The organism is Hydrogenophaga sp. LT287 (genome assembly GCF_055702805.1).
Window position 1 is genome coordinate 56,329 of the sequence record NZ_JBVPZC010000011.1, and the last position, 55,872, is coordinate 112,200.

The window sequence follows — 55,872 nt, forward strand, 5'->3', positions numbered from 1 at the left end:
GTCACTTCCACCGCCGTGAAAGAAGACAACCCCGAGGTGGTGGCCGCCCACGCCAAGCTGGTGCCTGTGGTGCCGCGTGCGGTGATGCTGGCCGAGCTGATGCGCATGAAAAAAGGCGTGGCGATTGCCGGCACGCACGGCAAAACCACCACCACCAGCCTGGTGGCCAGTGTGCTGGCGGCGGCCCACATGGACCCCACCTTTGTGATTGGCGGGCGCCTGAACAGCGCTGGCGCCAACGCGCAGCTGGGCTCGGGCGAATACATCGTGGTCGAAGCCGACGAGTCGGATGCCTCGTTCCTGAACCTGTTGCCGGTGTTGTCGGTGGTGACCAACATCGACGCCGACCACATGGACACCTACGGCCATGACTTTGGCCGCCTCAAGGGCGCGTTCATCGAGTTTTTGCACCGCATGCCGTTTTATGGCGCTGCGGTGGTGTGCGTGGACGACCCGTCCATTCGAGAAATCTTGCCGCAGATCGCGCGCCCCATCACCAGCTACGGCTTCTCTGAAGACGCGCAGGTGCGGGCTGTAAATGTGCGGGCGGTGGGCGCCCAAATGCACTTCACCGTGCAGCGCAAAAACGGCATTCAGTTGCCCGACCTGGACGTGGTGCTCAACCTGCCCGGCAACCACAACGTGCTCAATGCGCTGGCCGCCATTGGCATTGCGGTGGAACTCGGCGTGGACGACGCGGCCGTGGTGCAGGCGCTGGCCGAGTTCAAGGGCGTGGGCCGGCGCTTTCAGCGCTATGGCGAAGCGGCCCTGCCCACGGGCGGCAGCTGCACGCTGGTGGACGACTACGGCCACCACCCGGTGGAAATGGCGGCCACGCTGTCGGCCGCTCGCGGCGCCTTTCCCGGGCGGCGCCTGGTGCTGGCCTTTCAGCCGCACCGCTACAGCCGCACGCGCGACTGCTTTGAGGATTTTGTGAAAGTGATTGGCCAGGCCGACGCGGTGTTGCTGGCGGAGGTGTATGCCGCCGGCGAGGCGCCGATTGTGGCGGCCGATGGCCGCTCGCTGGCCCGGGCACTGCGGGTGGCCGGCAAGCTGGAGCCGGTGTTTGTCGATGACATTGGCGCCATGCCGCAGTCCATTCTGGACAACGCGCGCGACGGCGATGTGGTCTTGTGCATGGGTGCTGGCTCCATCGGCGCGGTGGCCGATCGGGTGGTCGAGTTGGCGCAGGAGTCAAAACAATGAAGGCAACGGTGAACATGGACCCGAAACAACTGGGCAAGGTGGCGGTGCTGATGGGCGGGCGCTCGGCCGAACGCGAGGTTTCGCTGATGTCGGGTGCGGGCGTGCTGGCCGCGCTGCAGTCCAAGGGCGTGGATGCCCACGCCTTTGACCCCGCCGAGCGCGACCTGGGCGAGCTCAAACGCGAGGGCTTTGCCCGCTGCTTCATTGCGCTGCATGGCCGCTTCGGTGAAGACGGCACGGTGCAGGGCGCGCTGGAATTGCTGGGCATTCCCTACACCGGCCCTGGCGTGATGGCCTCGGCGGTGGCGATGGACAAACTCATGACCAAGCGCATCTGGCTGGCCGAAGGCCTGTCCACACCGGCCTGGCGCCAGGTGCACAGCGCCGAAGAAACCCGCGCGGCCTTTGCTGCGCTGGGCTCGCCCATGATCGTGAAGCCCGTGCGCGAGGGCTCCACCATTGGCCTCACCAAGGTGCTGACGCTGGCCGAATGCGACGCCGCCTACACCCTGGCGGCAGGCCAAGACCCGATGGTGATGTGCGAACAGTTCATTGCCGGTGACGAAGTGACCTGCCCGGTGCTGGGCACCGGCGCGGGCGCTCGCGCGCTGCCCGTCATCCGCATCGTGGCGCCCGACGGCAACTACGACTACCAGCACAAGTACTTCACCGACGACACGAAGTACCTGGTGCCCTGCGGCTTGCCGGAAGGCGAGGAGGCCGCCATTCAGGCGCTGGTGCTCAAGGCCTTCCTCACGCTGGACTGCCGCGGCTGGGCGCGTGCCGACGTGATGATCGACGGCAAGACCCGCAAGCCCTACCTGCTGGAAATCAACACCTCGCCGGGCATGACCAGCCATTCGCTGGTGCCCATGTCGGCCCGCGCCACCGGCTTGTCTTATGAAGACCTGTGCCTGAGCGTGCTGGCCGGCGCTGCGCTGGACAACGCGGTGCCTGCAACGGCCTAAACCCCTGCCATGACCCAGTCCGACCTGCCCATCGATGTCAAGCTCATGACCGCGGCGACCCACGCCCTGGCCGTGGTGTTTGCCGTGCTGTGCCTGGGCACGCTGGGTACTTGGGCGGTGCGCCATCCGGTGTGGTCGGTCAAAGCCATTTCGGTGCACGGTGATGTGGCCCACCAGAACGTGGTCACGTTCCGTGCGCAGCTCGCCACACAAATGAAAAACAGCCTGTCGGCCAGCTTCCTCACGGTCGACCTGCAACAGGTCAAGCGCATGTTTGAGTCGGTGCCCTGGGTGCGCAACGCGGTGGTGCAGCGGGAGTTTCCCAACCGCCTGCGCGTGACCCTGCAAGAGCACGAGGCCGTGGCCTGGTGGGGCGCTTCGGGCTCGGGCCAGCTGGTGAGCCGCCTGGGCGAGGTGTTTGAAGCCAGCCCCGACGACAGCGATGGCCTGCCCGAACTGGTGGGCCCGCCTGATCAGTCGGCCCAGGTGTGGGCGCTGTACCAGCTGCTCAGCGCCGAGTTGGCGCGGCTTGAGCTGGGCCTGGCGCGGCTGGAGCTCACCGAGCGTGGCAGCTGGCGCGCCGAACTCGACAACGGCGCCCGCATGGAGCTGGGCCGGGGCAGTCCCGACGAGCTGCTGGCCCGCACCCAGCGCTTCACCGCCACCTTGAGCCAGCTGACCGAGCGCTACGCCGGCGCGGTGCAGTCGGTGGATTTGCGTTACCCCAACGGCTACGCGTTGCGCATGCGCGGTGTCACCACCGTGATCGAAGACAGCACAGACCCCACAAAGACAACCAGGTAATCAAGAAACAATCATGGCCAAGGAATACAAGGATTTGGTGGTCGGACTCGACATTGGCACCGCCAAGATCATGGTGGTGGTGGCAGAGGTGCAGGCCAACGGTCAGCTCAAGCTGGCGGGGCTGGGTGTGTCGGCCAGCCACGGCTTGAAGCGCGGCGTGGTGGTCAACATCGATGCCACCGTGCAGAGCATCCAGGCCGCGCTGAAAGAGGCCGAGCTGATGGCCGACTGCCGCATTGCGCGGGTCTACACCGGCATCACCGGCAGCCACATCCGCGGCATCAACAGCAGCGGCATGGTGGCCATCAAGGACCGCGAAGTCACCCCGGCCGACGTGGCCCGCGTGATCGAAACCGCCAAGGCCATCAACATTTCGACCGACCAGCGCCTGTTGCTGGTGGAGCCGCAAGAGTTTGTCATCGACGGCCAGGAAGTGAAAGAACCGATTGGCATGAGCGGCATCCGGCTGGAAGCCAAGGTGCACATCGTCACCGGCGCGCAGAGCGCGGCCGAAAACATCATCAAGTGCGTGCGGCGCTGCGGGCTTGAAGTGGACCAGCTGATGCTCAACCCCCTGGCCTCCAGCCAGTCGGTGCTGACCGACGACGAAAAAGAACTGGGCGTGGCGCTCGTGGACATTGGCGCCGGCACCACCGACGTGGCCATTTTTTCGGGTGGCGCGATCCGCCACACCGCCGTCATTCCCATTGCGGGCGACCTCATCACCAGCGACATCGCCATGGCGCTGCGCACCCCCACCAAAGACGCCGAAGACATCAAGGTGGAACACGGTTGCGCCAAGCAGTTGCTGGCCGACCCCGACACCCAGGTGGAAGTGCCCGGCCTGGGCGACCGCGCGCCGCGCATGCTGAGCCGCCAGGCGCTGGCCGGCGTCATCGAGCCCAGGGTGGAAGAAATCTTTGCCCTGGTGCAGCAGGTGGTGCGCGACTCGGGGCACGAAGAAATCTTGTCGTCCGGCATTGTGCTCACGGGCGGCAGCGCCGTCATGCCGGGCATGGTCGAGCTGGGCGAAGACATCTTTTTGAAGCCGGTGCGCCGGGGCGTACCGAATTACGCCAGCGCTTTGTCCGACATGGTGGCGCAGACCCGCGCCGCCACGGTGATGGGCCTGCTCGAAGAAGCGCGTCTGGCCCGGGTGCGCGGGCACAAGGTGGCGCAGAAGGCGGGTTCCATGCAGGGCGCCTTCGAGCGCATGAAAAACTGGTTTGTGGGGACGTTCTGACCATGCAGCACACACACACGATGAGCGACTTGTCCAGCGTCCTTGTTTGCCCCGCGCGCCGAGGCGCTGCGGGCCACTACCCGGTGCACCGATGTACGGCCTGCACCGGGCCGCCCGGATGATGCCGGGGCCGCGCAGCGGCCACCCCACGCAAGACAACAACGGTTTGACATTGAAACAACGCCCTGAAACACAGGTTCAAGGGCACAACAGGAGAGAAAAATGAGCATCGAAATGATTGAAGTGGAAGAGTTCAACCTGGGCACCCAGATCAAGGTGATTGGTGTGGGCGGTGGCGGCGGCAACGCCGTGGAGCACATGATTTCGCGCAGCGTGCAGGGCGTGGAATTCATCTGCGCCAACACCGACGCGCAATCCCTGTCACGCAGCGCCGCCCACAAGACCATTCAGCTCGGTGCCACGGGCCTGGGCGCTGGCAGCAAGCCCGAAAAGGGCCGCGATGCGGCAGAGTTGGCGGTTGACGAAATCCGTTCGGCCATTGAAGGCGCTCACATGCTGTTCATCACCGCCGGCATGGGTGGCGGCACCGGTACCGGTGCGGCCCCCGTGATCGCCCGTGTGGCCAAGGAAATGGGCATCCTCACCGTGGGCGTGGTCACCAAACCGTTCGACTGGGAAGGCGGCCGCCGCATGACCAACGCCGACACCGGCCTGACCGAGCTCGAAGCCAACGTGGACTCGCTGATCGTGGTGCTGAACGAGAAGTTGCTGGACGTGCTGGGTGACGACGTGACCCAGGACGAAGCCTTTGCCCACGCCAACGACGTGCTGAAAAACGCCGTGGGCGGTATCGCCGAGATCATCAATGAATACGGCAACGTGAACGTTGACTTTGAAGACGTGCGCACCGTGATGGGCGAACCCGGCAAGGCCATGATGGGCACCGCCGTGGCCGCTGGCCCTGACCGCGCCCGCATTGCCGCCGAGCAAGCCGTGGCCTGCCCGCTGCTCGAGGGCGTGGACCTGTCCGGCGCCAAAGGCGTGCTGGTGCTGGTGACCGCGTCCAAGGGTTCCCTGAAACTCAAGGAGTCCAAGGAAGCCATGACCGCCATCAAGGCCTACGCTTCGCCCGATGCGCACGTCATTTATGGCGCCGCCTACGACGACAGCCTGGGTGAAGAAATGCGCGTGACCGTGGTCGCCACTGGCCTGAGCCGCCAGGGCATGCGCCGCACCGCGCCCCCGCTGCAGGTGCTGCGTACCGGCACCGACAACGTGCCATTCAACGTGCCCACCATGAACGCCGCGGTGGCTGGCCCAGGTGCCAGCCACGCCCAGCCCGACTACAACTCCATGGCCGTGCCCAGCGTGTGGCGCACCAACCGCACCCAGGCCGCGGCCAAGGTGGACGCGCTGGCTTCGGGCGGGATGGACGACTTTGAGATTCCCGCCTTCCTGCGCAAACAAGCTGATTGATCGACGTAAAGCTACTGCGCCCTCCGATCTGGCGCCTGCAGTGCTCGCCGTACGCAAGTACGGCTCCGCGCTTCAGCGCCACCTCGGAGCGCTCGCTACGCTTTCCGTTCGATCAATCTCTGCCTGGGTGTGTTTGGTTCAATCACCGGGATAGTTTTCCTGCCCAGCGCGAAACCGCTCAAAAAATTAAAATTACTGGATGCTTGCTCAACGTACCCTCAAATCCCTGACCAAAGCCGTCGGCGTGGGCCTGCACAGCGGTCAGCGGGTGGAGTTGACGTTGCGCCCTGCGCCGCCGGACACGGGCATCGTGTTTCGCCGTGTCGATTTGCCCGAGCCGGTGGAGATTGCGGTCACAGCCACGTCGGTCACAGACACCCGGCTGGCGTCCACCATTTCCAACGGGGGTGTGAAGGTGCACACCATCGAACACCTCATGAGTGCGGCAGCCGGGCTGGGCCTGGACAACCTGTATGTGGACATCACGGCTGAAGAGGTGCCCATTCTGGATGGCTCGTCGGCCTCGTTCGTTTACCTGCTGCAAAGTGCGGGCATCGTGATGCAAAAGGCTCCTAAGCGCTTCATCCGGGTCATACGGCCGGTGGAGGTGCGCGAGGGCGAGGGCAGCAACCTGAAGTGGGCGCGGCTGGACCCTTACCACGGCTACAAACTGAGCTTCGAAATCGAGTTTGACCACCCAGCGGTGAGCTCCACGGGGCAGCGGGTCGAGTTCGACTTTGGCAGCGGGACCTACGCCCGTGAAATCGCGCGTGCCCGCACCTTTGGTTTCACGCGCGATGTGGAAATGATGCGCTCACACGGCTTGGCCATGGGCGGTGGGCTGGACAACGCGATCGTCATGGACGACGTGAAGGTGCTCAACGCCGACGGCCTGCGCTACCAGGACGAGTTCGTGAAGCACAAGATCCTGGACGCGATTGGCGACCTTTACATCGTGGGCAAACCGCTGCTGGCGGCTTACAGCGCGTTTCGCAGCGGTCACGCCATGAACAACCAACTGTTGCGCGCTCTGCTGGCGCAGCCCGATGCCTACGAGATCGTGAGTTTTGAGCGCGACCGCGACGCCCCGACGGGTTTCGCCCAACTGGCACCGGCCTGGTAAGGCGCATTGCCATGCTGCTGTTTCGCTTCACCCTCTTCTTTTTGCTCATCGCCGCCGGCGTGTGCTTCGCGTTTTACATCGGCACCGGCAAACCCTACTTTCGCCAGTGGGGGATGATCATTTTGAAGTGGACCGTGATCGCGGCGCTCGGGTTCTTCGGCGTGCTCGTGCTGGAGCGGCTGCTGTAGGCGCACTGCGCCCAGCCCAGGACACCGTGGAACCGGCTCTGCCGGGCCGCAGGTGTTACCCCCAGGGGGTGGCGGCCTGCAAGGCCGGCGCAGGGGGTCAATAACTTCGGCCGCCCTTGTAGGCCGCGTGTGTGCGGGCCTGCAGCGCGCTGACCTTGTTGATCGCCGCCACCGAACGCGCCACCTGGGCGTGGGTGATGCACAGGCCCAGGGCGTCGGCGGCGTCTTTGCCGGGCAGGCCGGGCAGCTGCAGCAGGCGTTTCACCATCTCCTGCATCTGCGCCTTGTCGGCGCGGCCGTAACCCACCACCGCCTTTTTCAGCTGTAGCGCGGTGTATTCGGCCACGCTCAGGCCGTTGGCCACCAACGCTGTGAGGCAACAGCCCCGGGCCTGGCCCAGCAGCAGCGTGGCCTGCGGGTTCACGTTCACAAACACGATTTCGCAGGCCGATACGTCGGGCTCGTAACGCTTGACCACTTCACTGATGCCGTCAAACAAAATTTTCAGCCGTTCTGGCAACAGGGCGCCGTCTTTGGGGCTGGTCTGTATGGTGCCGCTGGCGACGTAGTGCAGAGCTTGGCCTTCGGTGTCGATCACGCCAAACCCGGTGCACTGCAAGCCGGGGTCAATGCCGAGAATTCTCATAGGAAGGTCCAGCGAACCGAGTGGAAGAACACAGGCGCCGCAAAACACAGCGCGTCCACGCGGTCCAGCAAACCGCTGGCCCCGGTGACCGAGCGACCTGCCGAGCCCCAGTGGGTCACGCCGCGGTCGCGCTTGATGGCTTTCATGACCAGGTGCCCCAGCGTGCCGGCCACGCAAGCCACCAGGGCCATGCCCAGCGCTGGCAGCGGCTTGAAGGGCGTGAAGCCCGAGAGCAAGGCGCCCAGCAGGCCACCAGCCAGCAGTCCCCAGGCCCAGCTGCGCCAGTGAAAGCTCTCGCTGATGGCGGGTGCCACCGGGCGCCGCAGTCCCCTGGCCATCAGGTGCTGCACCAGCATGCAGGTTTGCACCACCAGCACCAGAAAGAACACCAAAAAGGCTTCTCGGCCAGCGAAACGCGGAAAGTCGAGCAGCAGCAAGGCAGGCACATGGCTCAGGCCGTAGACGCACACCATGATGCCCCACTGCAGCTTGGCGTTGCGCTCCAGAAAGCGCTGGGGGTCGTTGCCCAACGCGCTGACTGCCGGGACAGCGAGAAACACATAGACCGGAATGAAGACCGTGAAGAGGTCGAAATGCTGGGTCCAGACGAGGGCGTATTGCAGCGGCAGCACCAGGAAGAACGCGAGCACCAGGCTGCGGTGGTCGCTGCGTCGGGTGGGCGAGAGGCTGATGAATTCACGGAGCACAAAAAACGAGATAAGGCCAAACAGCACAATGCCCGCGCCGTCGCCCAGCGCCCAGCCGATCCAGAACACCAGCGCCACCATCCACGAGGTGCGCAGCAGCGCCTGGTTGTCGTGGCGGCGCAGTTCGCGGCCGGTTTCTTCGGCGCTGTCAGAGCGCCGCTCGCGCAGCGACATCAACACGCCCGCCACGCTGGCCAGCAACAGCAAGCCAAACACGCCCACAAACAACAGGCTCACCTGTTGCTCGGGCGTCAGACTGCGCAAAAAGGAGCCCATTCAGACGTCTCGCAAGGCCATCACGGCCGCTCTGGCACGGTTTAAAAAATCGGCGCGCGGTTCGTCAGCCCCCAGTTTCACCGGCTCGCCAAACGTGACCGAACACAGCACCGGCACCGGCACCACCTCGCCCTTGGGCATGACGCGCTGCACGTTGTGTATCCAGGTGGGTACCAGCACCACGTCGGGGAAACGCTGAGCCAGGTTGTACAGGCCCGATTTAAAGGGTTGCGGGTCTTCGTCAAACCCCCGCGTGCCTTCTGGGAACAAGATCAACGAGTCGCCGCTTTCCAGCGCGCTGACCAGGGGTTGCAGGGGGTCCTCGTCGCCCTTGCGCTCGCGCTCCACATACACCGCGTTGAACACTTCGGTGGTGATCCAGCGCTTGAAGTTGGACGCTGTCCAGTAGTCGCGGGCGGCGATCGGGCGGGTGATGCTGCGCAGCGAGCTGGGCAGTGCGGCCCAGATCAACACCAGGTCGGCGTGGCTCTGGTGGTTGGCAAAGTAAATGCGCTGCTCGGCCTTGGGCGGGCAGCCGTGCCAACGCGCTTGCGCACCCGTGAGCACGCGCACAAAACCCAGCAAAAACAAGCCCATGGCCTGGGCACGCCAGTTCATGCAGAGCCTGCAAAAACGCCAAAAGCCAACGGTGAGCGTGCCCTGCCCGGCGGCACCGCAGAACGGCCCCCGACCGACCGCAGGCGTCGCCCCCCGCCGAGCGGAAGGTGCGAAGCGAGGTGGGGCAGTCTCATGGCGCGCGCACGTCGCCCATGCGGGCCACGATGGTGCTGGTGCGGCGAGCCAGGTAGGCCGAGTTTTGGCGGCTCTCAAAAAACTTGGGGCTGGGCAGCATCACGGCGAGGCGGGCAGCCTCTTGCGGGCTGAGCTTGGCGGCCGGCTTCTTGAAGTAGCGTTGTGCCGCAGCTTCGGCACCAAAAACGCCTTCGCCCCATTCCACGCTGTTGAGGTAAATCTCCAGAATGCGGCGCTTGCTCAGCAGCGCTTCCAGTGTGAGGGTCAGCAGCAGTTCCTGCCCTTTGCGCAGCAGGTTGCGCTCGCCTGAGAGCAGCAGGTTTTTGGCCAGTTGCTGGGTGATGGTGGAGCCGCCAATGATCTTGGCGGGTTTGATGGCTTTCACGGCCGCCTCGGCGGCTTCGGGTTTTTTGGCCAGTCGGCGCTCAATCTGTTCGGCGCGTTTCTCGGCCAGCGCCTGCCGCCGCTCGTTTTTTTCCCAGGCCGCTTCGATCGCCGTCCAGTCCACGCCGCCGTGGTGGGCAAAGCCGGCGTCCTCAGACGCCATGACCGCGCGCTTCAGGTATGGGCTGATCTGGTCGTAGTCCACCCATTGGTGAGACCAGCGCCCCGCTTTGTCGCTGCCCAGGCTGGCGCCGGCGATGCGCCAGGCCTCCGAGCGCATGAAGGCGGTGCTGTGGGGGTCCACCACCACCATGAGCGCCACCCGCAACACAAAGAAGACTTGCAGCGACACGCCAGCCAGCAACAGCCACAGCACCCAGCGTCCAAGCGATTTCATGGCGGCGCGGTCTTATTGGCTAGAGAGCTGGGTTTTCAGCGTCTCGTCGCGGGTGAAACGAAAGCGTGACACGACCACGATCTGGTCGGCCCGGCGGCGCATGGCGTCGCTGAAGCGGCCAAATTCCAGCCCGCGCACGATCGCCTGGGCCCGGCGGTCCAGGGTGGCGTTGCCCGACGGTTGCACCACTTCGGTGTGCAGCACGTTGCCCGTGTGGTTGACGGTGATGATCATGGTGAGCTCGCCGTAGAGTTTGCGACCGCCGGTTTCTGGAAAGTTGCTGGTGCCCCGGTCTTCGATCTTGCGGCGCAATTCGTCGTAATAAATGGCGTACACCTCTTCCCGGGTGGCTGGGCTGATGTAGCGCTTCTTCGGGCGCTGGTTTTCTTCGTTGATGCGTTTTTCAATCTCGGCGAGGATCTTCACCAGCGCCTGGCGCTTCTGTTCGCGTTCGACCGCTGCGGGGTTGGGGCTCACCGCTTCCAGGTCGGGCGGTGGCATGTTGGCCAGCTGTTTGCGCACCTGCGCCAGGATCTGGTTTTGCCGCTCCTTGAGCGCTTCAATCTGCTGTTCGTCCTCTTCGGTGGCGTCGCCCAGGCGGGCCTGGGTGTTGGGCGGCAGCGGCGAAGTGGCACGGCCTTTGTCGGCATCGCCGCCGCCCGCCAGCGAGGCCTGGGCAATCGCCGTCGCCTTCTCAGGGCGTTCGTCGCTCTTGGCGTTCACCAAAATGACCTCCAGCGGCGTGTCCTGAAACACGCGGTTGAAGCCTTCTGGGTCGACAAAACGCACCGTCAGCAAGCCCGCATGCACCACCACCGACACGGTCAGCGCAAGCTGCAGCGTGCTCAGGTGTTTGAAGAACATCAGGACCGTTTTCACGCCGAAATTATCCTTGGCTGCGGTTGGGCTGGCGGGTTGCGTTCAGCTGGCGCTGTCGGTCGGCGGCGCGTCGGCGGTTGGTGCGGCGTCGTCCACGTCAATCGCCAGCGCCAGCGGGGCCGCCAGCGCCTCGTCGTCCTCACCCGAATCCCCGTTGTCCTCGGACAAATCCTCAACCGGTAGGTCGAGGCGCTCGATCACCGTGCCATGGATGTCCAGCGTGATGTCGTCCACCTCGCCCAGGCGCACGCGCACATGGGCGCCACGGGGCAGGCCGTCGGCGCCCATCACCGGCAACACCAGCGGCAGGGTGTCGGCACGCACCAGGTTGTCCTTGATCAGCGTCGCGGTCACTTCGGTGATGTGGTTTTGCTTCAGGTGCTGCAGCGTCCAGTAGCGCTCCATGCCATTCTGGAAGCCGTTGTAGGCCGAGTAGGCCGCGTCAAACGCGCTGATGACGGCGAACAGGTTGGCGTCTTTGGGTTTGAAGGGCGCGGCCAGTGCCGCGGTTTTGCCATGGCGCACGCAGGCAATGATCTGCCACTGGTTGACCATGTCCACGTAGCGGCGCAGGGGCGATGTGCTCCATGCGTAGCTGGGCACGCCAATGCCGGCGTGCGGCTGCGCCTTGGTGCCCATGCGCACCTTCACGCCAGGCTGCAAGCTGGCCTGGCTGCGGTAAATGCCGGGGACGCCGCATTCCGCCAGCCACTGCCCCCAGCTGCTGTTGGCCAAAATCATGGCCTCGGCCACCATCAGGTCCAACGGCGCGCCGCGCTGGCGGGTGCCAATGACCACGGTTTCGTCACCCGCCGGCTCGTCGCCCACCACACCTTCGAGTCGGAAGGTGTAGTCGGGCCGAGAGAAGTTTTCGGGCTTGCCGCGCACCACCTCGCGCTGCGCTTTCAGGTGGCGCGCCAGCCGAAAAATAAAGGCCAACTGGGGTTGCAGCACTTCAATGTGCGCCTCAACAATGGCCTCACTGGCCGGGGCTGCGCCGTTCAGCCAGTCTTCGGTGATCACCGTGTCCAGCTGGTCGTGGCGCAGGTTGTGGGCAATCGACACCCGTTCCAGCACGGTGCGCCGCTCTTGAATGGCCAGCGTGGCTTCGTCCAGGGTGACGTACAGCGACAGCGCCGGGCAGTCACGTCCAGCTTCCAGCGTGTAGGCCTGCACCACCTCGTCGGGCAGCATGGTGATCTTGTGGCCCGGCATGTACACGGTGGACAGGCGGTTGCGCGCCACCTGGTCGATGGGGCCGTCGGGCAGCACCGCCAGGCCGGGCGCGGCAATGTGGATGCCCAGCGTGACGGTGCCGCTGCCCAGGCCCTGGATCGACAGCGCGTCGTCGATTTCGGTGGTGTGCGAGTCGTCAATGGAAAACGCCTGCACCGGCGCCAGAGGCAGATCGTGGGCAATGACCGGTGCCTGCAGCGGCGCAAACCCGGTGCCTTTGGGAAACTGGTCGAACAAAAAGCGCTGCCAGTGGAACTGGTAGGCGCTGGAGATCGCCCCCGCGTTTTGCAGCAGCGCCAGCGGCGCGGTGTGGCTGTTGCGGGCTGCTTCCACCACCGCCTTGTATTCGGGCGCGTTTTTGTCAGGCTTGAACAAAATCTTGTAAAGCTGCTGCCGCACGGGGTCCGGGCATTGCCCGTTGGCCAGTTCGGCGGCCCAGGTTTCTATTTGCGCCTGCACCTGCTTTTTCTTTTCAATCGCGGCCAGCGCTTGGGCCAAGATGTCAGCGGGGGCCTTTTTGTAGCGGCCCTTGCCGGCGCGGCGGAAATAGTGCGGCGCGCCATGCAGGCACAGCAGCGCCGCGACCTGCTGCTCGGTACCCGCACTGGCGCTGAAATACTCGCGCGCCAGGTCGGCAAATCCGAACTCTTCTTCGGGGGCAAATTCGTAGGCCAGTTCCAGCTCCATGCTGTCGGCCAGCGCGGTGGCGGCCGGCATGAGCTGGCTCGGTGCGGGCTTTTCAAAGCGCAGCAAGGCGTTGGCTGCCTTCACCTTCACGCGCTTACCGGAATCGAGCTCAACCTGGAGCGAGCTTTCGGCCTCTGACAGGAGGCGGCCGGTCAGCAGTTTGCCGGCTTCATCAAACAAAATGTGCATGCGCGAGATTGTCCCATGCGGGCGGTTTTGGCCCGGCGGAATCAGTTTGTGAGGTTCAAAAATTCGAACATCGCGTCGATGTGCTCGTCAAAGTCGCTGATGGCGTGGTCGCTGCCCGGCAGCAGGCGCACCGCACCGCCCGCGCAAAACGCCAGCATCTCGCGCCAGTCCAGCACCTCGTCGCCTTGCGCCACGATCGCCCATTGCCGCTCTGGCTGGGCGGGTTGCAGCGCCGCCAGGCGCGCGGTGTCGCGCTCCAGGGTGAGCAGTTCGTCCACATAAGCGGGCTGGAAAACGAAGTGCTCGCTCGGATCGTGCCAGCTGGTCTGTTCGCCCACGTACTTGAGCAGGTCGCGCGCGGGAAACACGGCCGGGTTGAGCAACACCGTTTTGGCGCAGCCGGTTTGCATGGACAGCCAGCGCGCATAGAAGCCACCCAGCGACGATCCAGCCACCGCCATCGATTCGCGGGGCCAGTCGCGCACGCCTTCCATCACCAGCGCCATGGCCTCCTTGGGCGAAGGTGGCAACTGTGGGCACCACCAAACCACACCTGGGTGCTGAGCAGCCACCCGGGCTGCCACCTTCTGCGCCTTCATGGACTGTGGCGACGAGCGAAAGCCGTGCAAGTAGAGCAGGTGGGTGGTGGGCAGGGGGCTGCGGATGGCAGAAGAACAGGCGGTCATGATGCAAAGGATAATTGCTGCATGGCCGCCGCTTTTGACAAACCTAACCTGCTGCAACGCATCGCCCCGATCTTTCAGGGGTTTGATGGCCCGTTGGTGCTGGCGGTGCTGCTGCTGGCGGGTCTGGGCCTCATGACCATGTATTCGGTGGGTTTTGACCACGGGACACGGTTTGCCACCCACGGGCGCAACATGCTGCTGGCAGCGGGTGTGCTGTTTCTGGTGGCGCAGGTGCCGCCGCAGCGCTTGATGGCGCTGGCTGTGCCGATGTACGTGCTGGGTGTGCTGCTGCTGCTGGGGGTCGAGCTGTTTGGGATCGAGCGAAAAGGTTCGCAGCGGTGGCTGAACATGGGCATCGTCATTCAGCCGAGCGAATTGCTCAAAATTGCCATGCCGCTGATGCTGGCCTGGTGGTTTCAGCGCCGGGAAGGCCAGCTCAAGCCGCTGGACTTCGTGGTGGCGGGCTTGTTGCTGGCGGTGCCCGCTGCGCTGATATTGAAGCAGCCCGACCTGGGCACCACCCTGCTGGTGGTGGCCTCAGGCCTGTTTGTGATCTTTTTCGCCGGTTTGAGCTGGAAGCTCATCGTGCCGCCGGTGCTGCTCGGTGCCATTGGCATCATCGTGCTGATTGCCATGGAGCCGCAATGGTGTGCGCCCGATGTGGACTGGAAGGTCTTGCGCGAATACCAGCGCCAGCGTGTTTGCACGCTGCTGGACCCGTCCAAAGACCCGTTGGGCAAGGGCTTCCACATCATCCAGGGCATGATCGCCATCGGCTCGGGCGGTCTGTGGGGCAAGGGTTTCATGCAGGGCACCCAGACCCACCTTGAATTCATCCCCGAGCGCACCACCGACTTCATTTATGCCGCGTTTTCGGAAGAATTCGGGCTGATGGGCACCTTGGGGCTCATGGTGGCGTTCATCTTCCTGGTGGTGCGCGGCCTCATCATTGCGCTGGAAGCGCCTACGCTGTTCGCCCGGTTGCTGGCGGGTGCACTCACGCTCAACATTTTTGTTTACGCCTTTGTCAACATGGGCATGGTGAGCGGCATTTTGCCGGTGGTGGGCGTTCCCCTGCCTTTTGTGAGCTACGGCGGCACCGCCATGATCACGCTGGGGGTGGGGCTGGGCATGCTGATGTCGATCGCCAAGTCCAAGCGGCTCATGCAGTCTTGAGGTAGTCCGCGCGGGAGGGCATGCAGCTTCAAGACCATGCCCCGGCGCGCCCGGCCGGTCCTTCTTACAATGGGGCCATGATTGCACGTGAACCCACCTTGGCCCGTCTGGCCAGCGCCCAGAGCCTTTTGCTCGATCCCTACGGCCTGAACACCTCGCACCTGCAAAGGGCGTTGGGTGAAATCATGTCGCACGGTGTGGACGACGCCGACCTGTACTTCCAATACACCCGCAGCGAGGGCTGGAGCCTGGAAGAGGGCATCGTCAAAACCGGCAGCTTCAGCATCGACCAGGGTGTGGGCGTGCGGGCTGTTAGCGGGGAAAAGACCGCTTTTGCCTATTCGGACGACCTCTCGTGGGACTCGTTGATCGATGCCGCGCACACGGTGCGCTCCATTTCCGCCCAGGGCCAGGGGCGCAAGGTGCGCACACCGTCCACCAAAGTGGCCAAGTCGCGCTCACTGTACCCGGGGCTGGACCCGATCAGCACGCTGGACAGCACCGCCAAAGTGGCGCTCCTGGAAACCGTGGAGCGCATGGCCAAGGCCAAAGATCCGCGTGTGGTGCAGGTGATGGCCGGCTTGGCCAGTGAATACGACGTGGTGCTGGTGGCCCGAGCCGACGGCACCATGGCAGCCGACGTGCGTCCGCTGATTCGCCTGTCGGTGACGGTGATTGCCGAGCAAAAAGGTCGCCGCGAAGTGGGCTCGTCGGGTGGCGGTGGCCGCTTTGGTCTGGCCTATTTTGACGAAGCCATGGTTCAGCAGTATGTGGACGAAGCGGTGGCGTCGGCGCTGACCAACCTGGATGCGCGCCCCGCACCGGCGGGCGAAATGGTGGTGGTGCTGGGTTCGGGCTGGCCAGGTATTTTGTTGCACGAAGCGGTGGGCCATGGCCTGGAGGGTGACTTCAACCGCAAGGGCTCCAGCGCCTTTGCCGGGCGCGTTGGCCAGCGCGTGGCGGCCAAGGGTGTGACGGTGCTGGACGACGGCACCATTCCAGACCGCCGTGGCTCGCTCAACGTGGACGACGAAGGCCATCCGTCACAGAAAAACGTGTTGATCGAAGACGGTATTTTGCGTGGTTACATCCAGGATTCGATGAATGCACGCCTGATGGGTGTGAAGCCCACGGGCAATGGCCGGCGCGAAAGCTACGCCCACGTGCCCATGCCGCGCATGACCAACACCTACATGCTGGGTGGTGACAAAAGCCCTGAAGAGATCGTGGCCAGCATCAAAAAAGGCTTGTACGCCGTCAATTTCGGTGGCGGTCAGGTCGACATCACCAGTGGCAAGTTCGTGTTTTCCGCCAGCCAGGCTTACTGGGTGGAAAACGGAAAGATCCAGTACCCCGTGAAGGGCGCCACGCTGGTGGGCAATGGCCCCGATTCGCTCACCCGCGTGAGCATGATCGGCAACGACATGAAGCTCGACAGCGGTGTGGGCACCTGCGGCAAAGAAGGCCAGAGCGTGCCTGTGGGCGTGGGCCAGCCCACCTTGCGCATCGACGGTCTCACCGTGGGCGGTACCGCCTGACGGGCGCTGTAAGACAGGCGTCATGCCGGCTGTGCTACATTGGTCTCTTATGAAAACGCGCTTTGTTTTTGCCTTTTATTTTTGGTTCTCAGTCCCCGGCGGACGAGAGGCGAAGCTGTAAGCGCATCACCGAATCTCGATCAAACCGCCGGAGCCCTCAGCCCGGCGGTTTTTTTTCGCCACTTTCGTTTTGTATCAACCCGAGGAGTCCCTTGATGAATGCCAAAGCCAATCCTGTCAGCGCCGATGCCTGGCACGCCCGTCCTGTCGACAAAACCAGCCAGACCGACGACGAACGCATCAAGGACATCACGGTGTTGCCACCCCCAGAGCATTTGATCCGCTTTTTCCCCATCGGCGGCACGCCGGTGGAGGCCCTGATCAGCCAGACCCGACAGCGCATTCACAACATCCTGCACGGCAAAGATCAGCGCTTGCTGGTCGTGATTGGCCCATGCTCCATTCATGACCCAGCCGCAGCGATCGACTATGCGCGCCGCCTGAAGCCGCTGCGTGAAAAATACGCCGACACGCTGGAAATCGTGATGCGCGTGTACTTCGAGAAGCCTCGCACCACCGTGGGCTGGAAAGGGCTGATCAACGACCCCTACCTGGACGAGAGCTTTCGCATCGATGAAGGCCTGCGTATCGCGCGCCAGTTGCTGATTGAAATCAACCGCCTGGGCTTGCCCGCCGGCAGCGAATTTTTGGATGTGATTTCGCCGCAATACATTGGTGATTTGATCAGCTGGGGCGCCATCGGCGCGCGCACCACCGAAAGCCAGGTGCACCGTGAGCTGGCATCCGGCCTGTCCGCACCCATCGGGTTCAAGAACGGCACCGACGGCAACATCAAAATCGCGACCGATGCCATCCAGGCGGCGGCGCGCGGTCACCACTTTTTGTCGGTCCACAAAAACGGCCAGGTCGCCATTGTGCAGACCAACGGCAACCCGGACTGCCACGTGATTCTGCGAGGCGGCAAGGCGCCCAATTACGACGCGGCCAGTGTGGCTGCTGCCGTGAAAGAGCTGGAAGCCGCGAAGCTGCCTGCCCGCCTGATGGTGGACTGCAGCCACGCCAACAGCAGCAAGCAACATGAAAAGCAGCTGGATGTGGCGCGTGAAATCGCCAGCCAGATCACGGCAGGCTCGCGCAGTGTGTTCGGCGTGATGATTGAAAGCCACATTGAGGCGGGTGCGCAGAAATTCACACCGGGCAAAGACGACATGGGCAAGTTGACGTATGGCCAGAGCATCACGGACGCCTGTCTCGGCTGGGGAGACTCTCTGCAAGCGCTGGAAGTGCTGTCGCAGGCGGTTCAAAGCGCCCGCCAAAAAGCGGGCTGATGTGATGCAACTTCCCCCATTTGAGTGCTCGGCGCGCGCTCTGGCGACTCTGCCGGGGTACTGCGCCATTGCCGGTTGCACGGATACTTGATATTCTCCAAAGCAAGTGGTCTATCAACGGGTGTGCAAACGGTGTCTGTGCGGTTTGGGTATTCAAAAAATCTAGGGAGTGTGTGTGGAACAACCGGTGCTGCGGCTGGGTTTGCTGGGGTTTCCCGAGTTGCTGAGCCAGCGCCTGATGGCCTGGGCGTCGCAGGCGCAGCCGGGCTGGCCCGAATGGCGCACTTGCGATCCGCACATGGCCGATGCCTGGATGATTTACGGGGAGTCGGTGGACGTGCTGGGGCGCGACGCGGTGGTGATTCGCCATTCCCACGGCACGGGCGAGCGCCTCACGCTCAACCGGGCCGAGGTAGACCGCCCGCTCGCTTTTGCCAGCCCCTTGCCCGAAGGCTTTGCCTCGGCCGAATTTTTTGAGGCCGACAGCGAAAAAAGTGTGCGCCAGCGCTTGCAGCGCTTTGAGGCCTGGTTGCGTCCATTGCGCACCCAGTTCGCGCTGGGCGCGCAGCTGGTTGACCGTGTGGCCCATTACAAAGGGGGCGTGGTGCACGTCACCCACGACAACAAGCTGCTGGCGGTGATCGATCTGGACCGCTGGCAGGTGGGGCTGCTGATTCCGGCGCGCCCGGTTGACCTGTCGATGGCCGAATGGGTGCGCCGCCCGGCCCTGGCCAACGACATTCCTTCGTCCTTCATCCGGCTCCCGTTGCACCGCGTGATGTGGACCTATGCGGTACGCACCCTGCGCGATGTGCTGCCGGAGCGCTACCGCGAGCAAACGATTTTCCTGCGCCGGGTACCTTCCATGCCGGCGCGCTGGTTCGATGATCTGCACCTGCTCATCATGCGCGAACTGATGGTGAAACCCGCCACGCTAAATGAGTTGCGCGAGCGCACCGGTGCGCCTGCTGCCGAGCTGGCGCACCACCTGGCATCGTTGTATTACGCGGGCGGTATCACCAGCGACCCCGACAGTGCGCGGCGCGCTGAGCCCACGGTACGCCGTGCGATGGTGGCCATGCAGCTTGACCAAGCCGTACCCGACACCCTGGCCATGACCCGATCGGGCCATTCCGAGGTGTTTGCGACCTCCAGCATCATGCGCGAAGCACACCATTCGCCGCTGCGGGTGTCCAACGACCTGACCGTACCCATGCCTTTGCCCGGTAGCCATTGAGCGTGGCCGCTTGCAGCGGTCAGGGCACAATGTGGTGGTGTTTTAAGTACCCTGTACCGTATTCAAGGAGTTGTCCGCATGCGCAGTCAAGTGACCGTGACCTGGGGTGAGCCGTCCACCTACCGTTTCGATCTGGAAGAAGTGCAGCCCATGCCTCACGATCTGGCCCGAACATGGCTGGACGAGCAATTCACTTTTTTGGGCTGCGACCCTATCCGGTCCACCGGCAAGGTGCTGACGGCCGACAAGATTTTGTGTGTGGCGCAGGCGGCTGGTGAAGAGCGCTTTCGCGATGAAGCGCACCGGCCTTGGGCCATGGCCTTTGCCAAAGCGGCCAGTGCAGCGCTGGCCAAGCCCGTGGTCACGGTGGACGTGCGGGCACAGGCGCTGTCTTACTGACCCGCGTTTAGCCGCAGGCTCCAGCCCTCAGGGCTATGCGGTACTGCGCGCCAGGGCGGCCAGCAGGCGGGCGTGTACGCCCCCAAACCCGCCGTTGCTCATGCAGACGATGTGATCGCCCGGCCGTGCGGCGGCGCTCACCTGTTCCACCAGTTGGTCGATGGTGTGGGCCACCTGGGCCCGTGCGCCCATGGGTTGCAAGGCCGCTGCGGCGTCCCAGTCCAACCCGCCTGCATGGCAAAACGCGAGGTCAGCGGCCTCCAGGCTCCAAGGCAGTTGCGACTTCATGGTGCCCAGTTTCATGGTGTTGCTGCGAGGCTCAAACACCGCCAGGATGCGGCCACCACCGGCTTGCGCCAGGCTCAACCGGCGCTTGAGCCCGTCCAGCGTTGTTCGGATGGCCGTGGGGTGGTGGGCGAAGTCGTCATACACCGTGATGGAATGGCCTCCGCGCGCCACAGTACCGCGCACCTCCATGCGGCGGCGCACATTTTCGAAGCTGGCCAGGGCCAGCGCCGCTTGCGCTGGCGCCACGCCCACGTGTTCAGCCGCCGCGATGGCGGCCAGCGCGTTGAGCTGGTTGTGGGTGCCGGTCAGCGTCCATTCCACACGCGCTACCACCTGGCCGCGTTGCAGCACGTCAAAGGCATGGGGCTCCCCTTGCGCCGTGAAGTCGCTCACCGCTGCGCCAAAGCTGCGCAGTTCGCTCCACAGCCCCATGTGCAGGACCCGGTCCAGCGACTCCTCAAGCCCGTTGGCCACCACCCGGCCCGAGCCAGGCACGGTGCGCACCAGGTGGTGAAACTGGCGTTCGATGGCGCTCAGGTCGTCAAAGATGTCGGCGTGGTCGAATTCCAGGTTGTTCAAAATGGCAGTTCGGGGCCGGTAGTGCACAAACTTGCTGCGTTTGTCAAAAAACGCGGTGTCGTACTCGTCGGCCTCGATCACGAACACCGGCGCTGTTGCTTCGGCGCTTCGGTCCCGCGATGCCGCCCCTGGCGGACGTTGCGCCGCGCCCAGTCTGGCCGACACACCGAAATTCATCGGGACGCCGCCAATCAAAAAGCCCGGCTGCAGGCCTGCCGATTCCAGAATCCAGGTCAGCATGGCGGTGGTGGTCGTCTTGCCGTGGGTGCCGGCAACCGCCATCACGTGGCGCCCTTGCAACACCTGCTCGGCCAGCCACTGCGGGCCGCTGGTGTAGGGTGCACCGGCTTCGAGGATGGCTTCCATGAGCGGAAACTTCGGTGTTCCGTCGGGGCGTCTGGCACGGCTGATCACATTGCCGACCACATACACATCGGGTGCCAGGGCCATCTGGTCGGCTTCAAAGCCTTCAATCAGATCGATGCCCAGCGCGCGCAGCTGGTCGCTCATGGGGGGGTAGACACCAGCGTCACAGCCGGTGACCCGGTGCCCCGCCTCGCGGGCCAGCGCGGCCAGGCCGCCCATGAACGTGCCACAAATGCCCAGAATATGAATATGCATCCAGCGATTTTAGGCGCCCGTGCGGGAATGGCCGGGGAGGCCCGCAAGCCTGCTTGGCAGCGGGCACAATCTCCGCATGGACGCCTACCGGGACAGCATCAACAACGAAATAGCTGCCGTGGCTGCGCGCCTGGTGGTGGAAGAAGGGCTGGAATACGCCGCTGCCAAGCGCCGCGCCGTGAAGCAACTGGGCCTGAATGCGCGCACCGCCTTGCCCGACAATGCCACCCTGGACGCCGCGGTTCGCGAATACATTGCGGTTTTTTGCCCTGAAACCCAGGCCGTCGAACTCCAGGCGCTGCGTGACGTGGCCCTGCTGTGGATGGGTCGACTGTCCGCCTTTCGTCCGCATCTGGGCGGCGCGGTCTGGCATGGCACCGCCACCCGCCACAGCGATATTTACATACAGCTGTTTTGCGACGACCCCAAGTCGGCCGAGCTGGCGCTGTTGGACCACCGCGTGGAATACCACCCGGGCACGGTCAACGGCTGGCGCGGCGAGCCGGTGCAGGCGCTCACGCTGCGCACCCGCTGCGATGCGCTGGGCCAATGGGTGCTGGTGCACCTGATGGTGCACGACCTCGACGATTTGCGCGGCGCCCTCAAGCCCGACGCACAAGGCCGCAAACCCCGCGGTGATGCGCTCGCCCTGCGCACGCTGATGGCGCAAACCCCCACCGAAACACAAGAGCACTTGCCATGACACCGAACCGACGCACACTTTTGATGACGGGCGTGGCCGCGGCGGCGGGCGCCGCCGGCGTAGGGGTTGCCTGGTGGCGTTACCAGCCCAATCCTGTCGCCACGGATGCCGAGGCCGCCTTCTGGGCCAGCCAGTTTGAGGGTCCGCAAGGCGAGGCGGTGGACCTAGCCAGCTGGCGCGGCAAGCCGCTGCTGGTGAATTTCTGGGCCACCTGGTGCCCGCCCTGTGTGGAAGAGCTGCCTTTGCTCAATGCTTTTTACCGCACCCACGCGCCCCGGGGCTGGCAGGTGCTCGGGCTGGCGGTGGACCAGCCCAGCGCCGTGCGCAGCTTCTTGCAAAAAATACCGCTGGACTTCCCGGTGGGCATGGCAGGCCTGGCCGGTACCCAGCTCAGTCGGGATCTGGGCAACCCCACCGGGGGGCTGCCCTACACCGTGGTCATGGGGGCTGCCGGGACGGTGCTGCACCGGAAAATTGGCAAAGTCTCGGAGGCCGATCTGGCCCAATGGGCCCAGCTGGTCTGACTGCGGTCGGTCGTTCGGGTAGCTCGTCGCACAGGGGCACCCTCAAGTGCGCTCTTTCCGTTACATGCGACAACATTCATTGAAAAACGGGTAAAGACCGCCAATATCGGCGTCAGACCTCTGACGGTTGGGTGCGGCAGGCGTGCCTTTTTGAGTTGATGGCCGGCGACGCCAGCGGCGTTTTCATCGTGTACACTGCGGCACCCGATGGGTTGGCGCGCCTCGATTTGTCTGAATTTGATGGCATTTGAGTCAACTTAAGCGATTTTCGTTGGAGAAACCATGGATTTGAGAAAACTGAAGACCCTGATCGACCTCGTTTCCGAGTCGAACGTGTCTGAGCTGGAAATCACCGAGGCCGAAGGCAAGGTGCGCATCGTCAAGAGCGCCCCCGCTGGTTTTGCAGCACCCGTGTCTTACACCGTTGCTCCGGCGCCCCAGGCCGCGCCTGCAACTGCTGTTGCTGCCGAGTCGCTGGCCCCAGCGGTGCCGGCGGCCGCCGCAGAGCCCACGGGTCACATTGTCAAGTCGCCCATGGTCGGCACGTTCTACCGTGCCTCCAGCCCGGGCGCCAAGCCCTTTGTGGAGCTGGGTGACACGATCAAAGAAGGCGAAACCATCTGCATCGTCGAAGCGATGAAGATCCTCAACGAGATCGAGGCCGACAAGTCGGGCACCGTGACCAAGATTTTGGTGGACAACGGCCAGGCGGTGGAATACGGCCAGCCTCTGTACGTGATCGAATAAAGGGCTTGGCGCGCATGTTCAAGAAAATTCTGATCGCCAACCGGGGGGAGATTGCACTGCGGGTGCAACGGGCTTGCCGGGAAATGGGCATCAAAGCGGTGATGGTGTATTCCGAAGCCGACCGCGACGCCAAATATGTGCGCCTGGCCGACGAGGCCGTCTGCATCGGTCCAGCGTCCAGCACCCACAGTTACCTCAACATGCCGGCCATCATTTCGGCCGCCGAGGTGACCGACGCTGAGGCCATCCACCCTGGCTACGGTTTTCTGTCAGAAAACGCCGATTTCGCCGAACGTGTGGAAAAAAGCGGCTTCACGTTCATTGGCCCAACGCCCGAGTCCATCCGCTTGATGGGCGACAAGGTGTCGGCCAAGCAGGCCATGATCCGCGCCGGTGTGCCCTGCGTGCCCGGCTCCGAAGGTGCTCTGCCGGACGACCCGATCATCATCAAGCGTACCGCCAAGGCGGTGGGTTACCCGGTGATCATCAAGGCCGCGGGTGGCGGCGGTGGGCGTGGCATGCGTGTGGTGCACACCGAGGCGGCTTTGTTGCACGCGGTGCAAACCACCAAAGCCGAAGCCGGCGCTGCGTTTGGCAACCCCGAGGTGTACATGGAGAAGTTTCTCCAGAACCCGCGCCACATTGAAATTCAGATTCTGGCGGACACGCACCGCAACGCCGTGTATTTGGGCGAGCGCGACTGCTCCATGCAGCGCCGCCACCAGAAGGTGATTGAAGAGGCGCCTGCGCCTGGGATTCCACGCCGCCTGATCGAGAAAATTGGTGAGCGTTGTGCTGCCGCCTGCAAAAAGATCAGCTACCGCGGTGCGGGCACCTTTGAGTTTCTGTACGAAAACGGGGAGTTCTATTTCATCGAAATGAACACCCGTGTGCAGGTGGAGCACCCGGTGACCGAATGGATTTCGGGTGTGGATATTGTGCGTACCCAGATTGCGGTGGCGGCTGGTGAAAAGCTGCCGTTCACCCAGCGCCAGGTGCAGTTGCGTGGCCACTCGATCGAGTGCCGTATCAACGCCGAAGACGCCTACAAGTTCACCCCCTCGCCGGGTCGCATCACCACGTGGCATGCGCCCGGTGGTCCTGGGGTGCGCGTGGATTCGCACGCCTACACCAACTATTTTGTGCCACCCAACTACGACTCCATGATCGGCAAGATCATCGTGCACGGTGACACCCGCGAGCAGGCGCTGGCCCGCATGCGCACGGCGTTGGCCGAGACGGTGATCGAAGGTATCAAAACCAACATCCCGCTGCACCGTGAGCTCATGGTGGACGCCAGCTTCATTGCCGGTGGTACCAATATCCATTACTTGGAAGAATGGCTGTCGCAGCGTGAACGTTGAACCCGATCCCCACCCCCCGGTCGCCGGGACGCTGTTCGAACTGGTCCTGCTGGCGCCAGAGGCTGCCGTTGAGCAGGTCGGCGACGCGCTCGTGGCGCTTGACGCCCTGAGCGTGTCGGTGGAAGATGCCGACGCCCTGACGGAGGCCGAGTCGGCCTTGTTTGGTGAGCCGGGCATGCCGCCGCCCAAAGAGGGCTGGCAACGGTCCCGTGTGGTGGCGCTGTTTCCGCAAGAAGCTGCGGCCCGCGAAGCGGCCACCTTGTTGGCCCTGCAAGACTTCTTTGAAGGCTGCGCCGTGCAGGGCGTGCAGGCGGTTCCCGAGCAGGACTGGGTGCGCTTGACGCAGTCTCAGTTTGCCCCGGTGGACATCACCCCCAGTTTCTGGATCGTGCCCACTTGGCACGAGCCGCCTGCCGCCGCAGAGCAGGTGATCCGGCTCGACCCCGGCCTGGCATTTGGGACCGGTACGCACCCCACCACCCGCATGTGCCTGCGCTGGACCGCGCAGCGCGACTGGTCTGGCCAGCGCGTGCTGGACTACGGCTGCGGCTCGGGTATTTTGGCCATTGGCGCCGCCAAGTTTGGTGCGCGAGACATTGTGGCGGTGGACATCGACCCCGCCGCCGTCGAGTCGACCGGCCTCAACGCTGCGGCCAACCATGTGACGCTGGCCGCGGGTTTGCCCGACCTGGCCCATGGCACGTTTGATCTGGTGCTCGCCAACATTCTGGCCACGCCGCTCAAGGTGCTGGCGCCCTTGCTCTGTGCCCACGTGCGCTCGGGCGGCCACTTGGTGCTGGCCGGCATATTGGCGCGCCAGGCCGATGAATTGCGTGAAGCCTATGCCCCATGGGTGGCATTGAGCGTCAGCGACGAGGCCGATGGCTGGATTCTCATGACCGCGGTCAAGGACTGAGCGTCCTCCCCATGGCTTCCCGCGTGCTGTTCTGGCCGGTCATGCGGGGCTCCATCGCTTCGCGATCCCAGTCCACGCTGTGTAGACAACGCAGCTTGGCGTGCGGGTCGCCTGCAATAATCTGCGCATGAGTTTCACCACCCGCTGTCCCGCTTGCGGCACGATGTTCAGGGTCGTTCCCGACCAGCTGAAAATCTCCGACGGATGGGTGCGTTGCGGGCACTGTACCGACGTGTTTGACGCCACGTTGTACCTCGAAACGTGGGCGCCAGCGGTTCCGACCGCTGAGGGCGATGAGGTCGCCGCTGCCGCGCCCACTGCTGAAACCACGGGACCCGTGCAGCGTCGGTACGATCTGGACGCCGACGCCGACGCCGACGCCGACGCCGACGCCGACGCCGACGCCGACACGCCAGGCTCTGCGGCTTTTTCGATCGCCCCGTCTGAAACCCGTTTGCAGTCTGTTGCCGAGGCGCCCGCCGTCCAGGGGGCGGAAACGCCGCGCCCAGCCGAGCCGGTCGGTGTGGTCGATGCGGCTGTGGTGTTGGATTTGCCCGTCTCGTTTTGGGAGCCTGATCCCGAGCCTGAACCCGCGCAGACCCCCGCTGCCGAAACACCGCCCGAGACCCTTCACGACGCACGCAGCATGCCTGTGGATACCCGCAGCGTGGCCGAGGCGGACAGATGGCTCGCCGAGCCCGCGCCGCTGCTTGCGCACGAGGAGCGTCAAGCGCCAGACGTGATGGATGGGGAAACCCGCGACGCCAGGCCAGAAACCCCCGTGAACGAGGCGTTCCAGGAGCCTGACTCGGATTTTCAAACCGAATTGCAGCAGTTTGCCGCCGGTGCTTCGGGTGCGGCGGCGGCTTCTGTGCCACTGGGTGCGCAAACACCAAACAGCGGTGCGAAGGCGGCAAGCCAGATAGCGTCAACCGCACCACCATCCCCCTCTGAGGCGTTGGACCCATCCGATCCCGAGCCTGGCTTTGTCCGGCAGGCGCGCCGCCGCGCGTTCTGGCACTCGCCTGGCATGCGCGCGCTGCTCTCGGTTTTTGCGCTGTTGCTTGCCCTGGTCTTGATGGTGCAGTGGGCTTTGCATGAGCGGGACGCGTTGGCAGCCTGGCAGCCCCGTTTGGCCCCTGTGCTCAACCAGCTGTGCGCGCCGCTGGGCTGCGAAGTCACACCGGTGCGCCGTATCGACGCGATCGTGATCGACAGCTCGGCACTGGTGCGCCGTCTCGGCAATTTTTATTCGTTTGACCTGGTGCTCAAAAACACCGCGCCGGTGGCGCTGGCGGTGCCGGCGCTTGAACTGAGCCTGACCGACACCCGCGACGCGGTGATTGCGCGGCGGGTATTTCTGCCCGCCGAGTTGCCCGGTGCACCGGCGTTGTTGCCGGCACAAGACTCGGTGACCATCAGTCTGCGCTTGTCGCTCGCCGTGGGCGAGGCCATGCCCATGGCGGGTTACCGTGCCCTGGTTTTTTACCCTTGATTCTGGAAATCCATTTTTATGTCCATCCTCGTTTGCGGTTCGCTGGCCTTTGACACCATCATGACGTTTGAGGGCCGCTTCGCCGAGCAGATTCTGCCCAGCCAGCTGCACATCCTGAACGTGTCTTTTCTTGTGCCCGGTTTGCGCCGTGAGTACGGTGGGTGTGCCGGCAACATTGCCTACGGCCTGCGCCAACTCGGTTCGCCAGCGGTGCCGCTGGCCATGGTGGGCAACGATGCACAGGACTACCTGGGCCGCTTGCAGGCTCTTGGGGTGGACACGCAATTCATCGGTACCACGGCGGGCAACTACACCGCCCAGGCCATGATCATGACCGACCGGGACAACAACCAGATCACGGCCTTTCACCCCGGTGCCATGTCAGACGCCCATGCCAACGCGGTGCCGACCGCTGCGGGTGTGACGCTGGCCATCGTCTCGCCCGATGGGCGCGAAGCCATGCTGCAGCACGCGCAACAACTGCACACCGCCGGTATCCCGTTCGTTTTCGACCCGGGTCAGGGCCTGCCCATGTTCAATGGCGAAGAGCTGACGCATTTCATCGATCTCGCGACCTGGGTCACGGTCAATGACTACGAGGGCAAGATGCTCAGCGACCGCACAGGGCTGGGCTTCGAGGAGATCGCGGCGCGGGTCAACGGACTGATCGTGACCCTTGGCGAGCAGGGTTGTGAAGTCTGGGAGGGTGGTCAAAAAACCTTGGTGCCCGGTGTCAAGGCCGTCGAGGTGTTGGATCCCACCGGGTGCGGCGACGCGTTTCGTGCGGCCTTGCTGCATGGGCTGGCGCAAGGGTGGTCGTTGCCGCGTTGTGCCGAGCTCGGCAACAAAATGGGTGCAGCCAAGATCGCCAGCCGAGGCGGTCAAAACTACCAATTCACGGCCTGAGTTTGCACTGGGCCTTTGCAGTCTCTCGGAGCTGCGTCGCGCGTTCCTGATGCCAGTGGTTTTGCTTGTTTCTGATGAGTCTGGACGCGAACAGTCATAAAAAAAGCCCGGTGCAAAAGCGCCGGGCTTTTTTTCATCTCAAGGACGACTTCAAGGCTTGCTGGAGGTCGGAAACGGCCAGGCAGCCTGAGGGTTCAGTTTCGTCTGTGCTGCAGGCGCCGCAGGTGCTGCCGGCTTTTTAGCCGGCGCGGCTTTTTTTGCAGGAGCCGCCTTCTTCACGGGGGCAGCAGCCTTCTTGGCCGGAGCGGCATTCTTCGCAGGCGCAGCAGCCTTCTTGGCTGGAGCAGCGGCCTTCTTGGCCGGAGCAGCCTTCTTAGCAGGTGCAGCGGCCTTCTTGGCCGGAGCAGCGGCTTTCTTGGCCGGAGCAGCCTTCTTCGCAGGTGCAGCGGCCTTCTTGGCCGGAGCAGCCTTCTTCGCAGGTGCAGCGGCCTTCTTGGCCGGAGCAGCCTTCTTCGCAGGTGCAGCGGCCTTCTTGGCCGGAGCAGCCTTCTTCGCAGGTGCAGCGGCCTTCTTGGCCGGAGCAGCCTTCTTCGCAGGTGCAGCGGCCTTCTTGGCCGGAGCAGCCTTCTTCGCAGGTGCAGCGGCCTTCTTGGCCGGAGCAGCCTTCTTCGCAGGTGCAGCGGCCTTCTTGGCTGGAGCAGCCTTCTTCGCAGGTGCAGCGGCCTTCTTGGCTGGAGCAGCTTTCTTCGCAGGTGCAGCGGCTTTCTTGGCCGGAGCAGCTTTCTTTGCAGGTGCAGCCGCTTTCACGGGTGCGGTGACTTTCTTTGCCGGGGCGGCTTTTTTAGCCGGGGCTTTTTTCGCAGTTGCCATTGTGTTCTCCTTGATCAAGTTGCAAAGAGCACTTCATCCAGTCTTTGTGCTGGTGAAGTGATTCAGCGCCATGGGGTCTCGCGGATGCATCCACAGTGGACCCCAGAGCGTTGAATCGGGTGACAAAACCCCGCCGCTGGCGCGGGTGCGACAGGGGCGGGGTTTTGAATGTTTGTTGTGCATGTGAAGGTTGAATGAGGCAACGCGGCCCTTGGCTGGCCGGGGGACGTCAGTCCCAGGAAAGCGCCCCACCGGTTTGGTATTCGATCACGCGGGTTTCAAAGAAATTGCGTTCCTTTTTGAGGTCGATCATTTCGCTCATCCAGGGGAACGGGTTCTCTTCGTTCGGAAACATGGGCTCCAGACCAATCTGGGTCGCGCGGCGGTTGGCGATGTAGCGCAGGTAGCCTTTGAACATGGATGCATTCATGCCCAGCACGCCGCGCGGCATGGTGTCTTCGGCATAACGATATTCCAGCTCCACCGCCTGCATGAACAAGGCCTTGATTTCAGCCTTGAACTCGGGCGTCCAGAGCATCGGGTTTTCAAGCTTGAGCGCGTTGATCAGATCGATGCCAAAGTTGCAGTGCATGGACTCGTCACGCAGGATGTACTGGTACTGCTCGGCGGCACCCGTCATTTTGTTCTGACGACCCAGCGCCAGAATCTGCGTGAAGCCGACATAAAAGAACAGACCTTCCATTAGGCAGGCAAACACGATCAGGCTCTTGAGCAGCGTCTGGTCGTCTTCGGGTGTGCCGGTGTGGAAGTTCGGGTCCATGATCGCCTCGATGAAAGGGATCAGGAACTGGTCCTTGTCGCGGATCGACTGGACTTCGTTGTAGGCGTTGAAAATTTCGGACTCGTCCAGCCCCAGCGACTCCACGATGTACTGGTAGGCGTGCGTGTGAATCGCTTCTTCAAAGGCCTGGCGCAGCAGGAACTGGCGGCACTCGGGCGCTGTGATGTGGCGGTAGGTGCCCAGCACGATGTTGTTGGCGGCCAGCGAGTCGGCGGTCACAAAGAAGCCGAGGTTGCGCTTGACGATGCGGCGCTCATCTTCGGTCAGACCGTTGGGGTCTTTCCAGAGCGCGATGTCGCGGCTCATGTTCACTTCCTGCGGCATCCAGTGGTTGGCGCAGGTGGCCAGGTATTTCTCCCAAGCCCACTTGTATTTGAACGGCACCAGCTGGTTGACGTCGGTCTGGCCGTTGATGATGCGCTTGTCGGCCGCGTTGACGCGGCGTGCTGCAGGCGCTGGGGAGGTGGATGTTGCGAACGAAGATGCTGGATGCGGCGCTCCCAAGGGGGGCGCTTGAAAGCCGGTCATGGGCGGTGCCACGGGGCTGGTCGCTGGCTTCGATGAGGGCGTGATTTGATCGTCCCAGGTCAACATAGATGGTTCCAATTCTGCGAATTATCAAAGTGTCTGCATCAAAAGCAAAGGGCTCATGTGTGACGGTGCTTGTTTGTGTTGCGGTGTCGCATCGAAAGTCCGATGTTCGACACCACAACACACGCGAATGGCCGCGTCAGCGGTCACTGGCAGGCTTCACAGCCGGGGTCGTCGATGGCGCAAAACTTGATGTCAGTGGCGGGTTCAACAGCGGTCGGCGCAGCCTGTGTCACCGACATGCCAGCGTCGCCCGACGACATGGCCACAGCGTTCAACTGACCGGTGCGGCCAGTGGACTTTTCAACCTGTGTGGCCGAGGTGGTGCGCAAGTAGTAAGTGGTCTTGAGGCCACGCAGCCAGGCGAGTTTGTAGGTGTCGTCGAGCTTCTTGCCCGAGGCGCCAGCCATGTAAATGTTCAGGCTTTGCGCCTGGTCGATCCACTTCTGGCGGCGCGCTGCGGCTTCCACCAGCCACAGCGGTTCCACTTCAAACGCGGTGGCGTAGAGCGCCTTCACTTCTTGCGGCACGCGGTCGATGGGGCGCAGTGAGCCGTCGAAGTGCTTGAGGTCCATCACCATCACGTCGTCCCACAGGCCCAGGCGCTTGAGGTCTTTCACCAGGTAGCTGTTGATGACGGTGAATTCACCCGACAGGTTGGACTTGACCGACAGGTTGCCGAAGCAAGGCTCAATGGACGCGTCCACGCCGATGATGTTGGAGATGGTCGCGGTGGGCGCGATGGCCACGCAGTTGGAGTTGCGCATGCCGTCGGTGGCGATCTTCTGGCGCAGAGCGTCCCAGTCGAGGGTGGCCGAGCGGTCCACGTCCACATAGCCGCCGCGTGCGTTGGCCAGCATGTCCAGCGTGTCGAGCGGCAAGACGCCCTGGTCCCACAGCGAGCCTTTGTAGCTGGCGTAGCGGCCGCGCTCGCGGGCCAGTTCGGTGGAGGCCCAGTAGGCGTAGTAGCAGACGGCTTCCATCGAGCGGTCGGCAAAGTTCACCGCGTCGCCCGAGGCATAGGGCACGCGCAACTCGTACAGCGCGTCCTGGAAGCCCATGATGCCCAGGCCCACTGGGCGGTGGCGCATGTTGGAGTCACGCGCCTTTTTCACCGCGTAGTAGTTGATGTCGATCACGTTGTCGAGCATGCGCATGGCGGTCTTGATCGTGCGTTGCAGCTTGTCGTGGTCGATGCCGCCGTCTTTCAGGTGCTGCAGCAGGTTGATCGAACCCAGGTTGCACACTGCGGTTTCGGTGTCGCTGGTGTTGAGCGTGATCTCGGTGCACAGGTTGCTGGAGTGCACCACGCCAGCGTGCTGCTGCGGGCTGCGCACGTTGCAGGCGTCCTTGAACGTGATCCAGGGGTGGCCGGTTTCAAACAGCATGGTGAGCATCTTGCGCCACAGGTCCGATGCAGGCACCTTGCGGCTGGGCTTGATCTCGCCGCGCTCGGCCTTGGCTTCGTAGGCGACATAGGCGCGCTCAAAGTCGGCACCAAACAGGTCGTGCAGGTCGGGCACGTTGTTGGGTGAAAACAGGGTCCAGTCGCCCTTTTCCATCACGCGCTTCATAAACAGGTCGGGGATCCAGTTGGCCGTGTTCATGTCGTGCGTGCGGCGGCGGTCGTCGCCGGTGTTCTTGCGCAGCTCCAGGAACTCTTCAATGTCCAGGTGCCAGGTTTCCAGGTAGGTGCAGACCGCGCCCTTGCGCTTGCCGCCCTGGTTCACTGCCACGGCGGTGTCGTTCACCACTTTCAGGAACGGCACCACGCCTTGCGATTCGCCGTTGGTGCCCTTGATGTGGCTGCCCAGCGCACGCACACGGGTCCAGTCGTTGCCCAGGCCGCCGGCAAACTTGGACAGCAGCGCGTTTTCCTTGATCGATTCGTAGATGCCGTCGAGGTCGTCGGGCACGGTGGTCAGGTAGCAGCTGGAGAGCTGCGAACGCAGCGTGCCGCTGTTGAACAGCGTGGGCGTGGACGACATGAAGTCGAACGACGACAGCACTTCGTAGAACTCGATCGCGCGGGCTTCGCGGTCAATCTCATTGAGCGACAGGCCCATGGCCACGCGCATGAAGAAAGCCTGCGGCAGCTCGATGCGGCTCTTGCGCACGTGCAGGAAGTAGCGGTCGTACAGCGTCTGCAGGCCGAGGTAATCAAACTGCAGGTCGCGCTCGGGCTTGAGCGCGGCGCCCAGGCGGGCCAGGTCGAACTGTTGCAGGCGTTCGTCCAGCAGGTCGTTCTGAACGCCCTTTTTGATGAACTGGGGGAAGTAGTCGGCGTAGCGCGCACCCATTTCGCTGGACGGCACTTCTTCGCCAATCACTTCCTTGACAATGGTGTGCAGCAGCAGGCGCGCGGTGGCGTAGGTGTAGTCCGGGTCTTTCTCGATCAGGGTGCGCGCCGCCAGGATGGACGCTTTGTAGACCTCTTCGATGGGCACGCCGTCGTACAGGTTGCGTTTGGTCTCGGCGACGATGGGGTCGGCCTTGACGTCTTTGCCCAGACCCTTGCAGGCGTCTTCGATCAGGTGCTGCAGGCGGTTCAGGTCGAGCGGCACGCGTTGACCGCCGTCCGTGACGTGCAGCAGGGCCTCGGCTGGCTGGCTCGCTTCTGCCTGGTGGGCGCGTTCCTGGGTGCGGCGCTCGCGGTACAGCACGTAAGCGCGGGCGACTTCGTGGTGGCCGCTGCGCATGAGGCCCAGTTCCACATGGTCCTGCACGTCTTCAATGTGGAAGGTGCCGCCCCCCGGACGCGAGCGCATCAGCGCACGCACCACGTTTTGCGTCAGACCGTCCACCGTTTCGCGCACGCTGGCAGACGCAGCGCCCTGGGTGCCGTGCACAGCCAGAAAGGCTTTCATCAACGCCACCGCGATTTTGCTGGGCTCAAACGGCACCACCGCGCCGTTGCGTCGGATGATCTGGTAGTTGGCGAAAACCGCGCTGGATGAGGCCAGGGACACAGCGCTGGCGGCACCGGCGCCAGACGGGGCGGTTGCGGTGAACATGGGGGCGGTGGATGGGGCAGTCTGCATGGTTCCTCTTTCGATTGTTGTGTTGGGCTTGTCCAACCTGGTGCGCAGGTGGGCGGCCGGACTTCGGTGGGCAGTGACCGGGGTCAAAATCGGTTGAGACGGTGCCGCGTGGCGCACGAACAGCGGTGTTGGCGCGTCGCAGCGGGTCTTGCCGGTGAGAAATGCGCGGTCACTGCGAAAGCGCAGCGCACACTATATCTGGTGTGTCGGGGCTGTTCAAGCCACTACCGGTAGTGTTTGTGGGAATTTTCGTGGCGAAGCACGCTGCGCTTTTCGTCTGGTAAAAAAAGACATCCCTGTGTGCCCATGGGCCGGCCCCGCGCCACGCCGCACACACGCTGGCGTTCTCTGCCTCGGCTCTATTTTGGTCAACATCGGCGGTGGTTTCCGGCCGGTTTGCGGCTGAAACCCCCGTCAAATCAAGCGAAGCGGCGTGGCCATGGCCCCGAAAACTGGCTGGTTTCAAGCGTTGCGCGGGCGTGAAAAAATTGTGTCTTCGGGGAAACAATCGGCCGACCAGCCGAGCCGGGTTTGCAGTTCAGCCCAGTCGAACCCCGGGCCCGGGTCTTGTTTGCGGCCCGGCGCGATGTGTTCGTGGCCCGCAATGTGCGCGATGGGGTAGCGTTCGCCCAATCGCGCGCACAACTGCACCAGGGTGGCGTATTGAGGGGCTTCGAAGCGTTTGCCTTCCAGACCTTCGAGTTCAATGCCAATCGAGTCGTCGTTGCACTGGTTGCGACCCCGCCAGCAAGAGATGCCAGCGTGCCACGCCCGCGCATCGGCGTCGACAAACTGCACCAGCTCGCCGTCGCGCCGAATGAAAAAATGCGCGGACACTTCCATGCCTCGAATCTGTTCAAAGTAAGGATGCGCCGTCCAGTCGAGCCGGTTGGTGAACAGCTGTTCCACCTCGGGTCCCCCATATTGCCCCGGAGGCAGGCTGATGGAATGGATCACCACCAGGTCGATGCTGGCGCCCGGCGGGCGCGGCCCGAAGTTGGGGGAAGGGCAGGCCCGGGCCGCCTGGAGCCAGCCGGCCTGCCACTGCGAGGGCGCTGGCGGGTCGGTGCGGTCAGCTGGCATCGCTGTCGTCGGGTTCGGCGTCTGAAGGCATGGCGATGCCCAGGCGCTGGATGCGGTAGCGCATCTGCCGCAAGTTGAGCCCCAGCCGGGCGGCGGCGGCGGTGCGGTTGAAGTCGGCTTCTTTGAGGGCCTTGAGCAATACTTGGCGCTCTTGATCGTCCAGGTAGGTTTGCAGGTCGCGCGGGATCTCGGCAGGGTTGTCTAGCGCCGCCGTGGGCGTGGCCAAGGCGGCAGGCGCGGGCTCGGCGTGTGCTGCGCGCTGTTCGGCATCGCCGAAATCGCTGGGCTCCAGGGTCTCGCCGGTGCTGAGTGCCATGGCCCGCTGCAGCAGGTTTTCAAGCTCGCGCACGTTGCCGGGCAGTTCGCGCGACTGCAGCCACGCCAGCGCCTCTGGGGAGAGTGCTGGCACCGGCAACCCCGACTCGGTGCATATGCGTTGCAAGAGCGCGTGGGCGAGCTCGGGCAGGTCTTCGCGCCGCTCGCGCAGGGCGGGTGTGCGCAGCTCGATCACGTTGAGGCGGTAAAACAGGTCTTGCCGGAAATCGCCGCTGTGCACCAGGGCGGCCAGATCGCGGTGGGTGGCACTGACCAGCCGCACGTCGACGGCTTCTTCTTGCACGCCACCGAGCGAGCGCACCCGCCGTTCCTGAATGACGCGCAGCAGCTTGGCTTGCATGGCCAGGGGCAAGTCGCCAATTTCGTCCAGAAACAGGGTGCCGCCCTTGGCCGCCTGGAAGTAGCCTTCGCGGTCTTGGGTGGCGCCAGTGAAGGCGCCTTTGCGGGAGCCGAAGAACTCGGACTCGATGAGGTTTTCAGGAATGGCACCGCAGTTGACGGCCACAAACGGGCCTTTGGCGCGGTGGCTGCACTCGTGCACCGCGCGCGCCACCAGCTCTTTGCCGGTGCCCGATTCGCCCAGGATCAGCACCGGCGCCATGCTGGTGGCCACCTTTTCAATGCGGCTTTTGATTTGCACCACGCAGGGTGATGCGCCGACGATGCGCGCCAGCGAGGCCACGCCGCTCGGCGGCGGTGGCGCCACCGGGCGAACTGTGCCGTTGCCAGCGCTGTCTGGGCGCCCTGCCAGCGGCAAGCGCTGGCTCTGCAAGGCCGACTGCACAGCTGCGCGCAGCTGTTTGAGGTCGACCGGTTTGGTCAGGTAGTCAAAGGCGCCCGTTTTGAGCGCCTCCACCGCGTTTTCGGCCGAGCCGTAGGCGGTGATGACGATGCTTTTTTCGCTGCGCTGCTGGGTGTTGAGCTCGCGCAGCAGTTCCAGGCCCAGGCCGTCGGGCAGGCGCATGTCGGTGATCAGCACGTCAAAGCGCTGCTGCGCAAGCCACTCGCGGGCCTGGGTGAGGTCGGGTGCCGACACCACCTCGTAGCCTTCGCGCAGCAGCGTCAGTTCGTACAGCGTGCGCAGGTCGGGCTCGTCGTCAACAACGAGGATGGAAGCGCGGGGTGGAGCGGACATGTTCAAGGGGCCGGGCAGGCGGTCAGCGAATGGTGAGCGGGGCATCGCCCGGCCGCAGCTGGCTGGGCTGGGTGCGGCTGGGCACCGAGTCGCCAGGCGGGTACGACAGGCTTTGCTGGACCGGGGTGCGGCTGCCATGGGCGGCCGGCATGACCACGTAAAACTCGTTGCCGTCGCGCTGGTCCAGCCGGGTGCGTTGGTAGGCAATTTGGGCGCCATAGCGCTCGCACAGCTCGCGGCAGATGTAGAGGCCTAGGCCGCTGGAGCGGCTTTCAGACGAGAAAAACGGCTCAAACAGGTGGCGCAGCACGCTGGCTTCAAGGGGGCTGCCGTCGCTCCAGACCGACAGTCGAATGCGGTCGTTGCCGGCCGGCTGGGTAATGACACGGATGGAGGAGGGCGTGCCGCTGGCGTGGCGCTTGGCGTTGTCAAGCAAATTTACCAGCAGGCGGCGGATGTGTTCGGGGTCAAACGCCACATGCGCTGCAGGCGCGTGCGGGTGCACGCCCAGCACACCCTGTGCCTGGTTTTGGCGTGTCCATTCGTGGGTGATCTGGCGAACCGTCTGGTCCAGCGGCAGCACCAAGGCGGCGGCTTCGTTCGGGCTGGGCTGGGCGCGGGCCACATTGAGGATGTCGTCGACGATGCGGGCCAGGCGCTGGGCGTTTTGGTCGATCATGCGGGTGAGCCGCTTTTGCCCCGCGTCTTGCACCTCTTCGTCCAGCAAGGCATTGGCCTGGGTGATGGCCGACAGCGGGTTGCGGATCTCATGCGCCACCGCCGCTGACAGGCGGCCCATGGAGGCGAGTTTTTCGGTGCGCACACGCGCTTCGACTTCGCGCAGGTCTTCCAAGAACAGCACGCACAGGCCCGCGCCGTGGCTGCCTTGCGTGGTCAGCCGTGTGCGGGCAAACAGCCGGTGGGTGGTTTGTTCGTCTTGCGCAATGGTGATTTCAGCCTCCAGCGGGTGCCCCAGCAAAAACGTCTCGTGCACCAGGTTGGACAGCCCTTCCCAGTTGGGGCGGGCCGACAGCAGCAGTTTGGCCGCGTGGGGGTAGGCCTCGCCCATGAGCATGGTTTGTGCAGCCGGGTTGGCATTGCGCACAACGCCGTGGGTGTCCACCACCAGCACGCCTTCGCTCAGTCCGGCGATCACGAGTTCGTTCACCTGGGCTTGTGTGCGGGCAGCCGCCTGGCTGCTTTGGGCCACCGCTTCTTCACGGGCCAGCCGCAGCGCGAGCTGGTTGGCCAGCACCGCGACCAGAAAGAAACCGGTGCCGGTGAGGCCGGTTTGCAGCAAGCGCGCGGTGGACACATCGCTCAGCAGCTGGGCGCTGAGCCAGGCCTCACCAAGCAAAAACAAGGTGACGCTGGCCGCGGTGGCCAGCGCCAGGACCAGCGGCCCGAGAATAGAGGCCAGCAGCACCGGCAAGGCAAACAGGGGCGTGTAGTTGATGCCGCCTTGCTGCACATATTGCAGCACCGCAAACACCAGCACATCGACGCCAATGGTCAGCAGCCATTGCAGGTGAAACGGTTGGCCTTGCTGGATGGGGCGCGACCAGATCAGCACCGCCAGCGCCGCGCTCAGGTGCAGGGCACACACCACCACCAGCCAGTGCGGCCCACCGGTGCCCGTGACCACCACAAACACCTGCAGCGCCAGCAGCACGGCGGCAATGAACACCCGTGCCCGCATGAACGCCCGCCACAGCCGCACAAACGACCGCACGCGCTGCTCCCGCCCATGCGTGCTGTGGCTTTCCAGCCCCGAAAACCACGACGGGGCGAATTGGGACGGCCGTTCCTGCGCCATGTCAGTGACGCCCGGCCGCCCGAAGGCACTGACGCACCCCCCCGGGGGGCAGCGAACGAAGTGAGCGTGGGGGTTGTTTCATCTCAGTGACGCCCGGGCCCCGAAGGCGCTGACGCACGGCCTCGGCGCCCACCGCGCTCACGACCCCGCGCCTTCGCTCAGCTGCCGGTGTTCTGCGCTGCAATAGGCGCCTTGGCGGCCTTGCACGGCTTCGCTTTCGGGCAGGTGCGTGCCGCAGTGCAGGCAGGCCACCATGATGGTGGGCTTGCGTGGGGTTGGCTTTTTTCGGGCCGCCGGGCGCTGTGTGCTGGCGTCATCGGTCAGGCGGTTGTTGCGCCAGACCCAGAAGGCCACCAAAACCACGGCCAGAACGAGCAGGTATTTCATGAAATCGATCGGTCAGGCGCGTTGCAGCACCACTTCAAGCACAAAGCGGGAGCCGGCGTAACCCAGCAGCAGAAAACCAGCGCCCAGATAGAGGGTGCGCGCCGCCATGCGACCGCGCCAGCCCAGGCGCCAGCGGCCCCACAACAGCACGCCGATGGTGAGCCAGGAGAGCACGGAAAAGGCGGTTTTGTGGTCCCACACCCAGCGGTGGTTCAGAGCTTCGGAAAACCACCAGCCGGCCAGCAGCGTAGCGCTGAGCAGGGCAAACCCGGCCGCGAGAAAGCGAAAGGTCAGCCGCTCCAGCATCAGCAAGGGCATGGCGGAGTCGGTCGTGGTGCCCTGGCGCATGGCTTTTTCGGCGCGCTGCATCAGCCAGGCATGCACCACGGCGGCGCCAATGAGGCCATAAGAAGAGATGCCCAGCGCCCAGTGCAGCGGCAGCCACGAAGAACGCAGCGCCGGGTAGGGCGAACCCGGGAACAGCAACGCCAGCAACACCGTGACGGTGCCCAGCGCAGCCAGCGTCCAGCGGGCCCGAAACTGCGGGTACAGGCGGCTTTCCACCAGGTAGACCGTGAGCACCAGCCACGCCGTGACCGACAGGGCCGGCGCAAAGCCAAAGCGCGCGGGTTGTTCGAACAAGCCCGTGACGAGCACCAGTAGGTGCAGCAGCCAGGCCGTGGCCAGCACGGCGCGGGTTTGCTTCGGCGTCATGCGGGGGTGCGCCCAGGCCAGCACGGCATACGACAGCGCCGCCACGGCGGACAGCAGGGCAGCGGGTGGGTTCGACCAGAGGGCGGGCAGCAGGTTCATGGGATCCGCGTTGTACGCCGCAGTCAGGCGGCGTGATGCACAGCTAAAATCATTCGCACAGTTTAACGGTCTTGCCCGGACAGACCCCGTTGGGGCCCGGCCAGTCCCACCGATGCACGCGGGCCTTCAGGCCCGCACCGCAGACGCCGCTGCCGCGGCCCCTTCACCGTCCCGAGCACCCCATGGCCTCAGCCCTCTCCGACCGCCTCTCACGCATCGTCAAGGAAATGCGTGGCCAGGCCCGCATCACCGAAAGCAACGTCACCGACATGCTGCGCGAGGTGCGCATGGCCCTGCTGGAGGCCGACGTGGCCTTGCCGGTGGTGCGCGACTTCATTGCCCGGGTGAAAGAAAAGGCGCTGGGCCAGGAGGTGGTGGGTTCGCTGTCGCCGGGCCAGGCGCTGGTGGGCATCGTCAACCGCGAGCTGGTCGCCACCATGGGCGCTGGCGTGGCCGACATCAACCTTGCGGCCCAGCCGCCGGCGGTGATCTTGATGGCCGGTCTGCAAGGTGCCGGTAAAACCACCACCACCGCCAAGCTGGCCAAACACCTGATCGAAAAGCGCAAGAAGAAGGTGCTGACCGTGTCGGGCGACGTGTACCGCCCCGCGGCCATTGAACAGCTCAAGACCGTGACCGCCCAGGCCGGCGCCGAGTGGTTCCCCAGCACGCCCGACCAAAAGCCGGTGGACATTGCACGCGCCGCCATCGACTACGCCAAGCGCCATTACTTTGACGTGCTGCTGGTGGACACCGCCGGCCGCCTGGCGATTGACGAAGCGCTGATGCGCGAGATTCAGGAACTGCACGCGGTGTTGAACCCGGTGGAGACGCTGTTTGTGGTGGACGCCATGCAGGGTCAGGACGCGATCAACACCGCCAAGGCGTTCAGCGCGGCACTGCCGCTCACCGGCATCATCCTGACCAAGCTCGACGGCGATTCGCGTGGTGGCGCGGCCTTGTCGGTGCGGCAGATCACCGGCGCGCCCATCAAGTTCGCGGGTGTGTCGGAAAAAATCGACGGCCTGGAGGTGTTTGACGCCGAGCGCCACGCCGGCCGCATCCTGGGCATGGGCGACATCCTGGCGCTGGTGGAGCAGGTGACCGCTGGGGTGGACATGGCGGCGGCTCAGAAGCTCGCGGCCAAAGTCAAAACCGGCGAAGGCTTTGACCTGAACGACTTTCTGGACCAGATCCGCCAGATGAAGCAAATGGGCGGCTTGTCCAGCCTCATGGACAAGCTGCCCAGCGGCATGGCCGCCAAGGCCAGCGAAGCCGACCTGACGCGCGCCGAGAAAGACATCAAGCGCAAGGAAGGCATCATTTGCAGCATGACGCAGCGCGAGCGCACCAAGCCCGAGATCATCAAAGCCACGCGCAAGCGCCGCATTGCCGCTGGCGCGGGCGTGCACGTGCAAGAAGTCAACCGCCTGCTCAAAGAGTTTGAGCAGATGCAGGGCATGATGAAAAAGATGAAGGGCGGCGGCCTCATGAAGATGATGAAGCGCATGGGCGGCATGAAAGGCATGCCCAAGTTGCCTGGCATGGGTTGACCGAAGTCAAGCGGCTTGCCAGATCGGCAGCCCATACTCCGCCCCATGCTGTCCGGTCTTGAAATTCTCTTTGCCGTGGTGTGCCTGGCGGCTGCCTTGTGGCTGCGCCCCTGGCGCATGTTGACCGGTGCGTTGCTGACACCCGCGCTGGCGGCTGTGGTGTTGCTGCCCGGTCTGTGGCTGCTGCCGCAAGCCCTGCCCCAGGGTTTGGCGATCCAGTTTTCGGGCGCCAGCCTGCTGGTGCTCATGCTCGGCTGGCCGCTGGCTGTGCTGGCGTTGTCGCTAGTGGCGCTGGCTGTGTGGGGGATCGGCCCTGCCGATGCCTGGTCGGTGCTGTCGCAGTGGGTCTGGGTTGGGCTGGTGCCTGCCACACTGGCGCTGGGTATCGGTGTGCTGTTGCGGCGCTGGCTGCCGCCCAACCCGTTCATTTACACCCTGGGTCGCGGCTTTCTGGGCACGGCGGTCGCGGTTTTTGTGTCGGGCGTGCTGATGGAGCTGCTGCACCGCCTGGCCGGTGCCCCGGCGCTGGAACAAGCCCTGGTGGCACGCTGGCTCATGGCCTGGGGCGATGCATTTTTAACCGGCATGTTTGCCGCCATCTGCGTGGCTTTTGCGCCGCAGTGGCTGGCCACCTGGTCGGACGCCCGCTATTTGAAATAGTGCCCCTACGCTTCCCACTGCGTTGGGTTCGCTGCCCCCGAATTCAAGCGGTTTCGCGCACCAGCACCTCGCCGCGCAGCGTGTAGCCGTTGGTCTCGGTGATGGTCAGGTCCACCATCTGGCCCACGAGGCGGGCTGCGTTCGGGCCGGCCGGGAAGTTGACCACGCGGTTGCATTCGGTGCGGCCCATCAGCTCGGGCACGGCTGCGCTGGACTTGCGCGACGGGCCTTCCACCAAAATGCGCTGCACCGTGCCCACGCGGCTGGCGCTGATGCGCGCCACGTTCGCCTCCAGGGCGGCCTGCAGTTGCTGCAGGCGCTGCAACTTCACCGCGTGCGGCGTGTCGTCGGGCAGGTTGGCTGCGGGCGTGCCGGGGCGGGGGCTGAAGATGAAGCTGAAGCTGATGTCGTAGCCCACATCGTCAATGAGCTTCATCATTTTCTGGAAGTCTTCCTCGGTCTCGCCGGGGAAACCCACAATGAAGTCGCTGCTCATGGCCAGGTCGGGCCGAATGGCGCGCAGCTTGCGCACCGTGCTCTTGTATTCCATGGCGGTGTAGCCGCGTTTCATGGCCATGAGGATGCGGTCCGAACCGTGTTGCACCGGCAGGTGCAGGTGGCTCACCAGCTTGGGGATTTTGGCGTAGGCCTCGATCAGACGCGGCGTGAATTCGTTGGGGTGGCTGGTGGTGTAGCGGATGCGCTCAATGCCGGGAATGTCGGCCACGTATTCCAGCAAGAGCGCAAAGTCGGCGATCTCGCTGGTGTCGCCCATCTTGCCGCGGTAAGCGTTCACGTTCTGGCCCAGCAGCGTCACCTCGCGCACGCCCTGGTCGGCCAGCCCGGCCACTTCCACCAGGACGTCGTCAAACGGCCGGCTCACTTCTTCGCCCCGGGTGTAGGGCACCACGCAGTAACTGCAGTATTTGGAGCAGCCTTCCATGATGCTCACAAAGGCCGACGACCCTTCCACCCGCGCCGGGGGCAGGTGGTCAAATTTTTCGATTTCGGGAAAGCTGATGTCCACCTGCGGCAGCGCCTGGCGCGCGCGCTGGTTCAGCATTTCTGGCAGGCGATGCAGGGTTTGCGGGCCAAACACCACGTCCACATAGGGCGCGCGCTTGATGATTTCGGCGCCTTCCTGGCTGGCCACGCAGCCGCCCACGCCAATGAGCACGCCTTTTTCCTTCAGGTGCTTCACGCGGCCCAGGTCGGAAAACACCTTTTCCTGCGCTTTCTCCCGCACCGAGCAGGTGTTGAACAGAATCAGGTCGGCCTCTTCCACGTCCTGCGTCTGGGTGTAGCCCTGGGCCGCGCCCAGCACGTCGGCCATCTTGTCCGAGTCGTACTCGTTCATCTGGCAACCAAAGGTTTTGATAAAGACTTTTTTGTGCATATGGGTTACCCCCTGCGCCGCTGCGCGGCTTCCCCCCAGAAGGGGGACCACGCCTGTGGCCCGGCGAAGCCGGTTCCATGGCGTGTGCTGAATGGGGCCTGTGTGGGTGGGAGAGATCAGGGTTTGGCGAGCGGGCGCTTTTCAGCGGCCTCAGCGGGCGTGAGGATCCAGGCCTCGTGCACCATGCCGTTGGGCTCCAGCAGGTAGTTCACGGTCAGTTCCTGGCCCACCAGCGCGCCCGACATCACCAGCATGTTGGTGGTGTTGCGAATGCGCGAGCCCGGCGAGAGCCGCGCAGGCTTGCCGTCCAGGCTGATGACGGGGGGTTGCACCACCACCAAGGTGCCGCGCAGGGCTGCGGCAGGAAACTGGCGCGATTGTGTTTGGGCCTGCGCGGCCGGCCAGAAGCCCAGGGCCAGCAGGCACAGCGCCAGCGCGGCGCCGCGGCGGCCGGTGGCTTGAGGGGAAAAGCAGCGGTTCATGGTGTCCATCCAGAGGCTGTGAAAGGCAATCGGTCGGCCGCCGGGCAGGCCCGGGCGGCAACCCAAATTGTCTCACGCCCCGGCTCAGTGCGCGTCGGGTGCCGGGCGGTCCGCATCCTCCAGCGGGTACGCGTCGGCCACATAGGCCGGTCCCTTCATCACCATCACAATGAACGCGCCAATGGCCACGGTGAGCACCATCGACCAGAAGAAAATCACCATGCCAATGGCCAGGATGTCGATGGTATGGATGCGGGTGGCCACGTCCATTTCGCTGCCGCTCCAGGGGAAGCAGCGCGCCAGCAGTGCCACCAGCGCGGGCAGCGCACTGCCCAGCCACAAAGCCTTGGGCAGTTTGCGCAGCACCACGCGCTCCAGGCCTGCGGGGGTTTGCTGAAAGCCGGGCCAGATGTTGAGCAGATTCATGGTGGCGACTTGGTGAAACAGGGCAGTTTTGACCCGATACACCAATGTAGGCTGCACAATCTGTTTTGTCTAGGACAAAATGCAGGGCCATTCGTTTCTTAGCGTTTTATTTCAGGAGTCGACTCATGGTTCGTTTCACGATCTCCCATTGGCCGCTCCGCCCTTGCGGGGTGGTCCAAGGCGCCACCGGCGGCTGAACGCGCAACGCCATGAGCTACAGCGTGGTCTGGTTCAAACGCGACCTGCGCGTGCACGACCACGCGGCGCTGCACCAGGCCGCCGCGCGCGGGCCGGTGCTGTGCCTGTATGTGGTGGAGCCCAGCCTGTGGGCCGAGCCCGACGCGGCCACCCAGCACCTGCATTTTTTGCGCGAAAGCCTGCTGGATTTGCACGGCGAGCTGAAAGCGCTGGGCGCCCGCCTGCACGTGGTCACTGGTGAAGTGACCGATGTGCTGTCGCGCCTGATGGCGCTGGCGCCGTTTGAAGCGCTGTACGCCCACGAAGAAACCGGCAACGCCGCCACCTACCGGCGCGACTTGGCGGTGGGCCGCTGGTGCCGCGCCAACGGTGTGGCCTGGCAAGAGACGCCCCAGTTTGGCGTGGTGCGCCGCTTGCCCAGTCGCCAGCGCTGGCAGAGCCAGTGGGCCGCGCACACCGGCGCGCCGTGCGTGTTGGCGCCCGCCGAGCTCAGCCCCGTGCCGCTGCCGTGGCGCGAGCCCGCCATGCCCGGCACGGCCCAGTTGGGCTTGCTGGACCCCGACCCGCCCCTGCGCCAGCGCGGTGGGCGCGCCCAGGGTCTGGCTGTGCTGCACGAGTTTCTGGACGCCCGCAGCACCCAGTACCGGGGTGGCATTTCGTCGCCCCTGCGGGCGCCCAGCGCTTGTTCGCGCTTGTCGCCCTACCTGGCGCTGGGCTGCCTGAGCCTGCGCGAGGTGGTGCAAGCCACCCGCGCGCACCTGGCCCAGCTGCCGCCCGAGGCCAGCCGCCAGCAGCAGGGGCTGGCCGCGTTCATGAGCCGGCTGGTGTGGCACTGCCATTTCATTCAGAAGCTGGAAGACGAGCCCGAACTGGAATGGCGCAACCTGCACCGGGGCTACGACGGCCTGCGCGACGAAGCGGGCAACCCGGCCCACCTGGAGGCCCTGATGCAGGGCCGCACCGGCTGGCCCATGGTGGACGCCTGCGTGGCCATGTTGCGCGAGACCGGGTGGCTCAACTTTCGCATGCGGGCGATGCTGGTGTCGGTGGCGGCTTACCCGCTGTGGCTGCACTGGCGCCCGGTGGGGCTGTGGCTGGCGCGCCAGTTTCTCGACTACGAGCCCGGCATCCACTGGAGCCAGCTGCAAATGCAGAGCGGCACCACCGGCATCAACACCACCCGGGTTTACAACCCGCTCAAGCAGGCGCGCGACCACGACCCGCACGGCCACTTTGTGCGCCGCTGGCTACCCGCCATGCGCCGCGTGCCCGACGCCTGGCTGTTTGAACCCTGGCGCATGCCGCCCGACGTGCAGGCGCGCTGCGGCGTGCGGGTGGGTGTGGACATTGCCATGCCGCTGGTCGACCTGGAGGTGGCCACCCGCGAAGCCAAGGCGCTGCTGCATGCGCGGCGGGCGCAGCCCGAGGTGCGGGCCGGCAAAGCCGCCATTGTGGAGAAACATGGCTCGCGCCAACGCCGCACGCCAGCGCGTGCAAAGGCCGGGCCTGTGACGGACCCGGGCCAGGCTTCCTTGTTTTGACCCGGCTCGCTGGCGCGCGACAATCCGGCCACCTTGCTACAAACCGGAGACACCATGGCCCGCCTGCAACCCCTGCCGCCAAGCACCACGCCTGAGCTCAAACCCCATTTCGACTTTTTTCTGGGCACGTTCGGCTTCACGCCCAACAGCGTGCTCACCATGCAGCGCAAGCCCAAGCTGGCCCAGGCGCTGGCGGTGATGAACGCCGCCGTGATGGACCCCGAAGGCGAGGTGGACCTGGGCTTTCGCCGCCTGGTGGGGCATGTTGTGAGCAAGGTCTCGGGCTGCCTGTATTGCCAGGCACACACGCTGCTGGGTGCCAAAAATTTTGGCGTCAGCGACGCCAAGCTGGCCGACGTGTGGACCTATGCCAGCAGCCCGCACTACAGCGCCAAAGAGCGCCTGGCGCTGGACTTTGCCCTGGCCGCGTCTTCACAGCCCAACGCCGTGACCGACGCGCAGTTTGCCGAGCTGCAACAGCACTGGAGCGACGGTGAAATTGTGGAATTGCTGGGCGTGGTGGCCATGTTCGCGTTTCTCAACCGCTGGAACGACACCATGGCCACGCCGCTGGAAGCGGTGCCCACCGCGCTGGCCCTGGATGCGCTGGGCGCTCAGGGCTGGAACCCGGGCAAGCACGGCGCATAGCCGCCCAGGTGGCTTACTTCCAGCGAACCGGCTCAATGTGCACGCTGCCTTGCGTGCTGGACAGCGTGAGCGCACCTTCTTGCACCGTGGCCTGCAGCTGCATGCTGCGCTCGGCCATGCCGGCCAGGGCGGGCGCCACCTCGGTGGGCAGGCGCCACACCTGCAGCCGGTCCAGCCGGGTCAGCTTGGTTTCCATGCCGCGCCACCACACGTCCGCCGCCGAGCCAAAGGCGTAAAGCACCACCGCGTCGGCCTTGCTGCAGGCCTTGGCCAGGGGTTTGTCTTCGGGCTGGCCCACCTCGATCCACAGGCGCTTGCGCCCGGTGTAGTCGGTCAGCGACACGTCCGGGTCTTCCGGGTCAGACAGCCCGGCGCCAAACGCCAGCGTGCCGTCGCCGCGGCAGGTGTCTTGCAGCTCGTGGGCGTGCAGCGCCAGCGCCACCAGCCGCACCATCATGCGTTCGTCGTTCTCGCTGGGGTGGCGGGCGAGGGTGAGTGCGTGGTCGGCGTAGTAGCCGTGGTCGATGTCTGCAATTTGCAGATTCGCCTTGAAGATGGTGGATTTGATGGCCATGGCGCAGGGAGTGCAGCGGAGCGGGCCCGCTGGCTAGAACACAAAGGGGCAGTGTAGCCCGCACCGCTTGGCGCCCCGACCGTGGTCAGCGGGCGTTTGGCTTGGGCCAGGGTTCAAAAACCCGTTTCGCGGACCAGCACCGCCAGCGCCTGGCGCAGGTAGCGGCTGGCCGGGGCTTCCCACCGGGCCTGGATGGCCAGCTGGCCGCGCCAGGCATGCTGGCTCAAAGCCTCCAGGGCGCGCGCCTGGTCAGCGTTCACCGCCAACTGCACGCGGTAAATGGCCCGCTCAGGCACCCATTCGCCGGCTTGCTCGCGCACCAGCACATGCCCGCCCAGGTGCGCCGCCAGTTCGCTGCGCGACAGTACGCGGGTGGCGTCCCGGTCGATGGCTTGAACCGTCAGGCGCAGGGCGGGGCCCGAAGCCGCATCGGTGATGAACAAGGCGCCGTCACCCGGTGCAATGCGCTGCACCGTGTCTTCATCCAGCCAGGTTTCCACCAGCCAGGGGCTGCCTTCGCGCACCAGCATGGCTATCTTTTCCTTGCGCGCCAGCCATTGGCCGGTGTGCAGGTCGGGGTCCATGTCGTGCAGCGTGCCGGCAAAAGGCGCGGTGGGCGCGTTTTGTTTCAGCTCGGCTTGCAGGCTGAGCATTTCGGCCTCGGCGGTGCTCAGGCTGTCCTGGGTCAGCAGCCACTGCTGGCGCGATTCAGAGCCAAACCCCGCCGACGCCGCCTGCCAACGCAACTTGTCGATGCGGGCCTGCAGCGTTTGCTGGCGGCTGTGCAGTTCGGGCACATACAGGCGCGCCAGCAGGTCGCCGGCGGCCACGCGGTCGCCGGTTTTTCGGGGCAGCTCGTCCAGTCGGGCTGCGCTGCTGGTGAAGATCGGCCAACTCTCTGCCGGCCGCAAAAGGCCACTCACGCCCACCTTGCCAGGCCATGGCAGCAGCAACAACAGCAGCAACCCGCCCAGCAGCCAAGCGCTGCGCCGGGCCCGGCGGCTGCCCTGTATGGCCTGGCGCCGTGCGACCCAGGCTTTCCATTCCCGGTGCAGCGGCAGCAGCACAAACCACAGAATCTCCACCGCAAACAGCAGCACGCCCAGCACCTTGAAAAACAGGTGGTACACCAGCAGCGCAATACCCAGGAACAGCACCAGGCGGTAGACCCAGGTGGCCCAGGCAAACGCGATCAGCCAGCGCTGCGCGGTGGGGCTGAAGTGCTCGGGGGGTTCTTCTCCCAGTGCAAACAGCCATTCGCGCAGCTTCCAGCGCGCCAGCGCAAAGCTGCGCTCGTGCAGGTTGGGCATGTCCAGCCAGTCGGACAAGATGAAGTAGCCGTCAAACCGCATGAAGGGGCTGGCGTTGATGGCCAGTGTGGCCACCCAAGACGTGGTGGCCAGCACAAAGGCGGCCGAACGCAGTGCGCCGTCGGGCAGCAAAGCCCAGGCCAGCGTGGCCCAGGCGGCAATCATCAGTTCGGTGGCAATGCCGGCCGATGCCACGCGCAGGCGGTGCAGGCTGTTGGTGAGGCGCCAGGTGTCGTTGGTGTCGGTGTAGGCCACGGGCCACAGCACCAGAAAGGCCACCCCCATGGTGGGCACCCGGCAACCCAGGCGCTTGGCCGTGAACGCGTGGCCCAGTTCGTGCAGCAACTTCACCGCAAACAAGGCCAGGCCGTAGGCCGCCAGCCCTTCCAGGTTGAACGTGTCCACCAGGCTGGTGGTGAACACATCCCAGTTGCGAAACACCAGCGCCGTGCCCAGCACCAGCGCACCCAGCGTCATCCACAAAAACGCGGGCGAGACAAACCAGCCCGCCACGCTTTGCCAGCGCCCCAGCCAGGCGTCGGGCCTCACCAGCGGAACCCTGAAAAACAGATAGTGGTGCAGCATCCATTTGAATGCACTGCCTTGCTGGCGCTCCAGCCGCTCAGCCATCTGGCGGGCGCTGTCCGGGCCGTCGGCCTGGGTCAGTTGGTTGTTCAACAAAAATTGGCCCATGTGCTCCACGTCTGCTGCGTCCATGTGCAACGCCGTGGCAGCGCCAATGTCGTCGGCAATGGCCTGGCGGTCGTTCAGCTGCCAGCGCTGCAAAATCTCAAAGCTGGGCCAGTCGATGCGAAAAAACAGGTTGCGGGCTGGGTCGTGCAGCGTCCAGCTGGGCTGGCCGTCGGGCAACGACGGGCCGGGCAGCAACGCCAGGTCTTCGCGCAGGCGGGGCAGGGCGGGGTTCATAGGCCCACCGTGGTGCGCAAGGCGGCCAGCGGCCGGCGCAGCATCCAGAAGGCCAGCGGTGTCCAGCTGCCCTGCAGGCGCGCGGTGCCCTTGAGTCCCACCCGGTAGTCGGTGGTGCCGTCCAGCGTGGCGCGCACGCGGTAGGCGTGTGTGCCATCGGGGCGCTGCACGGCGTCGTGGGCGATGTACCGCACCCGAGCCGTGACCGGCGCCAGGGGGCTGGCGTTCAGGTACAGCTTCAGTGGCGCCTGGTCGTCCAGCCCAATGGCGTCTGCCAGCGGCAGCCAGGCTTCCACCTCCCTGTCGTCGGGCGCGGCAATGCGCATGATGCGTTCGCCCGTGGTCACGGGCCGGCCAATCCACTCGGAAGGGTCGTCAAACAGCGCCACACCGTCGCGCGGCGCCAGCACGCGGGCGCGAGAACGCTGGTCACTCAGGTAGTCCACCTCGGCGCGCTTTTCTTCAATCTTGCCGCCCAGCATGGCCAGCTGGCCCTTGAATTTGGGGTCCGTCAAGGCTTGCTGCGAGGTCTGGCGGTACTCGGTCTCGGCGCTGGCCAGCACCTGTGCGGCCACCGCCAGCCGGCTTTGTATCAGCGCCTCGTCAAAGCCAAACAGCGGCTGGTCTTTCGTCACGGTCTGGTTGGGCTGCACATGGAATATGTCCACCACCCCGTCCAGCGGCGCACGCACCACCACCGGGCTGGCCGGCACCAGCTCACCCGGGGCCAGCACGCTCAGGCGCACCGGCAGGCACAGCACGACGAGTGCCAGCGCTGCCCAGCGCCAACGCGCCTGCTGCCACCAGCGCTGCCCAGGCTGGCGGCTGAAATGGTGGCGCAGCCGCGCCGTGACGGCGCGCCAACCGCTCGCTTTGGGTCGGTGCAGGGCCGCAAAGGCGTGGTGCCAGGTGTCGAGCCATTCGGTCAGCAGCCGTTGTTCTTCGGTGGTCCATGGCGTGTCGCGGGCCAGCAGCAAGGCCGGCCCAGGCTGTGTCGGGGCAGCGCCCTGTTTCGCGGGCACGCTGAGCCACAGCGCGTGCGCTGGCCACCAGGTGGCCCAGTCATCGGCCAGCGCTGGCGGCAGCTGCGCCGGGTCCACCGCCCGCACCGCGTCACCGCCCTGCGCAGCCAGGTGTTCGCTCAGTTGCAAGAGCCACTGCACGTAAGGCGCATTGGCCTCGGGCTGCACCACGCCCGACAGGGTGTGCACACCCGAGTCCGGCACCCACAGCACGGCCTGGCGGTAAGGCACCAGCTGGTGGGTGTCGTTGGCCAGCAAAAAACCCAGCTCACGGGCTGTGGCCGCCTGGCGCGCGCGGCGCGCCAGGTCCAGCAGCACCGCCAGCGATTGGACCGTGCGAATGGCCGGGTGGTGTGCGTCAGCCATCAGGCGGGTGCCTTCACCGGTGCGGGTTGTGCTCGGGCTTTCAGCTCGTCGCGCTCATCCGTGCGGGCCATGTCAGCCCAACCGTGAGCGCGCCGCGCCTCCAGGCGAAGCTGCTCGCTCAGCGCATTGCGGCCTGTTGGCACCAGCTGAGCGTCTCCCACCCGCAGGCGGAACTGCGTCTTCACTTCATTGCCCTGCTCGTCCCGGGCGGTCACTTCAATCACCAGTTCGCCGCTGAAGTCTGCCGGTGGCTTGGCGGTGAATGTTCCGCTGCGTGGGTCAAAAGTGATCCATGCCGGCAGGTTGTCGCCACTCGCCAATTTCGCTTGCAACAGAATCGTGGCGTCGGCCCTGGCGTGCACGAAGGTGTCGTAAGGCAACACAATGCTGCCAGCAGCGGCCCGCTCAACGAACTGGTCGCTGATGGATCGGTTCAGATTCAACCCACCACCCGCCGCAGGGGACACCAGCGCCTGGAACCCGGTGGCGCGCGTCAAGGTGGCGGGTTCGGTGCGTTCCATCGCAGGCTGAAGCAGGGCCAATACCTCGACCGACAAGGCTGGCATATCCTGCAGCGGTGCGGCCGTGAACGTCGTCGAGTCAAAGCGCAGCGTCGGTGGCAGCGGCGTGGGTTCTGGCTCGGCCGGTGCTGGTGCTTCGGCCACCGGTGCTGCTGGCTCGGTCCCCAGGGCCGGCGCCTTGGGGCGGTCGTCGTCCAGCACGATCTTGGCGGCCGTCAGTTCCTGCGGTGTTGCTGCCGTGGTGCTGTCACCGATCCAGTAGTCGCCTGTGCCATCGTCAACGACGGTGCCCAAGCCAGTGTCAGCCGCGACAGCTTGCAGAACCGCATTTCGCAGCTGCGCAAAAAAATGTCGGTCTGTCTGGGGGCCGGGGAATTCATCCGGTCGGTGCGCAAAGAGGGCTACAAGCTCTGCGTGGATCTGCAAGTCCGCTGATGCTGCGGCCATGAAAAAAGCGGACCCTGTTACCAGAGTCCGCTTTTTAATTTTGGTGGCGATAGGTGGACTTGAACCACCGACATCAGCATTATGAATGCTGCGCTCTAACCAACTGAGCTATATCGCCGAAGCAGGCAGAATTATAGCGACATTTTTGCCCGTTTTTTTGGGCCGTGCTGTGCGCGTTGTCTGGCCACGCAGCCGGGTTCAGGCGTGTTTGAACACCGGCTTGCGCTTGTTCACAAAGGCGTCCATGCCTTCCTTCTGGTCTTCGGTGGCAAACAGGCCGTGGAACAGCCGGCGTTCAAACATCACGCCGTCGGCCAGGCCGCCTTCAAAAGCGCGGTTCACGCATTCTTTGGCCGCCATCACGCTGGGCAGCGAAAACTCACAAATCATGAGCGCGGCACCCAGGGCTTCGTCCATCAGTTTGTCCAGCGGCACCACACGGCTCACCAGCCCGGCGCGTTCGGCCTCGGTGGCGTCCATCATGCGGCCGGTCAGCGCCATGTCCATGGCCTTGGACTTGCCCACCGCGCGCGGCAGGCGCTGCGTGCCGCCGGCACCGGGAATGATGCCCAGCTTGATCTCGGGCTGGCCAAACTTGGCGTTGTCGGCGGCGATGATGAAGTCGCACATCATGGCCAGCTCGCAGCCGCCGCCCAGGGCAAAGCCGCTCACGGCCGCGATCACCGGCTTGCGGATGCTGCGAATGGTTTCCCAGTTGCGGGTGATGTAGTCGCCCTTGTACACGTCGGCAAAGGTGTAGGTGGCCATGGCGCCAATGTCGGCGCCGGCGGCAAACGCCTTTTCACTGCCGGTCACGACCATGCAGCCAATACCGTCGTCCAGGTCAAACGCTTTGAGCGCAGCGCCCAGCTCGTTCATGAGCTGGTCGTTCAGGGCATTGAGCTGCTTGGGGCGGTTCAGCGTGACGATGCCGACACGGCCTTCGGTGCGCACCTGGATCAGTTCGGGGGTGGTGGTTTCGCTCATGGATGTCCTTTAATGGGTGATGCTGTGTTTGACGTGTACGTCAACTATAGCCGGACCGCGAGGCCTGGGTGGTTGGGGCCAACCAAGGGAAAACATTAACCGACTCATCGGTCGGTTAATGGTAAATTGGCGGAAAACCACCCGCCACAAGCGCCGCACAACAGCGGCCCGAGGAGACCTTACCCATGAATGCACCCGCCGCAGGCGCTACCGTGCTCTACGAAACGCGCGGAGCCGTGGCCCTGCTGACCCTGAACCGGCCCGAAGCCCTGAACAGCTTCACGCGCCAGATGCACCGCGACCTGTGGGCCGCACTGGACCGGGCCGAGGCCGACAAAACCATTCGCGCCCTGGTGCTTACCGGCGCCGGCCGTGGCTTTTGCGCCGGGGCCGATTTGGCCGAATTCGACTTTGAGCCCGGCCCCGACTTGGTGCAACGCGCCGACCCCGGCCCGGTGATTGACCAGGCCTTCAACCCCACGGCAAGGCGCATCCAGTCGCTGCGCATGCCGGTGGTGGCGGCGGTGAATGGTGTGGCCGCGGGCGCTGGTGCCTCGCTGGCCATGACGTGTGACATCGCCATTGCGGCCCCGGGCGCCAGTTTCATCCAGGCGTTCAGCAAGATCGGTCTCATTCCCGATGCGGGCGGCAGCTGGTTTCTGGTGGAGCGGCTGGGCCTGGCGCGCGCCATGGCGCTGGCCATGACGGGCGACAAGCTGCCCGCTGCCCAGGCCAAAGAGTGGGGAATGATCTGGGACGTGCAAGACGACCCGCTGGCGGCTGCGCTGGCCATGGCCGAAAAGCTGGCCACCATGCCCACCCAGGCGCTGGTGGCCACCCGCGCTTTGCTGCGCGACGCGGGAACGCGCACGCTCAACGAGCAGCTGGACGTGGAGCGCGACACCCAGTCGGCCATGGGCCGCACGCACGATTACATCGAAGGCGTGATGGCCTTCCGGCAAAAGCGCCCGGCGCAATTCAAGGGGGAATGAGATGACGCCGCAAGAACGGGCCGCGAAGGTCGGTGAAGCCATGTTTGCCGCCGATGTGGCGGCCCGGGAAACCATGGGCATTGAAATTGTGAGCGTGGCGCCGGGCCGCGCTGTGTTGCGCATGGCGGTGAAGCCGCTGCACCTGAATGGCCACAAGATCTGCCACGGCGGTTTTATCTTCACCCTGGCCGACACCACCTTTGCCTACGCCTGCAACAGCTACAACAAAAATGCGGTGGCGGCGGGCTGCAGCATTGAGTTTTTAAAACCCGGGCAGGACGGCGATGTGCTCACCTGCGAGGGTGTGGAGCAAACGCTCAGTGGTCGCCACGGCATTTACGACATGAAGGTCAGCAACCAAAAGGGCGAAGTGATTGCCATGTTCCGTGGCAAAAGCGCGGTGATCCCCGGCCAAGTTTTTCCTGAAGAGGTGCCCGCATGAGCCACTTGCCGCTCGAACCCATTGAAAAGGCCAGCATCGACGAGCTGCGCGGCCTGCAGCTCAAACGGCTGCAAGCCACGCTGCGCCACGCCTACCAAAACTCGCCGGTGTACCGCGCCAAGTTTGACGCGGCCGGTGTGCACCCGGACGACTGCCGCAGCCTGGCCGACCTGAGCAAGTTTCCGTTCACCACCAAACACGACCTGCGCGACAGCTACCCGTTTGGCATGTTTGCTGTGCCACGTGAAAAATGCGCCCGCATCCATGCAAGCAGCGGCACCACGGGCAAGCCCACGGTGGTGGGCTACACGCTCAAAGACATCGACACCTGGGCCACCGTGGTGGCGCGCTCCATTCGCGCGGGCGGTGCCCGCCCGGGCGACATGGTGCATGTGAGCTACGGCTACGGCCTGTTCACCGGCGGCCTGGGCGCGCACTACGGCGCTGAAAAACTGGGCCTCACGGTGGTGCCGTTTGGTGGCGGGCAGACCGAGCGCCAGGTGCAGCTGATGCAGGACTTCAAGCCCACCATCATCATGGTGACGCCGAGCTACATGCTGGCCATTGCCGACGAGTTTGAGCGCCTGGGCCTGGACCCGCGCGAGAGCAGCCTGCGCCTGGGCATCTTTGGTGCCGAGCCCTGGACCAACGACATGCGCGTGGCCATCGAAGCCCGCATGGGCATGGACGCGGTGGACATTTACGGCTTGTCCGAGGTGATGGGCCCCGGCGTGGCCAGCGAATGCGTGGAAACCAAAGACGGCCCCACCATCTGGGAAGACCACTTTTACCCCGAGATCATCAACCCCGAAACGGGCGAGCCGGTGGCCGACGGCGAAATGGGCGAACTGGTGTTCACCAGCCTGACCAAGGAAGCGCTGCCCATCATCCGCTACCGGACGCGCGACCTGACCCGCCTGCTGCCCGGCACCGCGCGCACCATGCGGCGCATGGAAAAGATCACCGGTCGCAGCGACGACATGATGATCGTGCGCGGCGTGAACGTGTTCCCCACCCAGATTGAAGAACTCATTTTGAAGCGCCCCGAGCTGAGCGCGCACTACCAGTGCGTGCTGAGCCGCGAAGGCCCCATGGACAACCTGACCGTGGTGGTGGAAACGCGCCCCGGTTTGTCGCCCGAGAGCATCGAGGCACGGGCTGCTGCCAAGATGCTGCAGCACGAGGTGAAGGTGTTTGTGGGCAGCAGCGTGGCCGTGACCCTGAAACCCGAAGGCGGTGTGGAGCGCAGCCAGGGCAAGGCCAAGCGCGTGGTGGACTTGCGCCCGCGCTGAAAGCTTTTCGCTCAGGTCAGCCGTGTGAGGCGGGCGCCAGCCAGGCGTCCAGCCTTGGGGCATCGGCCACGGTCAGGCGCACGGTCTGGTTTTCGGTGGGCCAGTCCAGCGTGCAGCGCAGCAAGCGCTTGTCGCGCGCCACCAGCGCCACCAGCCGGGTGCGTTGCCCGCGCAGCATCAGCAGTTCGTCCAGTTTGTGGATGCGCCAGGCCTCAGCGGTTGCTCCGCGCTTGGCCGCGGGCATTTCCACGCCCAGCCATTCGTCGCCCGCCGCCAGGCCGGCCGCCTCTGCGGCCCCGCCGCGCAGCACGGTCTTGACGGTGAGGCCGCCCGACTCGCTCACGCGCAAGCCCAGTTGCTGGGCCAGCGGTGCTTTGTCGTGGTGCAGCTTGGCGCCCTGGCCTTGCAGCAGGTCGCTGGTGGGTAGGTCGTTGGTGCTGTGTACCCATTGGGCCAGTTCGGTGTCAAACGGGCGCTTGCCCAGCTTTTTCAGCACGCGCAGCAGATCGGCTTCGCGCATGGGGCCGCCCTTGCAGCGCTCCCACAGTTCGCGCATCACCGCGTCCAGCGTGGTGTGGCCCTCAGTGCGCAGGGTCAGGTCCAGGCACAGGGCCACCAGCGATCCCTTGGTGTAGTAGCTCACCGTGGCGTTGGGCGTGTTTTCGTTGATCCGGTAGTACTTCACCCAGGCGTCAAAGCTGGCCTGTGCCACGCTTTGCAGGTGGCGCCCGGGCGTCTGCAGCACCTGGTTGATGGTCTTGGCCAGCAATTGCAGGTAGGCCGCGTCGTCAATCAGGCCGGCACGGCGCAAAAACAGGTCGTCGTAGTAGCTGGTGAAGCCTTCAAAAAACCACAGCAGCTCGGTGTAGTTTTCCTGGGTGTAGTCGTAGCGCGCGAACTCGGCCGGGCGCAAGCGCTTCACGTTCCAGGTGTGAAAGTACTCGTGGCTGATGAGTCCGAGCAGGGTGGTGTAGCCGTCGGTGGCTTTGAGCGCGGCGGGTTTTGCTGCGCCAGTGGACGTTTCACCGCCGGGCCGCCCCAAGGTGAAACCGCCCCCTTGGGGGGCAGCGACCCGCGCCGCGGCGGAGCGTGGGGGCGTTGCATGCAGGCGCGGCAGGTCGGCGCGCTGGCAAATAAGCGCGGTGGAATTGCGGTGTTCCAGCCCGCCGTAGCCGTCGGCGCTGGCGTGCATCATGAACACATAGTGCTCAAAAGGCGGCGCTTCGTCGCCATGCCAAAACGCGATCTGCGCCTCGCAAATGCGGCGGGTGTCGTCCAGCAGGCGCTCACCGTCCAACCAGGCGCCGGCGCCGCTCACCACAAAGCGGTGCGGCACGCCGCCGGCGGTGAAGCTGCCGCTCCAGAAGCGGCCCATTTCGACCGGGCAGTCGGCCAGTTCGTCGTAGTGCTGGGCGCGGTAGTGGCCAAAGCCGTCGCTGTCCACGCTGTGTGGCGCCAGGCCGGTAGCCACCTGCCAGCCGGCGGTGGCCGGGCCGGACACGAGTTCCAGCGCGTGCGGCTGGTCTTCCTGGCCGAGCACCTGCAGGCACAGGCTGGTGGGGT

General features: G+C 64.7%; 51 protein-coding genes and 1 tRNA gene (2 of these 52 cut by a window edge). 26 read left to right on the plus strand and 26 right to left on the minus strand.

What is annotated here, in order from left to right; all coding sequences use genetic code 11:
- The 7 genes from murC to AC0GNR_RS10625 form a co-directional block, all read left to right on the plus strand.
- Window positions 1-1,206, plus strand: the 3' portion of a protein-coding gene (gene murC / locus AC0GNR_RS10595; RefSeq protein ID WP_472900922.1) for a UDP-N-acetylmuramate--L-alanine ligase. 204 nt of this gene lie to the left of the window's left edge; 1,206 of the gene's 1,410 nt are visible here — the last part of the coding sequence; the start codon falls outside the window, past its left edge; it ends in the stop codon at window positions 1,204-1,206.
- Window positions 1,207-1,220: 14 nt separating this feature from the next.
- Window positions 1,221-2,174, plus strand: coding sequence for a D-alanine--D-alanine ligase (locus AC0GNR_RS10600; protein WP_472900923.1), 954 nt, complete (start codon window positions 1,221-1,223; stop codon window positions 2,172-2,174).
- 9 nt (window positions 2,175-2,183) lie between these two features.
- Entirely contained in the window at window positions 2,184-2,978 is a 795-nt protein-coding gene (locus tag AC0GNR_RS10605; RefSeq protein WP_472900924.1) for a cell division protein FtsQ/DivIB, read from the plus strand.
- A gap of 13 nt (window positions 2,979-2,991) precedes the next feature.
- Window positions 2,992-4,221: a cell division protein FtsA gene (gene ftsA, locus AC0GNR_RS10610; RefSeq protein WP_472900925.1), complete on the plus strand. Its 1,230-nt coding sequence runs from the start codon at window positions 2,992-2,994 to the stop codon at window positions 4,219-4,221.
- Window positions 4,222-4,443: 222 nt separating this feature from the next.
- A complete protein-coding gene (gene ftsZ, locus AC0GNR_RS10615) occupies window positions 4,444-5,658 on the plus strand; it encodes a cell division protein FtsZ (protein WP_472900926.1) in 1,215 nt (404 codons plus the stop codon).
- 199 nt (window positions 5,659-5,857) lie between these two features.
- Window positions 5,858-6,781, plus strand: coding sequence for a UDP-3-O-acyl-N-acetylglucosamine deacetylase (gene lpxC / locus AC0GNR_RS10620; protein ID WP_472900927.1), 924 nt, complete (start codon window positions 5,858-5,860; stop codon window positions 6,779-6,781).
- An 11-nt stretch (window positions 6,782-6,792) separates the two neighbouring features.
- Window positions 6,793-6,969: a hypothetical protein gene (locus AC0GNR_RS10625; protein WP_472900928.1), complete on the plus strand. Its 177-nt coding sequence runs from the start codon at window positions 6,793-6,795 to the stop codon at window positions 6,967-6,969.
- A gap of 97 nt (window positions 6,970-7,066) precedes the next feature.
- Here the strand turns inward: AC0GNR_RS10625 and ruvC are convergent, their stop codons facing one another.
- The 7 genes from ruvC to AC0GNR_RS10660 form a co-directional block, all read right to left on the minus strand.
- Entirely contained in the window at window positions 7,067-7,615 is a 549-nt protein-coding gene (gene ruvC, locus AC0GNR_RS10630) for a crossover junction endodeoxyribonuclease RuvC (protein WP_472900929.1), read from the minus strand.
- Complete coding sequence (locus AC0GNR_RS10635) at window positions 7,612-8,598, minus strand: phosphatidate cytidylyltransferase (RefSeq protein WP_472900930.1); 987 nt, start codon at window positions 8,596-8,598, stop codon at window positions 7,612-7,614. Before AC0GNR_RS10635 ends, ruvC begins: the two co-directional genes overlap by 4 nt.
- Complete coding sequence (locus AC0GNR_RS10640; RefSeq protein WP_472900931.1) at window positions 8,599-9,216, minus strand: lysophospholipid acyltransferase family protein; 618 nt, start codon at window positions 9,214-9,216, stop codon at window positions 8,599-8,601. It abuts the gene before it with no gap.
- 130 nt (window positions 9,217-9,346) lie between these two features.
- On the minus strand, window positions 9,347-10,132 hold the full coding sequence (locus AC0GNR_RS10645) for a transglycosylase domain-containing protein (protein ID WP_472900932.1): 786 nt from the start codon (window positions 10,130-10,132) through the stop codon (window positions 9,347-9,349).
- A 12-nt stretch (window positions 10,133-10,144) separates the two neighbouring features.
- A complete protein-coding gene (locus tag AC0GNR_RS10650) occupies window positions 10,145-10,996 on the minus strand; it encodes an energy transducer TonB (protein WP_472900981.1) in 852 nt (283 codons plus the stop codon).
- A 57-nt stretch (window positions 10,997-11,053) separates the two neighbouring features.
- Window positions 11,054-13,123: a ribonuclease catalytic domain-containing protein gene (locus AC0GNR_RS10655; RefSeq protein ID WP_472900933.1), complete on the minus strand. Its 2,070-nt coding sequence runs from the start codon at window positions 13,121-13,123 to the stop codon at window positions 11,054-11,056.
- 41 nt (window positions 13,124-13,164) lie between these two features.
- Window positions 13,165-13,809: a YqiA/YcfP family alpha/beta fold hydrolase gene (locus AC0GNR_RS10660; RefSeq protein WP_472900934.1), complete on the minus strand. Its 645-nt coding sequence runs from the start codon at window positions 13,807-13,809 to the stop codon at window positions 13,165-13,167.
- 21 nt (window positions 13,810-13,830) lie between these two features.
- Here AC0GNR_RS10660 and rodA point away from each other — a divergent pair, with 21 nt between their 5' ends.
- The 5 genes from rodA to AC0GNR_RS10685 all read left to right on the plus strand — a co-directional run bounded on the left by rodA (window position 13,831) and on the right by AC0GNR_RS10685 (window position 19,508).
- On the plus strand, window positions 13,831-14,985 hold the full coding sequence (rodA, locus tag AC0GNR_RS10665; protein WP_472900935.1) for a rod shape-determining protein RodA: 1,155 nt from the start codon (window positions 13,831-13,833) through the stop codon (window positions 14,983-14,985).
- 77 nt (window positions 14,986-15,062) lie between these two features.
- Complete coding sequence (gene tldD / locus AC0GNR_RS10670; RefSeq protein WP_472900936.1) at window positions 15,063-16,523, plus strand: metalloprotease TldD; 1,461 nt, start codon at window positions 15,063-15,065, stop codon at window positions 16,521-16,523.
- A gap of 215 nt (window positions 16,524-16,738) precedes the next feature.
- Window positions 16,739-17,872, plus strand: coding sequence for a 3-deoxy-7-phosphoheptulonate synthase (locus tag AC0GNR_RS10675; protein WP_472900937.1), 1,134 nt, complete (start codon window positions 16,739-16,741; stop codon window positions 17,870-17,872).
- Between the two features lie 175 nt (window positions 17,873-18,047).
- Window positions 18,048-19,109 (plus strand): winged helix-turn-helix domain-containing protein, encoded by a 1,062-nt coding sequence (locus AC0GNR_RS10680; RefSeq protein WP_472900938.1) that lies wholly within the window; start codon window positions 18,048-18,050, stop codon window positions 19,107-19,109.
- Between the two features lie 78 nt (window positions 19,110-19,187).
- On the plus strand, window positions 19,188-19,508 hold the full coding sequence (locus AC0GNR_RS10685; protein WP_472900939.1) for a hypothetical protein: 321 nt from the start codon (window positions 19,188-19,190) through the stop codon (window positions 19,506-19,508).
- A 33-nt stretch (window positions 19,509-19,541) separates the two neighbouring features.
- Here AC0GNR_RS10685 and mpl read toward each other — a convergent pair whose 3' ends face one another.
- The gene (gene mpl, locus AC0GNR_RS10690) at window positions 19,542-20,996 is read right to left on the minus strand and encodes a UDP-N-acetylmuramate:L-alanyl-gamma-D-glutamyl-meso-diaminopimelate ligase (protein ID WP_472900940.1); all 1,455 of its coding nucleotides are present in this window, start codon (window positions 20,994-20,996) and stop codon (window positions 19,542-19,544) included.
- A 76-nt stretch (window positions 20,997-21,072) separates the two neighbouring features.
- Between mpl and AC0GNR_RS10695 the strand changes: the two genes are divergently transcribed.
- From AC0GNR_RS10695 to AC0GNR_RS10725, 7 genes are all read left to right on the plus strand, one after another.
- Entirely contained in the window at window positions 21,073-21,699 is a 627-nt protein-coding gene (locus tag AC0GNR_RS10695; RefSeq protein WP_472900941.1) for a hypothetical protein, read from the plus strand.
- Complete coding sequence (locus tag AC0GNR_RS10700) at window positions 21,696-22,223, plus strand: TlpA disulfide reductase family protein (protein WP_472900942.1); 528 nt, start codon at window positions 21,696-21,698, stop codon at window positions 22,221-22,223. The genes AC0GNR_RS10695 and AC0GNR_RS10700 overlap by 4 nt, the downstream gene beginning before the upstream one ends.
- A gap of 282 nt (window positions 22,224-22,505) precedes the next feature.
- Window positions 22,506-22,970, plus strand: a complete 465-nt coding sequence (accB, locus tag AC0GNR_RS10705; RefSeq protein ID WP_472900943.1) for an acetyl-CoA carboxylase biotin carboxyl carrier protein — start codon at window positions 22,506-22,508, stop codon at window positions 22,968-22,970.
- 14 nt (window positions 22,971-22,984) lie between these two features.
- Window positions 22,985-24,334 (plus strand): acetyl-CoA carboxylase biotin carboxylase subunit, encoded by a 1,350-nt coding sequence (accC, locus tag AC0GNR_RS10710; RefSeq protein ID WP_472900944.1) that lies wholly within the window; start codon window positions 22,985-22,987, stop codon window positions 24,332-24,334.
- 31 nt (window positions 24,335-24,365) lie between these two features.
- Window positions 24,366-25,250: a 50S ribosomal protein L11 methyltransferase gene (gene prmA / locus AC0GNR_RS10715; protein ID WP_472900982.1), complete on the plus strand. Its 885-nt coding sequence runs from the start codon at window positions 24,366-24,368 to the stop codon at window positions 25,248-25,250.
- A 127-nt stretch (window positions 25,251-25,377) separates the two neighbouring features.
- Window positions 25,378-26,745 (plus strand): DUF3426 domain-containing protein, encoded by a 1,368-nt coding sequence (locus AC0GNR_RS10720; protein ID WP_472900945.1) that lies wholly within the window; start codon window positions 25,378-25,380, stop codon window positions 26,743-26,745.
- Window positions 26,746-26,763: 18 nt separating this feature from the next.
- On the plus strand, window positions 26,764-27,651 hold the full coding sequence (locus AC0GNR_RS10725; RefSeq protein ID WP_472900946.1) for a carbohydrate kinase family protein: 888 nt from the start codon (window positions 26,764-26,766) through the stop codon (window positions 27,649-27,651).
- Window positions 27,652-27,801: 150 nt separating this feature from the next.
- Here the strand turns inward: AC0GNR_RS10725 and AC0GNR_RS10730 are convergent, their stop codons facing one another.
- The 8 genes from AC0GNR_RS10730 to AC0GNR_RS10765 all read right to left on the minus strand — a co-directional run bounded on the left by AC0GNR_RS10730 (window position 27,802) and on the right by AC0GNR_RS10765 (window position 38,525).
- The gene (locus AC0GNR_RS10730; protein ID WP_472900947.1) at window positions 27,802-28,521 is read right to left on the minus strand and encodes a histone H1; all 720 of its coding nucleotides are present in this window, start codon (window positions 28,519-28,521) and stop codon (window positions 27,802-27,804) included.
- Window positions 28,522-28,750: 229 nt separating this feature from the next.
- Window positions 28,751-29,917 carry a ribonucleotide-diphosphate reductase subunit beta gene (locus tag AC0GNR_RS10735; protein WP_472900948.1) on the minus strand — a complete coding sequence of 389 codons (1,167 nt, stop codon included), beginning with the start codon at window positions 29,915-29,917 and terminating at the stop codon, window positions 28,751-28,753.
- 143 nt (window positions 29,918-30,060) lie between these two features.
- On the minus strand, window positions 30,061-32,955 hold the full coding sequence (locus AC0GNR_RS10740; protein ID WP_472900949.1) for a ribonucleoside-diphosphate reductase subunit alpha: 2,895 nt from the start codon (window positions 32,953-32,955) through the stop codon (window positions 30,061-30,063).
- Between the two features lie 462 nt (window positions 32,956-33,417).
- Window positions 33,418-34,038: a 1,6-anhydro-N-acetylmuramyl-L-alanine amidase AmpD gene (ampD, locus tag AC0GNR_RS10745; protein WP_472900950.1), complete on the minus strand. Its 621-nt coding sequence runs from the start codon at window positions 34,036-34,038 to the stop codon at window positions 33,418-33,420.
- Window positions 34,028-35,509, minus strand: a complete 1,482-nt coding sequence (locus AC0GNR_RS10750; RefSeq protein ID WP_472900951.1) for a sigma-54-dependent transcriptional regulator — start codon at window positions 35,507-35,509, stop codon at window positions 34,028-34,030. Before AC0GNR_RS10750 ends, ampD begins: the two co-directional genes overlap by 11 nt.
- Before the next feature lie 22 nt (window positions 35,510-35,531).
- A complete protein-coding gene (locus AC0GNR_RS10755) occupies window positions 35,532-37,241 on the minus strand; it encodes a sensor histidine kinase (RefSeq protein WP_472900952.1) in 1,710 nt (569 codons plus the stop codon).
- 222 nt (window positions 37,242-37,463) lie between these two features.
- Entirely contained in the window at window positions 37,464-37,712 is a 249-nt protein-coding gene (locus AC0GNR_RS10760) for a PP0621 family protein (protein WP_472900953.1), read from the minus strand.
- Window positions 37,713-37,724: 12 nt separating this feature from the next.
- The gene (locus AC0GNR_RS10765) at window positions 37,725-38,525 is read right to left on the minus strand and encodes a cytochrome C assembly family protein (RefSeq protein ID WP_472900954.1); all 801 of its coding nucleotides are present in this window, start codon (window positions 38,523-38,525) and stop codon (window positions 37,725-37,727) included.
- A 182-nt stretch (window positions 38,526-38,707) separates the two neighbouring features.
- Between AC0GNR_RS10765 and ffh the strand changes: the two genes are divergently transcribed.
- Complete coding sequence (ffh, locus tag AC0GNR_RS10770; protein WP_472900955.1) at window positions 38,708-40,078, plus strand: signal recognition particle protein; 1,371 nt, start codon at window positions 38,708-38,710, stop codon at window positions 40,076-40,078.
- Between the two features lie 45 nt (window positions 40,079-40,123).
- The gene (locus tag AC0GNR_RS10775) at window positions 40,124-40,738 is read left to right on the plus strand and encodes a hypothetical protein (protein ID WP_472900956.1); all 615 of its coding nucleotides are present in this window, start codon (window positions 40,124-40,126) and stop codon (window positions 40,736-40,738) included.
- 43 nt (window positions 40,739-40,781) lie between these two features.
- On the opposite strand, the gene miaB is transcribed toward AC0GNR_RS10775, so the two are convergent.
- From miaB to AC0GNR_RS10790, 3 genes are all read right to left on the minus strand, one after another.
- Complete coding sequence (gene miaB, locus AC0GNR_RS10780; RefSeq protein ID WP_472900957.1) at window positions 40,782-42,134, minus strand: tRNA (N6-isopentenyl adenosine(37)-C2)-methylthiotransferase MiaB; 1,353 nt, start codon at window positions 42,132-42,134, stop codon at window positions 40,782-40,784.
- 116 nt (window positions 42,135-42,250) lie between these two features.
- Entirely contained in the window at window positions 42,251-42,616 is a 366-nt protein-coding gene (locus AC0GNR_RS10785) for a hypothetical protein (RefSeq protein ID WP_472900958.1), read from the minus strand.
- Window positions 42,617-42,700: 84 nt separating this feature from the next.
- Window positions 42,701-43,042 carry a hypothetical protein gene (locus tag AC0GNR_RS10790; RefSeq protein ID WP_472900959.1) on the minus strand — a complete coding sequence of 114 codons (342 nt, stop codon included), beginning with the start codon at window positions 43,040-43,042 and terminating at the stop codon, window positions 42,701-42,703.
- Between the two features lie 209 nt (window positions 43,043-43,251).
- Between AC0GNR_RS10790 and AC0GNR_RS10795 the strand changes: the two genes are divergently transcribed.
- Together AC0GNR_RS10795 and AC0GNR_RS10800 are read left to right on the plus strand one after the other, a co-directional pair.
- Window positions 43,252-44,781 (plus strand): FAD-binding domain-containing protein, encoded by a 1,530-nt coding sequence (locus AC0GNR_RS10795; protein ID WP_472900960.1) that lies wholly within the window; start codon window positions 43,252-43,254, stop codon window positions 44,779-44,781.
- A gap of 54 nt (window positions 44,782-44,835) precedes the next feature.
- Window positions 44,836-45,429, plus strand: a complete 594-nt coding sequence (locus AC0GNR_RS10800) for a carboxymuconolactone decarboxylase family protein (RefSeq protein ID WP_472900961.1) — start codon at window positions 44,836-44,838, stop codon at window positions 45,427-45,429.
- Window positions 45,430-45,442: 13 nt separating this feature from the next.
- Here AC0GNR_RS10800 and AC0GNR_RS10805 read toward each other — a convergent pair whose 3' ends face one another.
- The 6 genes from AC0GNR_RS10805 to AC0GNR_RS10830 form a co-directional block, all read right to left on the minus strand.
- Complete coding sequence (locus AC0GNR_RS10805; RefSeq protein WP_472900962.1) at window positions 45,443-46,003, minus strand: YaeQ family protein; 561 nt, start codon at window positions 46,001-46,003, stop codon at window positions 45,443-45,445.
- Between the two features lie 113 nt (window positions 46,004-46,116).
- Complete coding sequence (locus AC0GNR_RS10810; RefSeq protein WP_472900963.1) at window positions 46,117-48,240, minus strand: site-2 protease family protein; 2,124 nt, start codon at window positions 48,238-48,240, stop codon at window positions 46,117-46,119.
- The gene (locus AC0GNR_RS10815; protein ID WP_472900964.1) at window positions 48,237-49,628 is read right to left on the minus strand and encodes an efflux RND transporter periplasmic adaptor subunit; all 1,392 of its coding nucleotides are present in this window, start codon (window positions 49,626-49,628) and stop codon (window positions 48,237-48,239) included. The genes AC0GNR_RS10810 and AC0GNR_RS10815 overlap by 4 nt, the downstream gene beginning before the upstream one ends.
- On the minus strand, window positions 49,628-50,443 hold the full coding sequence (locus AC0GNR_RS10820; protein WP_472900965.1) for a putative Ig domain-containing protein: 816 nt from the start codon (window positions 50,441-50,443) through the stop codon (window positions 49,628-49,630). Before AC0GNR_RS10820 ends, AC0GNR_RS10815 begins: the two co-directional genes overlap by 1 nt.
- A 194-nt stretch (window positions 50,444-50,637) precedes the next feature.
- Window positions 50,638-50,714, minus strand: a tRNA-Met gene (locus AC0GNR_RS10825).
- A gap of 80 nt (window positions 50,715-50,794) precedes the next feature.
- Entirely contained in the window at window positions 50,795-51,583 is a 789-nt protein-coding gene (locus AC0GNR_RS10830) for an enoyl-CoA hydratase (RefSeq protein WP_472900966.1), read from the minus strand.
- Window positions 51,584-51,768: 185 nt separating this feature from the next.
- Between AC0GNR_RS10830 and AC0GNR_RS10835 the strand changes: the two genes are divergently transcribed.
- Genes AC0GNR_RS10835 through paaK form a run of 3 tightly spaced genes read left to right on the plus strand, consistent with a single transcriptional unit; the run spans window position 51,769 to window position 54,309 of the window.
- Complete coding sequence (locus AC0GNR_RS10835) at window positions 51,769-52,575, plus strand: enoyl-CoA hydratase-related protein (RefSeq protein WP_472900967.1); 807 nt, start codon at window positions 51,769-51,771, stop codon at window positions 52,573-52,575.
- 1 nt (window position 52,576) lies between these two features.
- Entirely contained in the window at window positions 52,577-53,017 is a 441-nt protein-coding gene (paaI, locus tag AC0GNR_RS10840) for a hydroxyphenylacetyl-CoA thioesterase PaaI (RefSeq protein ID WP_472900968.1), read from the plus strand.
- Window positions 53,014-54,309 (plus strand): phenylacetate--CoA ligase PaaK, encoded by a 1,296-nt coding sequence (gene paaK / locus AC0GNR_RS10845; RefSeq protein ID WP_472900969.1) that lies wholly within the window; start codon window positions 53,014-53,016, stop codon window positions 54,307-54,309. The genes paaI and paaK overlap by 4 nt, the downstream gene beginning before the upstream one ends.
- Window positions 54,310-54,325: 16 nt before the next feature.
- Here the strand turns inward: paaK and AC0GNR_RS10850 are convergent, their stop codons facing one another.
- Window positions 54,326-55,872, minus strand: partial view of a M61 family metallopeptidase gene (locus AC0GNR_RS10850; protein ID WP_472900970.1) — the 3' portion only. Its footprint extends 394 nt past the window's final position; the window shows 1,547 of its 1,941 coding nt (coding positions 395-1,941); its start codon lies beyond the right edge, outside the window; it ends in the stop codon at window positions 54,326-54,328.

What these genes read in the sequence shown, in the direction of transcription:
- AC0GNR_RS10600 (WP_472900923.1), top strand. Translation starts at nt 1,221, where the DNA reads ATGGACCCGAAACAACTGGGCAAGGTGGCGGTGCTGATGGGCGGGCGC.
- AC0GNR_RS10605 (WP_472900924.1), top strand. Translation starts at nt 2,184, where the DNA reads ATGACCCAGTCCGACCTGCCCATCGATGTCAAGCTCATGACCGCGGCG.
- ftsA (WP_472900925.1), top strand. Translation starts at nt 2,992, where the DNA reads ATGGCCAAGGAATACAAGGATTTGGTGGTCGGACTCGACATTGGCACC.
- ftsZ (WP_472900926.1), top strand. Translation starts at nt 4,444, where the DNA reads ATGAGCATCGAAATGATTGAAGTGGAAGAGTTCAACCTGGGCACCCAG.
- lpxC (WP_472900927.1), top strand. Translation starts at nt 5,858, where the DNA reads ATGCTTGCTCAACGTACCCTCAAATCCCTGACCAAAGCCGTCGGCGTG.
- AC0GNR_RS10625 (WP_472900928.1), top strand. Translation starts at nt 6,793, where the DNA reads ATGCTGCTGTTTCGCTTCACCCTCTTCTTTTTGCTCATCGCCGCCGGC.
- ruvC (WP_472900929.1), bottom strand. Translation starts at nt 7,615, where the DNA reads ATGAGAATTCTCGGCATTGACCCCGGCTTGCAGTGCACCGGGTTTGGC.
- AC0GNR_RS10635 (WP_472900930.1), bottom strand. Translation starts at nt 8,598, where the DNA reads ATGGGCTCCTTTTTGCGCAGTCTGACGCCCGAGCAACAGGTGAGCCTG.
- AC0GNR_RS10640 (WP_472900931.1), bottom strand. Translation starts at nt 9,216, where the DNA reads ATGAACTGGCGTGCCCAGGCCATGGGCTTGTTTTTGCTGGGTTTTGTG.
- AC0GNR_RS10645 (WP_472900932.1), bottom strand. Translation starts at nt 10,132, where the DNA reads ATGAAATCGCTTGGACGCTGGGTGCTGTGGCTGTTGCTGGCTGGCGTG.
- AC0GNR_RS10650 (WP_472900981.1), bottom strand. Translation starts at nt 10,996, where the DNA reads ATGTTCTTCAAACACCTGAGCACGCTGCAGCTTGCGCTGACCGTGTCG.
- AC0GNR_RS10655 (WP_472900933.1), bottom strand. Translation starts at nt 13,123, where the DNA reads ATGCACATTTTGTTTGATGAAGCCGGCAAACTGCTGACCGGCCGCCTC.
- AC0GNR_RS10660 (WP_472900934.1), bottom strand. Translation starts at nt 13,809, where the DNA reads ATGACCGCCTGTTCTTCTGCCATCCGCAGCCCCCTGCCCACCACCCAC.
- rodA (WP_472900935.1), top strand. Translation starts at nt 13,831, where the DNA reads ATGGCCGCCGCTTTTGACAAACCTAACCTGCTGCAACGCATCGCCCCG.
- tldD (WP_472900936.1), top strand. Translation starts at nt 15,063, where the DNA reads ATGATTGCACGTGAACCCACCTTGGCCCGTCTGGCCAGCGCCCAGAGC.
- AC0GNR_RS10675 (WP_472900937.1), top strand. Translation starts at nt 16,739, where the DNA reads ATGAATGCCAAAGCCAATCCTGTCAGCGCCGATGCCTGGCACGCCCGT.
- AC0GNR_RS10685 (WP_472900939.1), top strand. Translation starts at nt 19,188, where the DNA reads ATGCGCAGTCAAGTGACCGTGACCTGGGGTGAGCCGTCCACCTACCGT.
- mpl (WP_472900940.1), bottom strand. Translation starts at nt 20,996, where the DNA reads ATGCATATTCATATTCTGGGCATTTGTGGCACGTTCATGGGCGGCCTG.
- AC0GNR_RS10695 (WP_472900941.1), top strand. Translation starts at nt 21,073, where the DNA reads ATGGACGCCTACCGGGACAGCATCAACAACGAAATAGCTGCCGTGGCT.
- AC0GNR_RS10700 (WP_472900942.1), top strand. Translation starts at nt 21,696, where the DNA reads ATGACACCGAACCGACGCACACTTTTGATGACGGGCGTGGCCGCGGCG.
- accB (WP_472900943.1), top strand. Translation starts at nt 22,506, where the DNA reads ATGGATTTGAGAAAACTGAAGACCCTGATCGACCTCGTTTCCGAGTCG.
- accC (WP_472900944.1), top strand. Translation starts at nt 22,985, where the DNA reads ATGTTCAAGAAAATTCTGATCGCCAACCGGGGGGAGATTGCACTGCGG.
- AC0GNR_RS10720 (WP_472900945.1), top strand. Translation starts at nt 25,378, where the DNA reads ATGAGTTTCACCACCCGCTGTCCCGCTTGCGGCACGATGTTCAGGGTC.
- AC0GNR_RS10725 (WP_472900946.1), top strand. Translation starts at nt 26,764, where the DNA reads ATGTCCATCCTCGTTTGCGGTTCGCTGGCCTTTGACACCATCATGACG.
- AC0GNR_RS10730 (WP_472900947.1), bottom strand. Translation starts at nt 28,521, where the DNA reads ATGGCAACTGCGAAAAAAGCCCCGGCTAAAAAAGCCGCCCCGGCAAAG.
- AC0GNR_RS10735 (WP_472900948.1), bottom strand. Translation starts at nt 29,917, where the DNA reads ATGTTGACCTGGGACGATCAAATCACGCCCTCATCGAAGCCAGCGACC.
- AC0GNR_RS10740 (WP_472900949.1), bottom strand. Translation starts at nt 32,955, where the DNA reads ATGCAGACTGCCCCATCCACCGCCCCCATGTTCACCGCAACCGCCCCG.
- ampD (WP_472900950.1), bottom strand. Translation starts at nt 34,038, where the DNA reads ATGCCAGCTGACCGCACCGACCCGCCAGCGCCCTCGCAGTGGCAGGCC.
- AC0GNR_RS10750 (WP_472900951.1), bottom strand. Translation starts at nt 35,509, where the DNA reads ATGTCCGCTCCACCCCGCGCTTCCATCCTCGTTGTTGACGACGAGCCC.
- AC0GNR_RS10760 (WP_472900953.1), bottom strand. Translation starts at nt 37,712, where the DNA reads ATGAAATACCTGCTCGTTCTGGCCGTGGTTTTGGTGGCCTTCTGGGTC.
- AC0GNR_RS10765 (WP_472900954.1), bottom strand. Translation starts at nt 38,525, where the DNA reads ATGAACCTGCTGCCCGCCCTCTGGTCGAACCCACCCGCTGCCCTGCTG.
- ffh (WP_472900955.1), top strand. Translation starts at nt 38,708, where the DNA reads ATGGCCTCAGCCCTCTCCGACCGCCTCTCACGCATCGTCAAGGAAATG.
- AC0GNR_RS10775 (WP_472900956.1), top strand. Translation starts at nt 40,124, where the DNA reads ATGCTGTCCGGTCTTGAAATTCTCTTTGCCGTGGTGTGCCTGGCGGCT.
- miaB (WP_472900957.1), bottom strand. Translation starts at nt 42,134, where the DNA reads ATGCACAAAAAAGTCTTTATCAAAACCTTTGGTTGCCAGATGAACGAG.
- AC0GNR_RS10785 (WP_472900958.1), bottom strand. Translation starts at nt 42,616, where the DNA reads ATGAACCGCTGCTTTTCCCCTCAAGCCACCGGCCGCCGCGGCGCCGCG.
- AC0GNR_RS10790 (WP_472900959.1), bottom strand. Translation starts at nt 43,042, where the DNA reads ATGAATCTGCTCAACATCTGGCCCGGCTTTCAGCAAACCCCCGCAGGC.
- AC0GNR_RS10795 (WP_472900960.1), top strand. Translation starts at nt 43,252, where the DNA reads ATGAGCTACAGCGTGGTCTGGTTCAAACGCGACCTGCGCGTGCACGAC.
- AC0GNR_RS10800 (WP_472900961.1), top strand. Translation starts at nt 44,836, where the DNA reads ATGGCCCGCCTGCAACCCCTGCCGCCAAGCACCACGCCTGAGCTCAAA.
- AC0GNR_RS10805 (WP_472900962.1), bottom strand. Translation starts at nt 46,003, where the DNA reads ATGGCCATCAAATCCACCATCTTCAAGGCGAATCTGCAAATTGCAGAC.
- AC0GNR_RS10810 (WP_472900963.1), bottom strand. Translation starts at nt 48,240, where the DNA reads ATGAACCCCGCCCTGCCCCGCCTGCGCGAAGACCTGGCGTTGCTGCCC.
- AC0GNR_RS10815 (WP_472900964.1), bottom strand. Translation starts at nt 49,628, where the DNA reads ATGGCTGACGCACACCACCCGGCCATTCGCACGGTCCAATCGCTGGCG.
- AC0GNR_RS10830 (WP_472900966.1), bottom strand. Translation starts at nt 51,583, where the DNA reads ATGAGCGAAACCACCACCCCCGAACTGATCCAGGTGCGCACCGAAGGC.
- AC0GNR_RS10835 (WP_472900967.1), top strand. Translation starts at nt 51,769, where the DNA reads ATGAATGCACCCGCCGCAGGCGCTACCGTGCTCTACGAAACGCGCGGA.
- paaI (WP_472900968.1), top strand. Translation starts at nt 52,577, where the DNA reads ATGACGCCGCAAGAACGGGCCGCGAAGGTCGGTGAAGCCATGTTTGCC.
- paaK (WP_472900969.1), top strand. Translation starts at nt 53,014, where the DNA reads ATGAGCCACTTGCCGCTCGAACCCATTGAAAAGGCCAGCATCGACGAG.